Raw genomic sequence first — 56,230 nt, forward strand, 5'->3', positions numbered from 1 at the left:
ATCGCTCGGACATGCTGCTCAACGGCAGCATTCTGGTCGCGCTGGTGCTGGCCGGGTTCGGCTGGCATCAGGTGGACGCCTGGTTTGGCCTGGGGATCGCCGCGTACATCCTCTGGAGCGCGATCCAGATCGCCCGGGAAAGCTTCACCGTGCTGATGGATCAGGAACTGCCGCCCGACGTCAGCCAGCACATGCTCGAACTGGCGTGCAGCGTCCCGGGGGTGTTGGGCGCGCACGACCTGCGCACACGGGTCTCGGGCAATCAGTGGTTCGTGCAATTGCACCTGGAGTTGCCGGGGGAATTGACCCTGTCAGTCGCCCACGGCATCAGCGATCAGGCCGCCGATGCGATTCACGCCGCTTACCCGCGAGCCGAAGTGCTGGTGCACGCCGACCCGCAGGAAGTGGTGAAGGCGGCCCGGGCGGCTCAGTAAGTCACCTGATAACCGCGACTGCCCAGGCAGTCGCCCTGGGCCTGACGGTAGGTTTGCACCACCGCAGGCGCGGGCTGGTAGGTGGCGGTGCGCGGATCGAAACCGCTCTGCTGCACGGCGTACTGGTAGCACTCGTAGCCGTCCTGGTTGACCTGTTCCGGCGACTGGCCGTTGGCCGGATAGGCCACCACGTCGTAGCCGTTGCCGGCCTGAGGCGGCGGTTGTAGCGGTGGTTCGACCACCACATAATCCTGGGTCGTTTCCTGATAGGCGTAGTACGAACCGGCCGCGAGGAACAGCAGCGCGCCGCCGATCCAGACTTCACGGGCGTAATCCGGCAGGTAACGGGTACGGATCCCGCGCGGCGGCTGCACCACCACATAACGCGGGCCGAGCGGACGGTACCAGTAACCGCCTGAGTAGAAGTAATCCTGACCGCGATAGGGCACGCGGTAGTCGCGGTCCGGGAAGCGGTCGATCACGTGGCCGGGCCGGTACTGCGGGCCAGGACCCCAGCCATTGCCGTGTCCGTTCGGGCGACCTGCCCAGGCATGATCATCGGGACGCGGACCGTTGTTTTGCCAGTGCTGGTTGTAATCGTTGCGCCGAGGCACATCCTGATAGTAGCCACGCTGGGGCTGCTGGGTCTGGCGCACGCTGTCGGGCCGCCCCTGGATCGGCAGATCGTTGGCCGGCAATTGTGGCGGCGGCGGTGGCGGCCGAACGGGGTTGTTGAAATCTCGCGGCGGGTTGTTCTGCCCACCACTGCGCGGCTGGCCGTTGTTCTCGAACTGACGACTGTTGTCGCCCCGGATGATGTCGTTGTTCTGCGCACGCGGCTGATTGTTGCCGCCATGCCCCTGATTATTGCCCTGGCGGCCGTCGCCGCGCTGCCCGTTTTCCGGACCCCGGTTCTGCGGCTCATCGGCTTGCGATTGCGCAGTGACACCGACCCCAACACCAACAATCAGCAAACCAACTCCGGCCAAACGCCAGATGCGCGACTTCATGCTTATCCTCACTGCGGGTTAGGGCTTGTACGTAAGACTGGGAAAGCACAGGCCGGTTCTGCAACAGGTTATCAGTCGCGAAACATATTTATTGAGGGCGCCGGCAAGAAATCCCGGGCAAAAGAAAAGGGAGACCCGTCGGCCTCCCTTTGAGAACTTCGTCCGTGCTCGACGCTTTTGACGTCGGCTCACCTCACGCCGTCTTCTGGACAGTGTGCAGCTCGGGGGCCGGACACATCCCCTGTGGGGGTGGCGGCCGCGACTGGCCTGATTGGGCGAGTCGCCGTGGACTGTTTGTCCGAGCAGTGATTCTGGTGATAAGGATAGGCCTGCGACGCCGACAAAGGATTGCGAAGATTGCTCAAATAAACATGACTTGCGCAATTTTTAACCCTGGATAGATAATCTGCCGCAATTGATATGACAAAGGCCTGATTGATGAGCAAACTCGACCGATACGACCTGAGCATTTTGGCGGAATTGCAGCGCGACGCGCGCATTTCCAACCAGGAGCTGGCCGAACGCATCGGCCTGTCACCGTCGCCGTGCTCGCGGCGGGTCAAGCAACTGGAGGACGACGGCTACATCTCCCGCCAGGTGGCGCTGCTGGACCGCAAAATGCTTGGCCTGAGCCTGACGGCCTATGTGCTGATCGGCATGGACCGGCATACGCCGGAGCGTTTCGAAAACTTCGAAGCGGCGATCCGCACCTTGCCGCAGGTGCTGGAATGCAGCCTGGTGACCGGGATGGACGCCGACTACCAGCTCAAGGTGGTGGTGCCGGACATGGACCACTATCAGAAATTGCTGCTGGGTCACCTCACCCGCATTGAAGGGGTGACGAGCGTGCGCTCGAGCTTCGTGTTGAACCAGGTGCTCAACAGCACCGAGCTGCCGTTGACTCACCTGCGTAGCTGACAACGCCATCGCGAGCCGGGACGCTCCACTGAGACGGCGGCGCCCCTGTGGGAGCGCGCCTGTTCGTGTCGAGGGGCGCACAGACGACGAATAGCTGCGACACGCTGCCGCAGGTCAATGCTGCGCCAATCCAGCATGGCGTATACTCGCCCCGCCTTTTTAGCCGCAACCGCGCTGGAGATGTTAGATGGATCCTGCACTGTTTGAAGAGTGGATGATGACCGGACTGGTCAGCATCCTGATCATTTTCATGGGTTTCATCGTCTGGGATCTGGCGAAAAAATCCAAGGCCGGGCGCTTTGGCTCGTTCATCCTGTTCTTCGTGCTGGGCCTGGGCGTGGCTGCGTTCGTGATCAAAAGCGTGGTCATCGGCCTGATCGAAACCGGTACGTTATAAACGCGCCGGCACCTCCTTCCACTGTCCCTGATCGAGCCCCTCGATCGACCAGTCGCCGATCCTGACCCGCACCAGCCGCAGCGTGGGCAAGCCCACCGCCGCCGTCATGCGTCGCACCTGGCGGTTACGCCCCTCGCGAATCACCAGTTCCAGCCAACTGGTCGGCACACTTTTGCGAAAGCGCACCGGCGGGTTGCGCGGCCACAGTTGCGGTTCCTCCAGTTGCCGCGCTTGCGCGGGCAAGGTCATGCCGTCGTTCAATTCGACCCCCTCACGCAACTGCTGCAACTGCTCGGCGCTCGGTTCGCCTTCCACCTGCACCCAATACGTCTTGGACAGTTTGTGCTTCGGGTCGGCAATCCGCGCCTGTAACTGACCGTCATTGGTCAACAACAGCAAACCCTCGCTGTCGCGGTCCAGCCGCCCTGCCGGATAGATCCCGGGGATCGCAATGAAATCCTTGAGCGTCGCCCGCCCTTCGCCGTCGCTGAATTGCGTCAGCACATCGAAAGGTTTGTTGAACAGGATCAACTTCGGTTCGGCCGGGGGTGCCTTGGCGACCCGACGCGGGGCGGATGACGGGGTGTTCGCGCCAGGGCGGCGGGACACGGGGCGTTGAGGACGGGACATAAGCACAGGTACATCTGACGGTCAGGGCTGCCCATGCTAGTGCCCCGACCGACAAATGGCCATGGCCGTCAGCGGAACGGCGGCTCGTCGAAACTGCGCAATTTGCGCGAATGCAGCGAGTTGAGCTCAGTGCGCAGCAGGTCCACCGCCTCGATACCGATCTTCAAGTGCTGGCTGACCGCGCGCTGATAGAACGCGTTGGCCGAACCCGGCAGTTTGATTTCGCTGTGCAGCGGCTTGTCCGAGACACACAGCAACGTGCCATACGGCACTCGCAGGCGATAGCCCTGGGCGGCGATGGTGCCGCTTTCCATGTCCACCGCCACGGCACGGGACAGGTTGATCAACGGTCGCTCCTGGGCCCAGCGCAATTCCCAGTTGCGGTCGTCGTAAGTCAGCACGGTGCCGGTGCGCAGGCGTTTTTTCAGTTCGTCACCCTTCTCGCCGGTGACGTTGGCGGCTGCCTGCTGCAAGGCCATCTGCACTTCGGCCAGGGCCGGGATCGGAATATTCGGCGGCACCACCCGGTCAAGAATCCCGTCGCGCCGCATGTAGGCGTGGGCCAGTACGTAGTCGCCGATGGTCTGCGACTGGCGAAGGCCGCCGCAGTGCCCGATCATCAGCCAGCAATGCGGGCGCAGCACCGCAAGATGGTCGGTGATGTTCTTGGCGTTGGACGGGCCGACACCGATGTTCACCAGGGTCACGCCATGGCCGTCGGCGGCGATCAGGTGATAGGCCGGCATCTGGTAACGGTGCCAGACCACGCCTGCGGCAATCGCCGAGGCTTCGCCATGGTCCATGCTCTTTTCGATGATCACGTTGCCCGGCAGCACCATGCGCACGAAACGTGGATCACTGCGCAACTGCTCCAGGCCATGCACGATGAACTGGTCGACATAACGGTGGTAGTTGGTCAGCAGAATCCACGGCTGCACATGGCGCCAGTCGCTGCCGGTGTAGTGCACCAGGCGGCGCAGGGAGAAATCCACCCGCGCGGCATCGAACAGCGCCAGCGGCAGTGGATCGGTGTTTTCCCAGTCGTACAGGCCGTCGGCAATGCCGTCGGTGGCGGCGGACAGATCGGTGCTGGGGAAAACCCGCGCCAGCACCGCGGCGGTCACGCCGGAACCGGCCAGCTCATCGCCCTGCTCGACCACGTACGGATAAGGAATGTTCTGCTGGCTGATGCCGACTTCCACCGTCACGGTGAAGTCGTGCATCAAGGGCACCAGTTGCTCCAGCAGGTACTTGCGGAAAGCCGCCGGGTGGGTGACGGTGACGCTGTAGGTGCCCGGCAACTGGACCTTGGCATAGGCCCGCGTGGTTTGCGGGACTTCGCCCTGACAGTGGTAGGTCAGACGCAGCTCAGGATAACGAAACATCGCACGCTGTTCGGCGTCCGGCTCAATACGGTCCTTGAGGTAACGCATGAGCGCCTGGTTCAGCGCGGTGGTTGCACGATTGTGCAAGTACGCAAGCCGATCCACGGCTTGCTCGGCGGTTTGGACGACAATAAAAGCTTCGGTCACGATCAGCATCCTGTGTTCTGACTTGCAGAGCTTCATCTTGCCTGCATCGTCGCCCCACGGGAACAGTGGCGTGTCGCCCAAAGACCAAGTCCTACCCGCTCCACCACGCTTTGATCCGCGTTGTTTACAGAGGTGGCGTCGAGCGGGCGACGATGGCTTCGACCTCCAGCCCTCGCGGCAACGCCCCATACACCCGGCCCGTCGCCCCCAGGCGGCTGGCGATAAAGGCATCGCTGACCGCCGAATTGCCCGCCTCCAGCAACAGCTTGGCCTGCAACCCCAAGGCAATGTCTTCGGTCAACTGCCGCGCCCGGTATTGAATGTCGCCGGTATCCCTGAAGGCGGCGTGCAACTGGTCGATATGCGCCGCCAGGCGTTTATCGCCATGCCCGTCACCCAACTCGCTGAACAGCACGTCAAGCACGCCGGGCTCCTTCGACAGCGCCCGCAGCACATCCAGGCATTGCACGTTGCCTGAGCCTTCCCAGGTCGAATTGACCGGCGCCTCGCGGTAGAGGCGCGGCAGGATGCTGTCTTCGACATAGCCGGCGCCGCCCATGCATTCGGCGGCTTCGTTGATCATGGCGGGCGCGCGCTTGCAGATCCAGTATTTGCCCACCGCCGTCACCAGGCGGGCGAATTTCGCTTCATGCGAGTCACCCGGATGATCCAGCGCCTTGCCCATGCGCAGGCTCAACGCCAGGGCCGCCTCGCTTTCCAGCGCCAGATCGGCGAGCACGTTCTGCATCAACGGCTGCTCGCTCAGGCGCTTACCGCCGACACGGCGATGGGCGCAGTGATGGCTGGCCTGGGTCAACGCCTGGCGCATCAGCGCGCTGGACCCGACCATGCAATCGAAACGGGTCATGGCGACCATCTCGATGATGGTCGGCACGCCCCGCCCTTCTTCGCCGACCATCCACGCCAGCGCACCGCGAAACTCGACCTCGCTGGACGCGTTGGAGCAGTTGCCGAGCTTGTTTTTCAAACGCTGGATGTAGAACTGGTTACGTGTGTCATCCGGGCGGTGGCGTGGCAGCAGGAAACAGGTCAAGCCCTTGTCGGTCTGCGCCAGGGTCAGGAAGGCATCGCACATCGGCGCCGAACAGAACCACTTGTGGCCCACCAGTTCGTAGGCCTGGCCCGGACCGCTGGCGCCCACCGGATAGGCTTTGGTGGTATTGGCACGGACATCGGTGCCGCCCTGCTTCTCGGTCATGGCCATGCCAAGGGTGACACCCGCCTTGTGGGCCATGCCGACATTGCGCGGATCGTATTCGGTGGCGAGGATTTTCGGCAGCCACTGTTCGGCCAGGTCGGGCTGCAGGCGCATCGCCGGCACACTGGCGAAAGTCATGGTCAGCGGACAGCCGCTGCCGGCTTCGGCCTGGCTGTGCAGATAGGTCATGGCGGCGCGGGCGACATGGGCGCCGGACTGCGGATGCGTCCACGGCAAGGAGGTCAGGCCGTGCTCGACCGCCGTGCGCATCAGTTCGTGGTAAGCCGGGTGGAATTCCACCAGGTCGATGCGATGACCGTAGCGGTCATGGCTGGCGAACACCGGCTTGTTCTGATTGGCCAAAAAGCCCGCTGCCATCAGCGGCCCGCCGGCCAGTGCACCGTAGGCGTCGATGCGCGCCTCGGCCCACCCCGCCCCGAAACGCCGTGACCACTCCTGCAAAGGCAGGTCGATGCGGTACAGGTTGGTGCCGTCCAGCGAGGGGGGCTGGTTGGTGACTTCGTGGGTTTCGGCGAACTGATGCAGGTTCATGACGGGGCTCCTTGGGTCAGCCAGGGGTCCAGTTAAGCACTGCCCCGAAGCCGAACAAAGTGGCATATCCGCCTAACTGTCGGCGCTTTCGCCCTGTTGCGGACAGAGCACTCGCCGATACAGGGCCGCCTGCAAGTCTTCGAACTTCACCGGTTTGCTCAGGTAGTGGATCAAGTCTGCGGTCACGCAACGCTCCCGGTCGACGTTCAGCACAATCATGAACACCGGCACGTGCTCACAGCCCGGCAAGGCGCGGATCTGACAACACAGCGATACGCCATTCATCTGCGGCAGCTCGCTATCGAGCAAGACCGCGTCGAACGTTTCACGGCGCAGGAAATCCAGCGCAGCGACGCCGTCGTCGGCGGTGCGCACGCGAAACCCGAGCTTGAGCAACATGCCGCGCATCAGCAATTGATGGATGTCGTTGTTATCCACCAGCAGCACGGTGCAGTCCTGAGGCAGGCGCAGGTGTGGGAGATCGCGCATCATCGGCGTTGCGACAGGCTCGGCCAGCGGCACCTCGAATTCGACATCGAGCTGGAAGCGGCTGCCGCGCCCGGGCTCGGAGCGATGGGTCAGTTGCCCGCCGAGCAAGTCGACCAGTTGCCGGCAGATCGCCAGGCCCACGCCCAGCCCGCCGTGCTCGCGGGTCATCGAGCCGTCGAGCTGGAAGAAACGCTGGTACAGCGTCGCCTCGCCCAGATCAGTGAAGCCGATGCCGGTATCGATGACCGCGAAGGACAACGCCAGCCGCCCCGATGCCACGGGTTTGCCCGTCACCCTCAGCGCCACGCCGCCCACCCGGGTGAACTTGATCGCGTTGTCCAGAAGGCATTCCAGGCATTGCGCCAACTTGCTGCTGTCGCCGTGTACCCGGTCCGGCAGGCCTGGCGCGACATCGACCTTGAAGTCCAGCGACTTGCCCGAGGCATTGCCTTCGAATTGCATGCGCAGGGCATCGATCACGCTACGCAGGCTGAACGTCGACGCATTGGCCTTGAGCTTGCCGGCCTGCAACTCGGTGAGGGTCAGGATGCCGTTGACCATGCGCATCATGTCCCGCGCGGAACCGGCGGCGGTTTGCTGATACTGTTCGAGCTCGGGGTTCATCTCGACGGTTTGCATCAACTCCAGCGAACCGATCACGCCGTTCATGGGCGTACGCAACTCGTGGGTCAGCGTGGCGAGGAACTCGTCCTTGAGCTTGTTGCCGTGTTCCAGTTGCTGGTTGAGCACTTCGAGCTTTTGACCGGCGTCGAGCAAGGTTTGCGCCTGTTGCTCGCGCATGGCGTTGATGCGGTCGGCCAACGCCAGCGACAGCAGCGCCACCTCGATGGCCGAGCCGATCTGGCTGGAATACATGGTCAGGAACACGTTCGGCAGGTAACCCAGCACCATCAGCGTGTTGACGATGCCGCCGAGCAGAAACGCCGACCAGGCAATGATGAAGTAGCGCGCCACCCGCAGGCCACGCCACCAGGAAAACAGCCCGGCGGCGAAAATCACCACGGTGAACGTCAGCGCCAAAGCGGTGGCCAGGCGCAGGGCCAGGGCGTAACTGGTCATCAATGACAACCCGACCACCAGGGCACCGAACGCGATCAGCGCCAGCAACAGGCGATCGAGCCAGCGACTGAGCGTGGCCGTTTGCAGGAAGCTGCGGGCGAACTGGCTGCCGAACAACCCGGCGCAGCCTATGAAGAACGGTGTGGCAGCGTTGGCCCACCAGGGGTTGTTCGGCCAGAAATACTGGACCGCCGCGCCATTCACCGACAACTGATACAGGCCGAACGAGGCGATGTAGACAATGTAATAGAGGTAGCTGGTGTCGCGCACACTCAGGTAGATGAACAGGTTGTAGACCAGCATCCCCAGCAACACACCGTAAATCAGACCCAGCACGTAGAGCCGGACCGGCTGTTCCTCCAGAAATGCCGTGCTCGACCACAACGTGACCGGCGCCTGGATCGAGCCTTCGCTCTGCAGACGCAAGTACACGGTTTGCGCCTGGCCCGGGGTGAAGCTCAGGTCGAACAGGTAGTTGTTCTGGCGAATTTCGCGACTGTCGAACGGCAAGGCGTCGCCAGTCTGACGGATCAGGTGATAGGTACCCGCCGCATCGGGCAGGTACAGGTCAAGCCGGTCGAGAGGCGGATAGGCCAGTTCCAGTAACCAGGTGCGCTGGGCGGCAGGATTGATCGGGCGGTAATGCAGGTCGATTTTCAGCCAGAACGCCGAGCGCGAATAACCGGCATTGAGGGTGGCCTTGTCGTGGGGCTTGAATTGCCCGCTCGCGGCTTGCGCCAGCACCTCGTCGATGGTCGCCTGGCCACCGGCGTCTTCGAACACTTGCAGGGTTCGGCCCAGGGGCAGGCTTTGAGTGAACTCATCGAATTCAACTGCGCTGGCCATAAGGGGCAAGCAAAACAGCAACATCAGCAAATAGCGCATTGAAGCCCCAGCGTGGCCTGTCCGGTTAATCTCAAAAAGCCCCTCATTCCCTTTGAGTAGACGTAAAACCGGCATTACCTGTTATTGGTTTGGATCCACTCTAGCATAGCCGTTGATGGCCATTGAACACCATTGAAACATTTCCCGAAAAGGCTCTAGTACGGGCGTTCCAGCGACGCACAAAGGAGCAGAATTGTTTAAATGGTCAGGTTACAACAGTGCATCGGCCGTCAGGCGCATTCCTGTAGGCCGCCGCGAGGTCACTCCCATGACTCGCTGGGCGACTGGTGGTAAGCTCGCGCACCATGAATATCTACAGCTCTCGCCCTGTTGTCCTCTGTCTCTCCGGCCACGATCCCAGTGGTGGCGCCGGCTTGCAGGCAGATATCGAAGCCCTGCTCGCCCAGGGTTGCCATGCGGCTCCGGCCGTCACCGCCCTGACCGTGCAAGACACGGTCAACGTCACCGACTTCCGCGTTCTCGACCGCGAGTGGGTACTGGCCCAGGCCAATGCCGTGCTCAACGACTCCGACGTCGCGGCGGTCAAGCTGGGCATGCTCGGCTCACTGGAGATGGTCGACACCGTTGTCGAACTGCTCCAGGCGCAGGCGCATTTGCCGGTGGTCTGCGACCCCGTGCTGCGCGCCGGCGGCGGCGGACGACTGGGCAAGGATGAAGTCGGTTACGCCATGCGCGAACGCCTGCTGCCCCTGTCGATCATCGCCACGCCCAACCTCCCGGAAGCGCGAATCCTCGCCGAACTGCCCGAAGGCACGGCGGACGAATGCGCTGAAAAACTCCTGCCGTTCGTCAAACACCTGCTGATCACCGGCGGTCATGGCGAGGAAAGCGAAATCCACAATCGCCTGTACAGCCGCGACGGTCACCGCGAAACCTTCATCTGCCAGCGCCTGCCCGGCAGTTATCACGGTTCCGGCTGTACCCTGGCCAGCGCCCTCGCCGGTCGTCTGGCCCAGGGCGAAAATCTCGCCAGCGCCGTACAGACTGCACTTAACTACACGTGGCGTACCCTGCGCGATGCCGAACAGCTGGGCAAAGGCCAGTTCGTTCCGCGTCGTCTTCCGCTGGATTTCTGTTCGTAACGCCATGGGGCTTGTCCGATGAAACTACGCGGCCTTTACGCCATTACCGACAGCCAGTTACTGGCCGGTAAATTCCTGTCGTACGTGGAGGCGGCGCTCGAAGGCGGCGTCACCCTGCTGCAGTACCGCGACAAGAGCGATGACGAAGCCCGCCGCCTGCGTGAAGCGCAGGCCTTGCGCGACCTGTGCGAACGCTACAAGACCCATTTGATCATCAACGACGATGCCGAACTGGCCGCGCGCCTGAACGTCGGCGTGCACCTGGGCCAGACCGATGGCCCGCTGTCGCCGACCCGCGCCCTGCTCGGTTCCCGGGCCATCATCGGCTCGACGTGCCACGCACAACTCGAGCTCGCCGAACAGGCGGCCAGGGAAGGCGCCAGTTACGTCGCCTTCGGGCGCTTCTTCAATTCCAGCACCAAACCCGGGGCACCGAGCTGCAGCCTCGAATTGTTGGACCAAGCCCGCCGCCAACTGCACCTGCCGATCTGTGCGATCGGCGGTATCACCCTGGACAACGCCGCGCCGCTGGTGGCCCACGGGGTCGATCTGCTGGCGGTGGTCCACGGCCTGTTTGGCGCCCAGAGCACGACTGAAGTCACCCGTCGCGCCCGCGCCTTCAACGAATTACTGAAAGTCTGATATTGAGAGCCCGACCATGTCTCGTTCCGAAACACTGTTTGCCAATGCCCAGAAACACATTCCCGGTGGCGTGAACTCGCCTGTCCGCGCCTTCAAGAGCGTGGGCGGCACACCGCTGTTCTTCAAGCACGCGCAGGGTGCCTACGTCACCGACGAAGACGACAAGCGCTATGTCGACTACGTCGGTTCCTGGGGCCCGATGATTCTCGGCCACAGCCACCCGGACGTGCTGGACGCGGTGCGCAGGCAGCTGGAACACGGCCTGTCCTACGGCGCCCCGACCGAGATGGAAACCCAGATGGCCGATCTGGTGTGTTCGATCGTGCCGTCGATGGAAATGGTGCGCATGGTCAGCTCCGGCACCGAAGCCACCATGAGCGCGATTCGTCTGGCTCGTGGTTTCACCGGTCGCGACAGCATCATCAAGTTTGAAGGCTGCTACCACGGTCACTCCGACAGCCTGCTGGTCAAGGCCGGCTCCGGTGCACTGACCCAAGGCGTGCCCAGTTCGGCAGGCGTGCCGGCGGCGTTCGCCCGGCACACCCTGACTCTGCCGTTCAACGACATCGACGCCGTCGAGGCGATGCTTGCCGAAGTCGGCCAGGAAGTGGCGTGCATCATTGTCGAGCCGGTGGCCGGCAACATGAACTGCGTGCCGCCGGCGCCCGGCTTCCTCGAAGGCCTGCGCAGCCTGTGCGACAAGCACGGCGTGGTGTTGATCTTCGACGAAGTGATGACCGGTTTCCGTGTCGCCCTCGGCGGCGCGCAGGCGCATTATGGCGTCACCCCGGACCTGAGCACCTTCGGCAAGATCATCGGTGGCGGCATGCCGGTCGGCTGCTTCGGCGGCAAACGCGAAATCATGTCGCACATCGCGCCACTGGGCCCCGTCTACCAGGCGGGCACCCTGTCGGGTAATCCGCTGGCGATGGCCGCCGGCCTGACCACCCTGCGCCTGATCAGCCGCCCCGGCTTCCATGACGAACTGAGCGACTACACCAGCCGCCTGCTCGATGGCCTGCAACAAAGGGCCGATGCCGCCGGCATTCCGTTCGTGACCACCCAGGCGGGCGGCATGTTCGGCCTGTACTTCAGCGGTGCCGACGACATTGTGACATTCGATGACGTGATGGCCAGCGACGCGAACCTGTTCAAGCGCTTCTTCCACCTGATGCTCGAAGGGGGCGTATACCTGGCGCCAAGCGCGTTCGAAGCCGGCTTTACCTCGATCGCCCATGGCGAAGCCGAGCTGAAGCTCACGCTGGATGCCGCCGAGCGTGCATTCGCCGCCTTGAAATAAACGCAGTGCCGCTGACGTTGGCGATTGCCAGCGTCAGCTTCCACCTACATACACGCGTATTTTCCTACCGATCTGCCGATAATCCCCCGCAAACCGGGAGATATATTCCCCGCGCAGCAGAAAAACGAGTAAAGACTTTGTAAGGTTGGCCCTGCTTATTTCATAATGCGCGCTTATTGGATCCCCTCGACGGGTCCGCGTGCCCTTCAGAGGTAAGTCGATTCCCATGAACCGCACCGGCCGCATCCTTGCACTGGGCTGCCTGTTGCTCCTTCAACCCCTGCTCGCGCTCGCACAAGCAGGCGGTAACTCGTTGTTGATCCCAGCGATGGGTCGCTGCACCCTCAATACCCAGCCGCAAGACCTGGAACAGGCGCTTGCTGCCTGCCAGAAAGCCTCGGATGACGGTGATGCCCAGGCGCAATACGAGCTGGGCGAGTTCTATTACGCCGGTACAAACACCTCGCGCGATCTCAACAAAGCCCTGAGCTATTTCGAAAAGGCCTCGCTGCAAGGCCACGCCCAGGCGCAGTTCAAACTCGGCACCATGTTCTTCCACGGCGAAGGCGTACCGGCCAATAACGTTCAGGCGTATATCGTGCTGAAAATGGCAGCGGTCAATGGCGCCGAAGATGCGCTGGACACCGCCGATGAGGTCGCCGAGAAAATGCCTCGGGAAGAACTTGAAGTCGCCACCCAGGTGCTGGGGCAGATCTTCCGCAAATACCTGATGGAATTGCAGAGCGCCGATGGGCGTACGCCTTTCGCCCCGTTGCCTTGATTCTGTAAAGACCTTTCTCGCCCTATCGTGAGCAGGCTCACTCCCACAATTCGTTGCTCGGTGCGGGAGCGAGCCTGCTCGCGATGAGCCCGACTCGGTGTCAGCCTTACTTCTCAGGCATCGGCATCGGAAACGGCATCACATTGCCGACTCCGCCGCGGGCTTCGCTGATTTTCGGTGTGCCAAGGCGTTCGACTTCGTCGATGCGCACAATCGAATGCATCGGCACGAAACTGCGCACCACACCTTCGAACTGCGCCTTGAGCTTCTCTTCGCTCGGGTCGACGACCACTTGCGTGCGCTCGCCAAAGACGAACTCTTCCACTTCCAGAAAGCCCCACAGATCACTTTGATAGATCTGCTTGGCGTACATTTCGAACACCTGGCCCTGGTTGAGGAAAATCACCTTGTAGATTGGAGCTTCACGTTTGGTCATGGCAGGCGAGCAACACATCGGGGGATAAAAATGAGGGCGCGAACTATAGCATAGCCACCGGACGCACAGCGGTAGGAACCTGGGGACATGTTCCCTATAATGCGCGGTTCTTTGAATCACGTGATGACTGTATCCATGGCCAAGAAGCTTTACATCGAAACCCACGGTTGCCAGATGAACGAGTACGACAGCTCGCGCATGGTCGATCTGCTGGGTGAACACCAGGCCCTGGAAGTCACCGCTCGTGCCGAAGACGCCGACGTGATCCTGCTCAATACCTGCTCCATTCGCGAACGCGCCCAGGACCGGGTGTACTCGCAACTGGGTCGCTGGCGTGAACTGAAACTGGCCAACCCCGACATGGTGATTGCCGTCGGCGGTTGCGTGGCCAGCCAGGAAGGTGCGGCGATCCGCGACCGCGCACCCTACGTCGACGTGGTGTTCGGTCCCCAGACGTTGCACCGCCTGCCGGAGATGATCGATGCCGCGCGCATCAGCAAGCTGCCGCAGGTCGACGTGTCGTTCCCGGAAATCGAAAAATTCGACCATTTGCCCGAACCGCGCATCGACGGCCCAAGCGCCTATGTGTCGGTCATGGAAGGTTGCAGCAAATACTGCACGTTCTGCGTGGTGCCCTACACCCGCGGCGAAGAAGTCAGCCGGCCCTTCGATGACGTGATTGCCGAGATCATCCACCTGGCCGAGAACGGCGTACGTGAAGTGACCCTGCTTGGGCAGAACGTCAACGGCTATCGCGGCACCACCCACGACGGGCGCCTGGCGGACCTGGCCGAACTGATTCGCGTGGTCGCGGCCGTCGACGGCATCGACCGGATTCGCTACACCACGTCCCACCCGCTGGAGTTTTCCGACAGCCTGATCCAGGCCCACGCCGACGTGCCGGAGCTGGTCAAGCACCTGCACTTGCCGGTGCAATCGGGCTCCGACCGCATCCTTGCGGCGATGAAGCGCAACCACACGGCGCTGGAATACAAGTCCAAGTTGCGCAAACTGCGCGCCGCCGTGCCGGGGATCTGCATCAGCTCGGACTTCATCGTCGGTTTCCCCGGCGAGACCGAGAAAGACTTCGAACAGACGATGAAGCTGATCGAAGACGTCGGTTTCGACTTTTCCTACTCGTTCGTCTACAGCCAGCGTCCGGGCACGCCTGCCGCCGATCTGGCCGACGAGACACCGGAAGCCCTGAAAAAAGAGCGCCTCAATGCCCTGCAACATCGCCTGAACCAGCAGGGTTTCGAGATCAGCCGACAAATGGTCGGTTCGATCCAGCGCATTCTGGTCACCGATTACTCGAAAAAAGACCCCGGCGAGTTGCAGGGCCGAACCGAGAATAACCGGATCGTCAACTTCCGCTGTGACAATCCAACCCTGATCGGACAGTTCGCCGATGTGCACATTGATTCCGCGCAACCGCACTCGTTGCGGGGCTCGCTGATCCAACAACACTGAAAAACCGATGTGGGAGCGAGCCGGTTCGCGATGACGGTCTGACATGCGACACATCAGTCGCCTGCCAAGCCCCTTCGCGAGCAGGCTCGCTCCCACAGCGGCAGGGTGTTTGATCCAGGACCATTTAAGAGCTTTCGCACCTGCGCCGCTGGCGTTATCCTTGATTTCATCTTAATTGCCCCAGGGCGGCTAAATACGACCTTGAACGCACCCATAGAACCACATCGTTTTATTCTCGAGCCCTTTGAGGCCCGCCGCTTCGCCAATCTGTGCGGGCAATTCGACGAGCACCTGCGCTTGATCGAACAGCGCCTGACCATCGAGATCCGCAACCGCGGCAATCAGTTCGAGCTGATCGGCGATCCCAAGCACACCACCTCCGCGGAAAACCTCCTGCGCCGCCTGTACCGTGAAACCAAGGGTACCGAGCTGTCGCCGGACATGGTTCACCTGTTCCTGCAGGAATCGGCCGTCGAAGAGCTGGACAACGTCTCCCCCGCCGAACCCTCCGTGGCCCTGCGCACCAAAAAAGGCATGATTCGCCCACGCGGCTTGAATCAGTTGCGCTACGTGAAGGAAATTCTCGGTAACGATATCAACTTCGGCATCGGCCCGGCCGGTACCGGCAAGACCTACCTGGCCGTTGCCTGCGCGGTCGACGCGCTGGAACGCGAGCAGATCCGCCGCATCCTGCTGGTTCGACCGGCCGTTGAAGCCGGCGAGAAACTGGGCTTCCTGCCCGGCGACCTGTCACAGAAGATCGACCCCTACCTGCGCCCGCTCTACGACGCTCTCTATGAAATGCTCGGCTTCGAATACGTCGCCAAGCTGATCGAGCGCCAGGTGATCGAAGTCGCGCCCCTGGCCTACATGCGCGGTCGAACGCTGAACAACAGCTTCATCATCCTCGATGAAAGCCAGAACACCACCGTCGAGCAGATGAAGATGTTCCTGACCCGGATCGGCTTCGGCTCCACGGCGGTGATCACCGGCGACATCACCCAGGTCGATTTGCCCAGAGGCACCAAGTCCGGGCTGCATCACGTGATCGAAGTTCTGAAAGACGTACCGGGTATCAGCTTCACGCACTTCCAGCCCAAGGACGTCGTGCGCCATCCGCTGGTGCAGCGCATTGTCGAGGCCTACGAGCGTTTCGAAACCCGTGCGGCCGAAGATGCAGCCGCCAAGGATAGCCGCCGCGATGCTTGAGCTTGACCTGCAAGTCGCGACCCAGGCGCCCATCCCGAGTGAAGACGATTTCCGCCAATGGTGTGAGCTGGCCCTGCGCCAGCGCAGCGCCGACTCGGAGATGACCATTCGCCTGGTCGATGAGGCCGAGGCCCGTGAGCTCAACCGCACCTGGCGGCAAAAGGACTACGCCACCAACGTCCTGTCGTTTCCGGCCGATGTACCCGACGAGTTTCTTGATATCCCGCTGCTGGGCGATCTGGTGATCTGCGTGGCGGTGGTCGAGCGCGAAGCTGCCGAGCAGGGCAAGGAACCCAAGGCGCATTGGGCCCATCTGGTCATCCATGGCTGCTTGCATCTGCTGGGTTACGACCATATAGATGACGACGAAGCCGAAGAAATGGAAGCGTTGGAACGCACCTTGCTAGCCCAGTTGGGCTACCGCGATCCGTACGCGGACGACGAAATTGAACCATCCACTATCGTGACAACAAAGGATTCAGAGTAATCGCTATGAGCGAAGATCGATCGAGCAACGGGCAGAAGTCATGGCTGGGTAAGCTCACCCAGGCTTTTGCCCACGAGCCGAAGAACCGCCAGGAGCTGCTGGAGCTGCTGCGCGATGCGCATCAAAACAAATTGCTGGACAGCGAAGCGCTGGCCATCGTCGAAGGCGCCATCCAGGTGGCTGACCTGCAAGTACGGGACATCATGGTCCCGCGCTCGCAGATGATCAGCATCAAGGCGACCCAGACACCCCGTGAGTTCCTGCCCGCCGTGGTCGACTCGGCCCACTCCCGCTATCCGGTGATCGGCGAGAGCCACGATGACGTGATGGGCGTACTGCTGGCCAAGGACCTGCTGCCGCTGATCCTCAAGGAAAACGGCGACAGCTTCAACATCAAGGACCTGCTGCGCCCGGCCACCTTCGTGCCCGAGTCCAAGCGCCTGAATGTGCTGCTGCGCGAGTTCCGCGCCAACCACAACCACATGGCCATCGTCATCGACGAGTACGGCGGCGTGGCAGGCCTGGTGACCATCGAGGACGTGCTGGAACAGATCGTCGGCGACATCGAAGACGAACATGACGTCGAGGAAGACAGCTACATCAAGCCCCTGCCCAGCGGTGATTTCCTGGTCAAGGCACTGACGCCCATCGAGAACTTCAACGAGTTCTTCGACAGCGAGTTTTCCAACGATGAGTTCGATACGGTCGGCGGCCTGGTGATGAGCGCGTTCGGGCACTTGCCAAAACGCAATGAAATCACTGAAATCGGCCCGTATCGCTTCCGCATCCTGAACGCCGACAGCCGTCGGATTCACCTGCTGCGCCTGACCCCCATCGCCCGCTGACCCCAAGGATTGATCTATGACCCGCCCCGGCTGGCCCGGTAACCTGCTGGCCGTGGCGGCCGGTGCAATCACCACCCTGGCGCTGGCGCCTTTCGATATCTGGCCGCTGGCGTTGCTGGCGGTCGGCCTGTTCTACGCCGGCTTGCGTGAGCTGAACCCCCGTCAGGCCCTGGGTCGTGGCTGGTGTTTCGGTTTTGGCCTGTTTGGCGCCGGCACCAGCTGGATCTACTACAGCATCCACAACTTCGGCGGCGCCTCGGTGTTGCTGGCCGGGTTCCTGATGCTGCTCTTCACTGCGGCGATTGCCTGGTTCTTCGCGCTGCCCGCGTGGGTCTGGGCGCGCTGGCTGCGGCGCAACGAAGCGCCCCTGGCCGACGCCCTGGCCTTCGCTGCCCTGTGGGTTGGCCAGGAGGCCTTTCGCGGCTGGTTTCTCACCGGTTTCCCGTGGCTTTACTCCGGCTACAGCCAGCTCGACGGCCCGTTGGCCGGCCTCGCCCCGCTGGGCGGAATGTGGCTGGTGTCCTTCACCCTGGCCTTGACCGCCGCGCTGGTCTGCAACGCTGCGCGACTGGCCAGGGGCGGTCGCAAGGCCTTCATCGTCGCAGGTGCGCTGTTGTTGATCGGCCCGTGGGTGGCCGGCATCGCCCTCAAGCACCATGCCTGGACCAGCCCTTCGGGCGCGCCACTGAGCGTCGCGGCGATCCAGGGCAATATCGAACAAAGCATGAAGTGGGACCCGGCGCAGCTCAACTCGCAACTGGCCCTGTACCGCGACATGAGTTTGCGCTCCAAGCCGGTCGACCTGCTGATCTGGCCGGAAACAGCGGTTCCGGTGCTCAAGGAGTCGGCGGAAGGCTATTTGAGCATGATGGGCAACTTCGCCGCCGAGCGTAAAAGCGCACTGATCACCGGCGTGCCGATCCGCCAGGAAGTCCATCACCAGAAGCGCTTTTTCAACGGCATCACCGTGGTGGGCGAAGGCGATGGCACCTACCTCAAGCAGAAGCTGGTGCCGTTCGGCGAATACGTACCGCTGCAGGACGTGCTGCGCGGCCTGATCGCGTTCTTCGACCTGCCGATGTCCGACTTCGCCCGGGGCCCTGCCGACCAGGCTCTGCTACAGGCCAAGGGCTATCAGATTGCACCGTTCATCTGCTACGAAGTGGTCTACCCGGAATTTGCCGCCGGGCTCGCCGCCCGCAGCGATTTGTTGCTGACCATCAGCAATGACACCTGGTTCGGCACCTCCATCGGGCCACTGCAACACTTGCAGATGGCACAGATGCGCGCCCTCGAGGCGGGTCGCTGGATGATCCGCGCCACCAACAACGGCGTGACCGGGCTGATCAACCCGTTTGGCCAGATCACCGCGCAGATCCCGCAATTCGAACGCGGCATCCTGTACGGCGAGGTGGTGCCGATGCACAACCTGACGCCTTACCTGCAATGGCGTTCATGGCCGCTGATCATCGTCTGCGTGCTGTTGTTTGGCTGGGCATTGATCGCCAACCGGATGGCGAAGACCGTTTAACAGCTTCGTGAGCAGGCTCGTTCCCACAGGTGGCCCGCCCCTTATGGGCAGTGCAAGAGCGAGCCTGCTGGCGAAAGCGGCCTCACCGACACCGAATCAATCGGCGCCCGCATCACCTCGATAAAACAGCGAGTACCCCACCTGCCCCACCGCCTCGTTCATCAATTGGCCGCTCTGCCAGATCGATTTGAACTCGGGCATCCAGCCACCCAGCGGCCGGGCATTGTCGACCCCCAGAAACCCCACGGGCGCCGGCACCACCTCAAACCCGGCGCGCTCGAAGCTCCAGACCGAACGCGGCATGTGCCACGCCTGGGTCACGACCACTACACGTTTGATCCCCTGGGGCAGCAATACCTCGGCGCTGAGTTGCGCATTCTCCCAGGTGGTCCGGCTGCGTTCTTCCTGCCAACGCACGGTGACGCCGAAATCGTCCAGCAGCGAGTCCGCCATCAACCGGGCTTCGGAGGGCGGTGTGCCGTAGTGCAGGCCACCGCTGGTCAGGATCGGCAAGCCCGATGCCTTGGCCAGCCTGGCGGCATAACGCTCTCGCTCCAGGCCGATGCCGGTCGGTTGATCGGCGCCCCACGCGGGATCCCCGCGTTCGCGCCCCGAGCCCAGCACCACGATGGCGTCGGCACGCTGCCCCAGCGTGGCCCATTCGTCACGATTCAGCGGCGGGATGCGCTCCAGGGCATTGGCGCTCCACTGCACCACCACCGGCAGACTCATCAGCCACAATCCACCGAACCCCAGCGCAAAGCAGACACCGGCCAGTCGCGGCCTCGACCGGCGAAACCACCAGGCAAGCAGGAGCAACAGCAGTAAAATGCCGGGTGGCAGCAGCAATTGTTTTACGAAATAACGAAAAGGCATCGAGCATCTCCTGAAGATGCCCGAAGCCTAAGTGGGTTGACGCATTGCGACAACAGATACGCAAGGACCCCGTCTGCAGAAACCCTACGCTGTGGCTTCAAGTGCCCTTACTTGAATTGCAGAGACCGGACCTTTACCGCGTCTCTGTCGGGTGCCTTGTCCTTGAGCCAGATGACCTTGGCCGAACGTGGTGTGTCGAGTTGCTTCACTGCTTCTGACAGGCATCCGTGTGTTTCACGTTCACTGCGATCCAGATAAGCCTTGACCAATGCAAACTCCGCGGGGCTCAGGCCGCGCAGTTCCAGCTCCAGGGGACGCTCATCGCGCAGCCGACCAGCCGTTCTTGCGGCGTCCAGGGCGATGCCCAGACGATCGATCAGTTTTTCGTAAAGCTCGGGTTTTGTCGCTTTTTGCTGTAACTCAACCATCCCTCACCTCATTGAAGATAAGACTCGCTCCCCATTTAGAGCTTAGCTTCGATGAACAAACCGGCTGAGTGCCGCGACCAACGGACCTCGCAGCGTTTTTCGCAGGACGCGCGGCAGCAATCAGCGTTTCCCTCGGTAGAGTGCGGTCATGTATGCTACGGCGCTTCCTGTAACTCCACTTCCAGCTCGTCTGGACAGCAAAACGCCGATTTGGCGTGATCAGCGTCCAGCGTTGCATTGAAGAGGATTAGGCCACCCCTATTCAGTTCAAAAGTAGCCATGCACGAACAATATCAGCCCCGTGAAATCGAAGCCGCCGCCCAGTCGTTCTGGGACGAGCAAAAGTCCTTTGAAGTCAGTGAACAGCCAGGCAAGGAGACTTACTACTGCCTGTCGATGTTCCCTTACCCCAGCGGCAAGCTACACATGGGGCACGTGCGCAACTACACCATCGGCGACGTGATCTCCCGCTACCAGCGCATGCAAGGCAAGAACGTCCTGCAACCCATGGGTTGGGACGCCTTCGGCATGCCAGCGGAAAACGCCGCGATGAAGAACAACGTAGCGCCCGCCAAGTGGACCTACGAAAACATCGCCTACATGAAATCCCAGCTGCGCAGCCTCGGCCTGGCGGTGGACTGGTCCCGTGAAGTGACCACCTGCAAGCCCGACTACTACCGCTGGGAGCAATGGCTGTTCACCCGCCTGTTCGAAAAAGGCGTGATCTACCGCAAGAACGGTACCGTGAACTGGGACCCGATCGACCAGACCGTACTGGCCAACGAGCAGGTGATCGACGGTCGCGGCTGGCGTTCGGGCGCGCTGATCGAAAAGCGCGAAATCCCGATGTACTACTTCAAGATCACCGCCTACGCGGATGAACTGCTGGAGAGCCTCGACGAACTGACCGGCTGGCCTGAACAGGTCAAGACCATGCAGCGCAACTGGATCGGCAAATCCCGCGGTATGGAAGTGCAATTTCCCTACGACGTCGCTTCCATCGGCGAAACCGGGGCGCTGAAAGTCTTCACCACCCGCCCGGACACCCTGATGGGCGCCACCTACGTCGCCGTCGCCGCCGAGCATCCGCTGGCCGCCCTGGCTGCGCAGAACAATCCCGAGCTGCAGGCGTTCATCGCCGAATGCAAGGGCGGCAGCGTCGCCGAAGCCGACGTCGCCACCCAGGAGAAAAAAGGCCTGCCGACCTCGCTGTTCGTCGAGCACCCGCTGACCGGTGAAAAATTGCCGGTGTGGGTCGCCAACTACGTGCTGATGCATTACGGCGATGGCGCCGTCATGGCGGTTCCGGCCCACGACGAACGCGATTTCGAGTTTGCCTCCAAATACAACCTGCCGATCAAGTCGGTGGTGCGCACCAGCGCCGGTGATACCAATCCGGCACCGTGGCAGGACGCCTACGGCGAACACGGCACGCTGATCAACTCCGGCGAGTTCGACGGCCTCGACTTCGCCGGCGCCTTCGACGCCATGGAAGTGGCGCTGATCAAGAAGAATCTCGGCGCCTCGCGCACCCAGTTCCGCCTGCGCGACTGGGGTATCAGCCGTCAACGCTACTGGGGCTGCCCGATCCCGATCATCCACTGCGCCAGCTGCGGTGATGTGCCGGTGCCGGAAGATCAGCTGCCGGTCGTACTGCCTGAAGACGTCGTACCCGATGGCGCTGGTTCGCCCTTGGCGCGCATGCCCGAGTTCTATGAGTGCAGCTGCCCGAAATGCGGCCAGCCGGCCAAGCGTGAAACCGACACCATGGACACCTTCGTCGAGTCGTCGTGGTACTACGCCCGCTATGCCTCGCCGCACTTCGAAGGCGGCCTGGTGGAAAAATCCGCCGCCGACCACTGGCTGCCGGTAGACCAGTACATCGGCGGTATCGAGCACGCCATTCTCCACCTGCTCTACGCGCGCTTCTTCCACAAGCTGATGCGTGACGAAGGGCTGGTGAGCTCCAACGAACCGTTCAAGAACCTGCTGACCCAGGGCATGGTGGTCGCCGAGACGTACTATCGTCGCGAAGCCAATGGTGCCTACACCTGGTACAACCCGGCCGACGTCGAACTCGAGCGTGACAGCAAGGCCAAGGTGATCAGCGCCCGATTGATCGCCGACGGCCTGCCGGTGGAAATCGGCGGCACCGAGAAGATGGCCAAGTCGAAGAACAACGGCGTCGACCCGCAGTCGATGATCGACCAATTCGGCGCGGACACCTGCCGCATGTTCATGATGTTCGCCTCGCCGCCTGACATGAGTGCGGAATGGTCCGACTCCGGCGTTGAAGGCTCGCACCGTTTCCTCAAGCGCGTCTGGCGCCTGGCTCAAGCCCACGTCACTCAGGGCCTGCCGGGCAAGCTGGATATCGCCAGCCTGAACGACGAGCAGAAAGCCGTTCGCCGCTCGATCCACCTGGCCATCAAGCAGGCCAGCCACGACGTCGGCCAGAACCACAAATTCAACACTGCCATCGCTCAGGTGATGACGCTGATGAACGTGCTGGAAAAAGCCCCGCAAGCCACCGAACAGGACCGCGCCCTGATTCACGAAGGCCTGGAAACCGTGACGTTGCTGCTCGCGCCGATCACGCCGCACATCAGCCACGACCTGTGGAATCGGCTGGGCCACGCCGACCCGGTGATCGACGCCCGCTGGCCGGTGCCCGATGACAGCGCCCTGGTACAGGACAGCCTGCAACTGGTCATTCAGGTCAATGGCAAGCTGCGTGGCCAGATCGACATGCCGGCCAGCGCCAGCCGCGAGGAAATCGAAGCCGCCGCACGGGCCAACGAGAACGTGCTGCGCTTTGTCGACGGCCTGACTATTCGTAAAGTGATCGTAGTGCCCGGGAAACTGGTCAATATCGTCGCCAGCTAATTGGATCAGGCGCCAGGTGAGCCTGGCGCCGAGTAAAACCTTTCGGGTCACACGATCGACCCACATGGTTTCAAGGGGAGCAACAAGATGATCAAACGCAATTTGCTGGTGATGGGCCTCGCGGTCCTGTTGAGCGCCTGCGGTTTCCAGCTGCGCGGCACCGGCACCACTGAACTGGCGATCAAGGAACTCGACTTGAGCGCCCGCAATGCCTATGGCGAAACCGTAAGGCAATTGCGCCAGGTGCTGGAAAGCAGCGGCGTCAAGGTCTCTACCGGCGCACCTTACAAACTGATCCTGACCAACGAGCAGGACTCCCAGCGCATCCTCAGCTACGCGGGCGCCGGCCGTACCGGTGAGTACCAGGTCACCAAGGTACTCAGCTATGACATCCGCGACCACGGCAACCTGCCACTGCTGAGCGACAAGCTGGAAGTGCAGAAGGTCTTCATCCACGACGGCAACAACCTGGTTGGCTCCGATCAGGAAGCCAATGATGCGCGTCAGGAAATGCAGCGCGAACTGGTACAACGGATGATTCTGCGCCTGCAGCAGCTCACCCCGGCTCAACTGGACCAACTGCAGCAGACGGCCGCAGCGAAAGCCAGAGCTGACGCGGCGGCATTGGAAGCTGCACAGAAGGCTGAAGCGGAAACCCCGCGTCAGTCGCCCCTCGAAATTCCGCAGCAATAAGACTGACGGGGCGCTCTGGCGCCCCGTTCGCCCATTCTTATGAAACTCGCCCCCGCCCAACTCGCCAAACACTTGCAAGGCGCGCTCGCACCGGTCTACGTGATCAGCGGCGATGACCCGCTGCTGTGCCAGGAAGCCGCCGACGCCATTAGGGCCGCCGCGCGCCAACAGGGTTTCGACGAACGCCAGGTGTTCGCCGCCGACGCCAACTTCGACTGGGGCACCTTGCTCCAGGCGGGCGCAAGCATGTCGCTGTTCGCGGAAAAACGCCTGCTGGAGTTGCGCCTGCCCTCCGGCAAGCCGGGGGACAAGGGTGCTGCAGCACTGATCGAGTACTGCTCGCGCCCGGCCGAGGACACGTTGCTGCTGATCAGCCTGCCGAAACTCGACGGCAGTGCGCAGAAGACCAAGTGGGGCAAGGCCCTGGTCGAAGGCCAGCAGACCCAGTTCGTGCAAATCTGGCCGGTGGATCAAAGCCAGTTGCCGAGCTGGATCCGCCAGCGCCTGTCCCAGGCCGGTCTCTCCGCCAGCCAGGATGCCGTGGAACTGATCGCTGCCCGCGTGGAAGGCAACCTGCTGGCCGCCGCCCAGGAAATCGAAAAGCTCAAGCTGATGGCCGAAGCCGGGCAGATTACCGTCGAGACCGTCCAGGCGGCGGTGGCCGACAGTGCCCGTTTCGACGTCTTCGGCTTGACCGATGCGATCCTCAACGGCGAGGCCGCCCACGCCCTGCGCATGCTTGAAGGCCTGCGCGGCGAAGGTGTCGAACCACCGGTGATCCTCTGGGCCCTGGCCCGTGAATTACGCCTGCTGGCCAACCTGTCACTGCAATACAGCCAGGGCGTGCCGCTGGACAAGGCGTTCAGCTCGGCCCGACCGCCGGTCTGGGACAAGCGCAAGCCGTTGATGAGCAAGGCCCTGCAACGGTACTCGGCACAACGCTGGGCGCAGTTGTTGCTGGAAGCGCAGCGCATCGATGCGCAGATCAAAGGCCAGGCCGCAGGCTCGCCGTGGATGAGCCTGAGCCGCTTGTCATTGTTGATGGCCGGGCAACGGTTGTCGTTGCCGGCTGAGTAAGGCATTCGATCGCTTCGCGAGCAGGCTCGCTCCCACAGGTCACGTGCAAACCCTGTGGGCGTCCGACGATGTTGTCAGAAAGGCCCTACGCAATGCGGGGTCTGGACAGAACCCTGATATGAGCAGATTATTCCCCGCGCAAAAACCACTCAATCGAGAGATCCGCCCATGAGCAAGAAGCCATCCCGCCATGGCCACAACAAGGCCAAGTCCATCGTCGCCCAACCCCTGTTCCGCAGCCGCCAGGAACGAGCCGGCAAGGGCAAGGGCAGCTACCGCCGCGAAGCCTTCCAGTCTGAAAACTGGGAGGCTTCTTACTTTCTGGCGGCCTGAAAGGCAAGCCAACGCTCAACATGTTAAGGTCTGCACCTGATTCGTATTCCCTGGACCCGTGCATGCCCTTTTGTATTACTCGTCGTTGGCATCTGCGCCAATTGATTGCTGCCTCCAGCCTCATTCTGCTTGTCGCCTGCGCGGAAAAACCCACCGCCGCCGACGCCCAACCGCTTCAGACCCTGCCCGTCTCGTCAGCCCCTGCGGTGATTCCTCCCGTGGTGCCGACCGGCGAAAACCTCGATATCCAGCCCACGCAGACCTTCGCCGAATGGCAGGCCGGCTTTCGCAAGGATGCCCTGGCTGCCGGCATTCGCGCCGACCTGTTCGACCGCGCCTTCGCCAATGTCAGCCTGGACACCAGCGTGATCCGCGCCGACCGCAGCCAGCCGGAGTTTTCCCGTCCGGTGTGGGAATACCTCGATGGCGCCCTGTCGCCGTTGCGCGTGCGCAAGGGCCAGGCACTGGTCAGCCAGTATTCGGACATCCTGCAGAGCATCGAACAACGTTATGGCGTCGACCGTCGCGCCCTGGTCGCGGTGTGGGGCATGGAGAGCAACTTCGGGCAGTTCCAGGGCAGCAAGTCGGTGATCAACTCCCTGGCGACCCTGGCCTACGAAGGCCGTCGTCCTGGCTTCGCCCACGCGCAATTGATCGCCGCCCTGCAGATCCTGCAACAGGGCGATATCGCGCCGGATAAGATGCTGGGTTCCTGGGCCGGCGCCATGGGCCAGACCCAGTTCATCCCGACCACCTACAACACCCACGCCGTGGACTTCGATGGCGACGGTCGCCGCGACATCTGGGGCAGTGCCACCGATGCCCTGGCGTCGACAGCGCACTACCTGCAAAGCTCCGGCTGGCAGAAAGGCCAGCCGTGGGGCTTCGAAGTACAGTTGCCGGGCAGTTTCAACTACGTGCTGGCCGATGGCTCGATTCGCAAAAGCGTCGCCGAATGGCAGCAACTGGGGGTCAGGCTACCGAACGGTGCGCAGGCTCCGGCGGGCTCCGAACAGCTGTCGGCAGCGCTGCTGCTGCCCGCCGGTTATCGCGGCCCGGCGTTCCTGGTGCTCGACAACTTCCGCGCGATCCTCAAGTACAACAACTCTTCGTCCTACGCCCTGGCCGTGAGCCTGCTGTCCGAGCGTTTCAACGGCGCCGGCCTGATCGCGGGCACCTGGCCCAAGGATGACTTGCCGCTGAGCCGCACCGAACGAATCGAGCTGCAAAACCTGCTGAGCGCCCAGAATTACAACGCAGGGACTGCGGACGGGATCATTGGCGCCAACACGCGCAAGGCCATCCGCAGTGCGCAGCAGTCGTTTGGCTGGCCGGCGGATGGGTATCCGACGCACAAGTTGCTCGAAGGCCTGCGTAATCGCTGAAAGCATCGCGAGCAGGCTCGCTCCCACAAGGAGGGTGGAAACCCTGTGGAAGCGAGCCTGCTCGCGATAGCCGACGGTCGAACAACCTGCCTCAGCGCCGAACGACCACATCCTGCTCCAGAACCAACTCCTGATTCCCCGCGTCCAGCCGCACCAGCGCCCCCATCGGCAAGGTCAGGTTCGGATCGCAATGCCCGCTGCGCCAACCCGACAGCACCGGTATGCGCAACGGCTCGAAGGTCTGCTTGAGCAGACGCTCCAGCGCCGCCCTCTCCACCCCCGCCACGTCCCCGCAGATCAAGCCGCGCAACTTGCCGAGCGTGCCGGCAAGACGCAGGTGAGTCAGCAGCCGATCAATGCGATACAACGGTTCGTTGATGTCCTCGATGAACAGGATCAGGCCCTCGGCGTCGATTTCGTAAGGCGTGCCCATGGTCGCGGCGATCATCGACAGGTTGCCGCCGAGCAAACGCCCGTGAGCGACCCCGGACTCAACGGTGGACAATGGGTGGGCCACCGGATGCGCCAGGGTACTCCCTGCCTTCACCTGCCCCCGAAGCATGTTGAAAAAGGAAGACTCGGTCGGCTTTTGCTTGCCGCCCAACAGGTCGGCATTGAGCAACGGCCCATGAAAAGTCACGAAACCCGCATACCGGTTGATCGCCAGGTGCAGGGCCGTGATGTCGCTGTAGCCGATAAACGGTTTGGCATGACGTTGCAGCAACTCGAAATCGATACGGTCCAGCAGACGCGGAGTGCCATAACCGCCGCGCAGGCAGATGATCGCATCCACCTCGTCGTCGGCGAACGCTGCGTGCAGGTCGTTGAGCCGCACGTCGTCACTGCCGGCCAGATAGCCATCCTGCTCGTAGACACCGGGAAAGATCCGTAGCGCATAACCGCGAGCACGCATCCAGGCCAGCGCTTTATCGGTGTCCAGGGTCGCTGGGCCGGCGGGCGCGATTACACCGATCAGCCCTTGCGCGGGCAAGGCCGGAACCGGCGTGTGAGGAAACAGTGTGTGGGTGGGTCGAACGGTCATCCATGAATCTCCCTGCGCAAAAACATCAGCACACAGTAGTCAGGATCGGGGATAAACAGAAGGGCTGTCCCAACGGCAATGCCGGCAGAGACCGTCATTGCCCCCCGGAAAAGGCAAAAAAAAACCCGCGAGACCGGAGCGGCCCCGCGGGTATTTTGCGCGATCAGGACGACATCAGCTCGGCCTTGACCAGCTTCGCCTGCTCGTCGGCGTGGTACGAGGAACGTACCAGAGGACCGGAAGCGACGTTCTTGAAGCCCATCTTGTAGCCTTCCTCGGCGAACCAGGCGAAGGTGTCCGGGTGGACGAAACGCTGCACCGGCAAGTGACTGCGTGACGGTTGCAGGTACTGGCCCAGGGTCAGCATGTCGATGTCATGCTCGCGCATGCGCTTCATGACCTCGATGACTTCTTCGTCCGTCTCGCCCAGGCCGAGCATCAGGCCGGATTTGGTCGGAATGTGCGGCATCATTTGCTTGAAACGTTGCAGCAGGGTCAACGACCACTGGTAATCCGACCCCGGACGCGCAGCCTTGTACAGGCGCGGCACGGTTTCCAGGTTGTGGTTGAACACATCTGGCGGCTCGGCGGCAGTGATTTGCAGCGCGATGTCCATGCGACCACGGTAATCCGGAACCAGGGTCTCGAGCTGGACGTTCGGCGACAGCTTGCGGATCTCGCGGATGCAGTCGGCAAAGTGCTGGGCACCGCCGTCACGCAGGTCGTCGCGGTCCACCGAAGTGATCACCACGTATTTCAACTTAAGGTCGGCGATGGCGATGGCCAGGCTTTCCGGCTCGTTGACGTCCAATGGCTTCGGACGACCGTGTCCCACGTCGCAGAACGGGCAGCGACGGGTGCAGATGTCGCCCATGATCATGAAAGTCGCGGTGCCGCCGGAGAAGCACTCGCCCAGGTTCGGGCAGGACGCTTCTTCACAGACGCTGTGCAGCTTGTGCTTGCGCAGCAGCGCCTTGATCCGGTCGACTTCCGGGGAAACCGGGATGCGCACGCGGATCCAGTCGGGTTTCTTCGGCAGTTCGGTGGTCGGGATGATCTTCACCGGGATGCGTGCAACCTTCTCGGCGCCGCGCAGCTTGACGCCGGCTTCAACCTTGGCACGCGGGGCCGGACGCTCGGAGACATCCTGCGTCGGGATGATGGTTTGCACTGCATCAGTAGTCATATCAGTCGATTCCGCCCGTTAGGGTCGTCTGCTCAGCATAGTCGAGGTGTTTGACGAGCTGCGCGCGCAGCCGGGCACTTACCTCGGCAAATTCAATCGATCCTGCGTGATCGCTCAGCTGGGTCATCGCCAGCCCGGCATAGCCGCAGGGATTAATCCGTCGAAACGGTTCCAGGTTCATGTCCACGTTCAGGGCCAGGCCATGAAAGGAACAACCGTGGCGAATCCGCAGTCCCAGGGACGCGATTTTCGCCCCGTCGACATAGACCCCCGGCGCATCCGGCTTGGCCGCGGCACTGACGCCGTAACTGGCCAGCAAGTCGATCAGGCAGCGTTCCATGCGGGTGACCAGCTCACGTACGCCAAAACCGAGCTTGCGCACATCCAGCAATAGATAGGCCACCAACTGGCCGGGGCCGTGATAGGTCACCTGGCCACCCCGATCGACCTGCACCACCGGGATGTCTCCCGGCAGCAACAGGTGCTCGGCTTTGCCGGCCTGTCCCTGGGTGAATACCGGAGGGTGCTCCACCAGCCAGATCTCGTCGGCGGCATCGCTGCCGCGTTCGTTGGTAAAGCGTTGCATGGCATGCCAGACGGGCTCGTAAGCCATCTGGCCGAGCTCGCGAAAGCCCAGCGTGTCAGACATCACAGCACCATGTGCACGAAGCCGGTGGCCCGAAGTTCGCTGTTGATGTTGTACAGCTGGTCCTGGTCGGTGGCGACGATGTGCAACTGAATCGTGGTGTATTTGCCATTGCTGCTTTGACGCTCGTCCACACGCTCATCATTGATCTTGGCGTGCTTGCGGACGATGTCGATGATCTTGTCCTTGTTGCCCACACCCGTGTCGCTGATCACCTTAACCGGATAATCATTGGCAGGGAATTCGATCTTGGGCGCCTTTACTTCGGTATCGGTCATGGCGTAACGGCCTCGTAAGCGTAAGCCGTGGCGACGGGCATAGCCCCACGCCGGATGAGCGCGGGGCCATGCAGGTGCACACTGATCAGTTGAACAAGCCGTAGAAGAATAGACGGATGCTATCCCACATGCGGCGGAAGATACCACCCTCTTCGACGCCGTCCAGAGCGATCAGGTCGGCGCTGTGCACCACCTTGTCGTCCAGTTTGACTTCGACTTTACCGATCACGTCGCCTTTGGCGATGGGCGCAACCAGTTGCGGGTTCATGGTCATGCTGGCAGCGAGCTTTTTCAGCTGGCCCTTGGGCAGGGTCATGGTCAGGTCTTCAGCCAGGCCGGCCTTGACTTGATTGGTGGTGCCCTTCCATACAGGCGCCTGAGCCAGCTCGGTGCCTTTCTGGTAGAAGGTCTGGGTTTCGAAGAAACGGAAACCGTAGGTCAGCAGCTTCTGGGTTTCGGCAGCACGTGCCACTTCGCTGTTGGTGCCGAACACCACGGCGATCAGGCGCATGCCATCACGCACGGCCGAAGACACCATGCAGTAGCCCGCTTCTTCGGTGTGGCCGGTTTTCAGGCCGTCGACAGTTTTGTCGCGCCACAGCAACAGGTTGCGGTTGGGTTGCTTGATGCCGTTCCAGAAGAACTCTTTCTGCGAGTAGATCGCATAGTGAGCCGGGTCTTCGTGGATGATCGCGCGAGCCAGCACGGCCATGTCATGGGCCGACGAGTAGTGCTCGGGGTTCGGCAGGCCAGTCGGGTTCATGAAGTGGCTGTTGGTCATGCCCAGGTCGGCCACGGTTTTGTTCATCATGTCGGCAAAGGCGTCTTCGCTGCCGGCGATGTGCTCGGACAGCGCAACGCTCGCATCGTTGCCCGACTGGATGATGATGCCGTGCAGCAGGTCGCTGACCGTGACCTGCGAACCGACCTTGATGAACATCCGCGAACCACCGGTACGCCAGGCGTTCTCGCTGACGGTCACCGGGTCGTTCTCGCCGATCTGGCCACGACGGATTTCCAGGGTCGCGATGTACGCGGTCATCAGCTTGGTCAGGCTGGCAGGCGGCAGACGCTGGTCACCGTTGTTCTCGACCAGCACGTTGCCACTGCTGGCATCCATGAGCACATAGGCTTTGGCGGCCAGTTGTGGCGGCGACGGCATCATCTCGACCGCGAAGGCGGCCGGCGAAAGTAGCAGCGGGACTAGAAGGCACAGGCGTTTGGCAAAGGTGGTGATGTTCATCCGTCTCTCGAAATCGCTAATGGAAACTGCCCTAGGGCAAAACTAATCAGACAACCCTGGGGTCATCGCGTGTTCAGTCGTTCACTCTGTCACCCTGGCCGGGCTTTTGTTCTTCAACGAGCCAACAACCTGGTTCATCCCCCAAACAGCAAATGAACCGTCAATCAAGCACTACGTATTACTCGGCGGTGACCACGCTCGGCGAACCGAGGTTGGCCAGTCGCACGCTGTTCTGCACTTGCTGGATCTCACCCGGCGAACCGATCGGCCCCAGGCGCACCCGATGCAGTGTCTGTTGGTTGCGCACGATCGAGCTGATGAACACCGGCGCGCTCACCATCCCGCTGAGCTTCGACCTCAGGAGTTCTGCAGCGTCCGGGTTGGCGAACGCGCCCACCTGCAGATACTGGCCAGACGCTGGTGCAGAAGCGTTTTTTTTTGCATCGATCTGCACCGGCACGACGGCCGCGGCATGTTGCTGCGGCGGTGGCGTCCATTGCTCGACGGTCCCGGCGGACGCCGTGATCACCGGCGCGTTATTCTGCGCGACCTGTGGCTCGTTGAGCATCAACGGCGCCGGACGGCCCCGCTGTGCCCACCAGGTTTGCGGGTCGATGCCTTCAACCTTGACCCGCGCCGTGCCGGTTTCGGCGTAGCCGAGTTTCTTCGCGGCGGCGTAGGACAGGTCGATGATGCGGTCCGAGTAGAACGGGCCACGGTCGTTGACCCGCAGAATCACGGTCTTGTTGTTGTCCAGGTTGGTCACCCGAACGTAGCTGGGCAGCGGCAGGGTCTTGTGCGCGGCACTCATGCCGTACAGGTCGTACACCTCGCCATTGGCGGTGTTCTGGCCGTGGAACTTGGTGCCGTACCACGACGCCGTACCCGAGGCGACGTAGGTCTTGGACTCCTGCAACGGGAAGTAGGTCTTGCCCAGCACCGTATACGGGTTGGCCTTGTAGGGACCGGTGTGCAGGGTGGGCGTGGCGTCCGGGATACGCGAGACATCGACGTCCCACCACGGTGCGCCATCCTTGTGGGCACGGTTGATGTCCAGCCCCGGCGCAGAGCGCACGGCGGTGGAAGATGACTTCTGGGTTGGCGAACGGCTGGTCGAACAACTGGCGACCAGCACCGCCAAGGTGGCGAATGCCATCAGCTTCAGGGGTTTATTCATAGGCAATGCCCGCATTACTTGACGCCCCGTGCTTGGACCAGCTGTTCAGACAGTTGATGTACGGCCATGGCATACATCACGCTGCGGTTATAACGCGTGATCGCGTAAAAATTCTTCAGGCCCATCCAGTATTCCGGGCCATTGTCACCTTCCAGGCGGAATGCCGTGACCGGCATATCATCGCGCAGCGCATCATGACTTGACCACCCCAGCGCCCGCAACTCCCCGACGGTTTTCGTCGGCTCGATGCCCGTGGTCAGCCCCTCGTCGACCTGCTCGCCCCGCACATCGGCGCGGCTGACCACCGGTTCGCCGGCCACCCAGCCGTGACGCTTGAAATAACTGGCGACACTACCGATGGCGTCGTCCGGGTTGGTCCAGATATTGATATGGCCGTCACCGTCGAAATCCACCGCGTAGGCGCGGAAGCTGCTCGGCATGAACTGCGGCAGACCCATCGCCCCGGCGTAGGAGCCCTTGAGGGTCAACGGATCGACTTGCTCTTCCCGGGCCAGCAGCAGGAATTCACGCAATTCCTTGCGGAAGAATTCGGCACGGGGAGGATAGTCGAAACCCAGGGTCGACAGGGCATCAATCACGCGGAAATTGCCGGTATTGCGGCCGAAAAAGGTCTCAACACCGATGATCGCGACAATCACCTGGGCTGGAACGCCGTATTCCTGCTCGGCCCGGGCCAGTACCGCCTCGTGCTGTCGCCAGAAATCCACTCCACGGGCGATGCGCGCGTCGGTGATGAACATCGGGCGATACTCGTTCCACTGTTTGACGCGTTCAGCGGGCTTGGAAATGGCGTCGAGAATCGACTGCTTGCGCTCGGCCTCGCGGAACACGCCCATCAACTGCTCGCCGGCAAAACCGTAGTCGCGGGTCATCTCGCCGACGAACTCAGCCACTTGGGGAGTACCTTCGTAATCGCCGGCGAACGCGTCCTGCGCGGTGCCAAGGATGCTCACCAGACCGACCCATGACGCATATCGAGTCGCCCAGCCATGCATTACGTGCATTGAACTCTTCACCTTATTCAAACCTGTGCGATCCACTTGCGATGGGTATGGATCGACATCAAAACCCCAAACGCTGACAGCAGCGTAACCAGCGAAGTTCCTCCGTAGCTAATGAACGGCAACGGCACCCCCACAACCGGCAACAGGCCACTGACCATACCGATGTTGACGAAAACGTAAACAAAAAAGGTCATGGTCAGGGCACCGGCCAGCAATTTGCCGAACAGCGTCTGCGCCTGGGCGGTAATCACCAGGCCACGACCGATCAGCAACAGATAAATCAGCAGCAATGCACAGATACCGACCAGGCCGAACTCCTCGCCCAGCACCGCGATAATGAAGTCGGTGTGGCTTTCCGGGAGGAAGTCCAGGTGCGACTGGGTGCCCAGCAGCCAGCCCTTGCCGAATACGCCGCCGGAACCGATGGCCGCTTTTGACTGGATGATGTTCCAGCCAGTGCCCAGCGGATCGCTTTCCGGATCCAGGAACGTCAGCACGCGCTGCTTCTGGTAGTCGTGCATGACGAAAAACCACATGGCGATCGCGACCGGCACCGTCGCCGCCAATACGCTGAGAATCCAGCGCCAGCGCAGCCCGCCCATGAACAGCACGAAGGCACCGCCGGCCAGAATCAGCAGCGACGTGCCCAGGTCCGGCTGGCGCACGATCAGGATGAACGGCACCCCGATCAGCATCAGGCTGACCCCCACGTGCTTGAGCTGCGGCGGCAGGGTGCGCTTGGACAGGTACCAGGCGATGGTGGCCGGCATCAGGATCTTCATGAACTCCGACGGCTGGAAGCGGATCACCCCGGGGATGTTGATCCAGCGGGTGGCGCCCATGGCGTTGTGGCCCATGATGTCCACGACCAGCAGCAGCAATACGCCGGCCACATAGCCCAACGGCACCCATCGGGCCATGAAGCGCGGCTCGAACTGGGCGATGATGATCATCGACGTCAGGCCGATGCCAAAGGAAGTGGCCTGTTTGGCCAGCAGATCCCAGCTCTTGCCACTGGCCGAATACAGCACGAACAGGCTGCCGGCCGCGAGGGTCAGCAGCAGGATCAGCAACGGGCCGTCGATGTGCATGCGTTGCAACAGCGTCGCGCGGCGACGCATCACATCCTCACTGGAGAGGATGCGATCGAAATTACTCTTCACGGGCCGTAGCCTCCGCACTGATAGGGCTGGCGTATTCGGCTTTCAAGCGACCGTCCTGGTCCAGCAGCCAGGCGTCCATGACCTGGCGCACCACGGGCGCGGCGACCCCGGAACCGGACTCGCCGTTCTCGACCATCACCGACACCACGATTTTCGGGTTGTCGGCCGGGGCGAAGCCGACGAACAGGGCGTGGTCGCGGTGGCGCTCCTGAACCTTGGAACGGTCATACTTTTCGCCTTGCTTGATCGCGACCACCTGGGCCGTACCACTTTTACCGGCGATCCGGTATTGCGCGCCGATCGAGGCCTTGCGCGCCGTTCCGCGTGCACCGTGCATCACCTGCTGCATGCCGTGGTTGACCTTGTTCCAGTCGGACGGGTCGCGCAGGACGATGTCCGGCATCGGATTGTCGTCCTTGGGCCGCTCGCCCTCGACGGTCTTGGCCAGGTGCGGACGGTTCCACACTCCTTTGTTGGCGACCAGCGCCGTGGCCTGGGCCAGTTGCAGCGGCGTCGACTGCATGTAGCCCTGGCCGATCCCGAGAATCAGCGTTTCACCCGGGAACCAGGCCTGGCGACGGGTCGCACGCTTCCACTCACGGGACGGCATCAACCCCGGCGACTCTTCGAACATGTCCAGGGAGACTTTCTGGCCGATACCGAACTTGGTCATGTAGGCCGACAAGCGGTCGATCCCCAGTTTATGCGCCAGGTCATAGAAGTAGGTGTCGTTGGACCGCATGATGGCGGTGTCCAGGTCCACGTAGCCGTCGCCGGTGCGGTTCCAGTTACGGTATTTGTGGTCGTAGTTGGGCAACTGGTAGTAACCGGGGTCGAACACCCGGGACGATGCGGTCACCACGCCCGCGTCCAGGCCGGCAATCGCCACCGCCGGCTTGATGGTCGAACCCGGCGGGTACAGCCCCCGCAGCACACGGTTGAACAGTGGCCGGTCGATGGAGTCGCGCAACTCGGCGTAGGCCTTGAAGCTGATGCCGGTCACGAACAGGTTCGGGTCGAAACTCGGCTGGCTGACCATCGCCAGCACTTCGCCTGTCGCCGGGTCCAGCGCCACCACCGCACCACGCCGACCACCCAGCGCAAGCTCGGCGGCTTCCTGCAACTTGATGTCCAGGCTCAGGACAATGTCCTTGCCGGGAATCGGATCGGTACGCTTGAGCACCCGCAACACGCGGCCCCGGGCGTTGGTCTCGACTTCCTCGTAACCCACCTGGCCGTGCAGCTCGGGCTCGTAGAAACGCTCGATGCCGGTCTTGCCGATATGGTGGGTGCCGCTGTAGTTGACCGGATCGAGAGATTTGAGCTCTTTTTCGTTGATCCGCCCCATGTAGCCCACCGAGTGCGCAAAGTGCGCACCCTGCGGGTAATGCCGAACCAGTTGGGCGACCACTTCCACGCCCGGGAGGCGGAACTGGTTCACGGCAATGCGCGCGATCTGCTCTTCGGTCAGCTCGAACAGGATCGGCACCGGCTCGAAGGGCCGACGCCCCTGGCGCATGCGCTTCTCGAAGATCACCCGGTCCTCGGGCGTCAGTTCCAGCACTTCGACGATCACATCGAGCACTTGCTGCCAGTCGCCGGAACGCTCGCGGGTCATGCTCAGGCTGAAGCTGGGGCGGTTGTCCGCCACCACCACGCCATTACGGTCGAAGATCAACCCGCGGGTGGGCGGAATCGGCTGAACATGGACGCGGTTGTTTTCCGACAGGGTCGAGTGATAGTCGTACTGGATCACCTGCAGGAAATACAGGCGCGCAATCAGCACACCGATCAGCGCCACCACCGCAATTGCCCCGAACACGACGCGGCCGCGCACCAGGCGGGCGTCTTTTTCGTGGTCCTTGATGCGGATCGGCTGGGACATGGGGCAGAACTACTTGTGGTAAGGGTGGCCGGACAGGACTGTCCAGGCACGGTACAGCTGTTCGCCGATCAGAATACGCACCAGCGGGTGCGGCAACGTCAGGGGCGACAACGACCAACGCTGATCCGCCCGCGCACAGACTTCCGGCGCCAGCCCCTCGGGGCCGCCGACCATGAAATTCACCGTGCGCGAGTCCAGCCGCCAGCGATCGAGCTCGACCGCCAGTTGCTCGGTACTCCAGGGCTTGCCGTGGACTTCGAGGGTGACGATCCGCTCGTTCTGCCCGACCTTGGCCAGCATGGCTTCGCCTTCCTGGCGAATGAAGCGCGCCACATCGGCGTTCTTGCCACGGGTGTTGAGCGGTATTTCCACCAGTTCCAGCGCCAGCTCGGACGGAAGACGCTTGGCATATTCATGCCAGCCTTCTTCCACCCACTTGGGCATGCGTGAACCGACGGCGATCAGTCGCAGTCGCACAGCGGTCCCTTACTGCTGGTCTTTGTTAAGCTTGGTGAAATGCTCATGGGGATTTTCCGGGCTGTGATGCGCACCGCTGGCCGAACGGCTCTGCTCGGCACCGGCCCACAGGCGCTCCAGGTCATAGAACTGGCGAGCCGAGGCGGTCATCATGTGCACGATGACGTCGTCCATATCCAGCAATACCCAGTCGCTGTCGCCCTTGCCTTCTTCGCCCAGCGGCTTGACACCCTTGGCCTTGACCGCTTCGCGGACCTTGTCCAGCATCGCGCCGATCTGGCGGTTGGAGGTACCGGTGGCGATGATCATGTAGTCGGTGATGCTCTGCTTGTCGCGAACGTCGATCACCTGGATGTCCTGGGCCTTGACGTCTTCCAGGGCCGCCACGGCGACCTTGACCAGCTCTTCGCCGGCCAGCACTTCGCCGGTTTGCGGTTCCACCGGCAGCGGGGCGCTCTTGAATGTGCCTTTGCGCTTTACTTTAGCTACGTCTTTGTCAGTCATATAAAACTCGTTTTGCTCGTATGTTCGGGCGCTTCGCTACACGCATTCACGTGCCTTGAAGCGCACCCTTTTTCAGTTCGACGCACGGTACAGTCCGTGCGCATCGATGTAGGCCAGGACCGCGTCGGGCACCAGGAAACGTACCGACTTACCGCTGGCCAGCAGTTGACGGATCTGGGTGGCGGATACCGCGAGCGGCGTCTGCCAGACGAATGCAATCTGTCCGCTCGGCCCCTTGAGGGCCAGCGGGTCGCTCACCGAGCGCGCTGCCAGCAGGTTGCGCAAGGCATCCGGCGGCTCGCTGTCGGCATCCGGGCGTTGCAACACCAGGATGTGGCAATGCTGGAGCAACTCGTCCCAGCGGTGCCAAGTGGGCAGGCCGCAAAATGCGTCCCAGCCCAAAAGCAGAAAAACCTGGTCTTGCGCGGCCAGCTCGGCCCGCATCAATTCCAGGGTATCGATGGTGTAGGACGGTTTGTCCCGCTGCAATTCGCGGGCGTCCACCACCAACGGCGCCACACCGGCCACCGCGCACTCGACCATCGCCAGACGGTCCTGCGCCGACACCTGCGGCGTATCCCGATGGGGCGGCCTGGCACTGGGTGTCAGTCGCAACTCATCGAGCGCCAGCGATTCGGCGACTTCCAGCGCCCCCCGCAGGTGACCGATGTGCACCGGGTCGAACGTTCCGCCCAGTACACCGATGCGTCGCGGCACAGCGGCCGCCGGCTCAAGGTCGCTCAAGTCAGACCGACGCCTGGCCGCGCAGCTGGCCATCACCGACCACGATGTACTTCTCGCAGGTCAGGCCTTCAAGGCCCACCGGGCCGCGGGCGTGCAGCTTATCAGTAGAAATGCCGATCTCGGCACCTAATCCGTATTCGAATCCATCGGCAAAGCAAGTCGGCGTGTTGATCATCACCGACGACGAATCGACTTCAGCCACGAAACGCCTGGCGTCGCCCTGGTGCTCGCTGACAATCGAGTCGGTGTGATGCGAGCCATAGCGATTGATGTGGTCGATGGCCTGATCCAGCCCGTCGACGACGCGGATCGAGAGGATCGGCGCCAGGTATTCGGTGTGCCAGTCGTCCTCGGTGGCCACGGCCGCCTCGATGATCGCCCGGGTGCGCTCGCAGCCGCGCAACTCGACGCCTTTTTCGCGGAACTGCGCGGCCATGGCGGGCAGGAAATCCTTGGCGATGGCTTGATCCACCAGCAGCGTTTCCATCGCGCCGCAGATGCCATAGCGGTATGTCTTGGCATTGAAAGCGATGCGCCTGGCCTTCGGCAGGTCGGCGTGGGCACTGACGTAGACATGGCAGATGCCGTCCAGGTGCTTGATCACCGGCACCCGCGCGTCGCGGCTGACACGCTCGATCAGGCCACGGCCGCCACGGGGCACGATGACATCGACGTATTCAGGCAGGCTGATCAGCGCGCCGACGGCGGCGCGGTCAGTGGTCTCGACCACTTGCACGACGGCCGCCGGCAGGTCGGCCTCGGCCAGGCCCCGCTGAATGCAGGCGGCGATGGCTCGATTGGAATGAATGGCTTCGGAGCCGCCGCGCAGGATGGTCGCATTGCCGGACTTCAGACACAGGCTGGCGGCATCGATGGTCACGTTGGGCCGGGATTCGTAGATGATCCCGATCACGCCCAGCGGCACACGCATCTTGCCGACCTGGATCCCCGACGGGCGGAAGCTCATGTCACGAATAGCACCGACCGGGTCCGGCAAGGCAGCGACCTGGCGCAAACCGACGATCATGCCGTCGATGCGCTCCGGCGTCAGTGCCAGGCGCTCCAGCAGTGCCGGCTCCAGACCATTGGCACGACCCGCCGCCAGGTCCAGTTCGTTGGCAGCCGTGAGCTCGGCACGCGCGGCATCCAGCGCATTGGCAGCGGCCTGCAAGGCTCGGTTTTTCTGCGCAGTGCTGGCTCGGCCGATGATGCGCGATGCCTCGCGGGCAGCGCGACCCAGGCGGGTCATGTAGTCGAGAACGGACTCAGTCATGGTCGATGGCGGTCTTTGCTGAAGGTCTTGGTAAAGAGAAAGCGGCAGATTATAGCTGTCGCGTCCACCGACTAACAGCGGTGACGGGCGGATGGTCGAAATGGAGGACCATTTGCCGACGTTCAGCTGTGATTAAGCTGCAAATTGTTATCATCCCGGCTCAATCAGCCCTGACCCTCACCGATCATCATGTCCAATCTGACCGTTCAGGCACCGGCCGCAAGCCTGCCCATCGGGCTTCCCGACGCATTCTTCGACCGCGACGCACAAACCCTGGCCCGGGATCTGCTCGGCAAGGTCATCCGTCATCGGGTCGGCGAACTGTGGCTCAGCGCCCGGATCATCGAGACCGAAGCGTATTATTTCGAGGAAAAAGGCAGCCATGCCTCCCTCGGCTATACAGAAAAGCGTAAGGCTTTGTTTCTGGATGGTGGGCACATCTATATGTACTACGCCCGCGGCGGCGATTCCCTGAACTTCAGCGCACAGGGTCCTGGCAACGCGGTGTTGATCAAATCCGCCTACCCGTGGGTCGATGAAATAAGCGGCCCCGCCAGCCTGGCGCAAATGCTGTTGAACAACCCCGATGCTCAGGGCCGCCCGCGCCCGTCGCAAAAACTCTGCGCCGGGCAGACACTGCTGTGCAAGGCGCTGGGTCTGAAGGTGCCGGTGTGGGACGCCAAGCGTTTTGACCATGAAGTGCTGCTGGTGGAGGGTGTCGGCCCGGTGCCTGGCCATATCATTCAAACCACCCGCCTGGGCATTCCACACGGCCGCGACGAGCATTTGATGTATCGCTTCGTCGATGCGGCCTACGCGCCCTACTGCACACGGAACCCGCTGCGACGGGGGCAGGTCGAAGGTCGCGACTACTTTTTGCTGACCTGAGAACGTTTGAAGTATCCACAGACCCTGTGGGAGCGGGCTTGCTCGCGAAGACGGCCTGGCAGGTCAATCCATGCCGCCTGAAAAACCCTGATCGCGAGCAGGCTCGCTCCCACAAGGGCCCGAGCTTGTCTGCCCGGGACGATTACAAAATATCAATGGAGTTGTTTTTATGGGCCCATGGCTCGATAGCGTGACCGGATGGCTGGCGGCAAACCCGCAGTGGCTGGCCGCAGCGGTGTTCATCGTGGCCTTCGTCGAATGCCTGGCGATCGCCGGGTTGATCGTCCCCGGTACGGTGATGCTGTTCGCCGTTGCGGTGCTGGCCGGCAGCGGCGCGTTGTCGTTGAGCGAAACCTTGCTGCTGGGATTCGTCGCCGGGGTGCTGGGCGATATTGTTTCCTACTTCATCGGACGCCATTTCCATCAGAATATCCGGCGCCTGCCCGGCCTGCGCCATCACCCCGAATGGATCGCCGGTGCCGAGGCCTATTTCCAGCGCTATGGCATCGCCAGCCTGCTGGTCGGACGCTTTATCGGGCCATTGCGCCCCATGCTGCCAATGGTCGCCGGCATGTTCGACATGCCCTTCCCACGCTTCGCCGCGGTCAGCCTGCTGGCCGCTGCGGGCTGGAGCGTCGCCTACCTGCTGCCGGGCTGGGCCACGGGCGCCGCCATCCGCCTGCCGTTGCCGGAAGGTTTCTGGCCCCAAGCCGGGATAGTCGCGGGCAGCATCGCGGTAATGATCGGCTTGAGCGTGACCAGCAGCCTGCGTCGGCATCGCAAGGCGACTATCCTGATTGCCGGCATGAGCCTGCTGATTCTGGCAGGGCTGTTTATCGGTTACCCGCACCTGAGCGCCCTCGATCAGGGCGTCATGACCCTGGTGCAGGAACACCGCAGCTCGACGCTCGATGAAGTGGCCGTGACGTTTACCCTGATCGGCGAGTTTCGCAACATGCTGCTGTTCAGCGCCCTGCTGACCGGCTTGTTGCTCCTGACACGGCAATGGCGTCAGGCGATTTTTGCTGGCAGCACCCTGCTCGTCACCGCACTGGGCAACACGTTTACCAAGCAGTTTTTCGCCCGCGTGCGTCCAGAGGTTCTGAGTGACCCGCTGTTGAGCTACAGCATGCCCAGTGGTCATGCCTCCGGGTCCTTCGCGCTGTTTTTGACCCTCGCGGTCCTCGCCGGTCGCGGACAACCTCCGCGCATGCGCCTGACCTGGCTACTGCTGGGCTGCCTGCCGGCACTGACGATCGCGCTGTCGCGGGTTTATCTGGGCGCACACTGGCCGACGGATGTGTTGGCCGGGGCCATGCTGGCGGCCTGTGTGTGTGCGGCGAGCCTGGGGCTGATCCAGCGCCAGGCCCCCCTCAGTGCCATGCCGCCGAAAATCTGGTGGCTGATCCTGCCAGCGATGATGGCACTGTTCGGTTTCTTCGCATTGAGGCATTTACCCCATGCGATGGTGAGATACGCCTACTGATCAGGCGAACAACTCGCCCTGCAATTCATCCAGCAGCGCCTGAATCGCATCCAGTCGTTGCTGTGGGTCATCCAGTTGCAGGAGGTCGATCTTGTCCACCTCGGCGAACGGCAACAGATACGCCAACTGATTGGCCAGCGACTGCTGACCGGTGGCTTCGGTACCCATGTTCAATGCCTCGACCATCGGGTGTTCGGCCAGGGCCTTGAGCAAGGCCACCAGATCGGCATCTTCGTCCTGCAAGGGTTGTTCGGGCTCGTCTTCCAGCCACTCGACCTCGGCGACGGTCAGTTGATCACGCTGAACGTCGGTGCTCAGCACATTGAAACGCCGTCGGCCCTGCACCCGAATGCCCAGCAGTCCATTGTCCTGCTGCTTGAAATCGGTAATCACGGCTTCACAGCCAACCAGCGCATACCCCGCCGGGGCGATGCCGACTTCTTCGCCATCAAGGATGCACACCACGCCAAAACCACCGCCCTGTTTCATGCAGCGACCGATCATGTCCAGGTAGCGTGCCTCGAAAATCTGCAAGTCGAGGATGCAACCGGGAAACAGCACCGTGTTCAGCGGGAAAAGCGGCATGCTCATAGACATTTCCTTACACCACCATCGACACCGCCAGGGGCAGGAGCACCGCCGTGGCCACGCCCATCAGACTCATTGCCAGCGCCGCGAAGGCACCGCACTCTTCGTTTTCCTGCATGGCCACCGCCGTCCCCACCGCATGGGCCGTCATGCCCAGCGCCATGCCACGCGCCTCGGGGCTGTGAACGCCAAGCCGGGTCAACAGGCTCGGACCGAAGATTGCCCCGATCACCCCGGTGATCAACACGAACACCGCCGCCAGCGCCGCGACGCCACCGATCTGTTCGGCCACGAGCATCGCAATGGGCGAGGTCACCGACTTTGGCGCCATGGTCATCAGGATCATGTGCTCGGCGCCGAACCACCAGCCCAGCAGCACGCCCATGCCCGTGGCGACTACCCCGCCTATCACCAGCGTAGTAAATATCGGCCAGAACAACTGACGGATCCGCCGCAGATTGAGGTAAAGCGGCACGGCCAGCGCCACCGTGGCGGGGCCGAGCAGAATGCTGAGGATCTCGGTGCTCTTGCGGTACTCGCCGTAGGTCAGGCCACAGCCCAGCAGCACGCCGATGACCAACAGCATGGAGACCAGCACGGGCTGCAGGAAGATCCAGCGGGTTTTCTCGAACGCCGCCAGCACCAGTTGATAGGCGCCAAGGGTGACGCCGATGCCGAACAACGGATGGTGGATCACCGACGCCCACGCGCCTTGCCAGTCGAGGATCATTGCGCATCCTCGGGGTGCGCGTGCCGCTTGACCATGCGCTGCATCAGCACCCCGGCAAAGGCCATGGACAGCAGCAGCGACAACACCAGTGCGCCGACAATCGCCCAGAAATCCGCCGCAATGTCCCGGGCGTAAACCATCACGCCCACGGCCGGCGGCACCAGCAGCAGTGGCAGGTAACGCAGCAGGCTGCTGGCCGCCAGGCTCAGCGGCTCCCCCACCTGCCCACGGCAAATCAGGTACACCAGCAGAAGCAGCAGGCCAATGATCGGCCCCGGCAACACCGGCAGACACAAATGGTTGATGGCGGTGCCCAGCAATTGGAACAACACCAGCCAGGTCAGGCCACGTAGCAACATCGGTCCTCTCCCCCGTCAATTCACGCCCGGCATTATAAGCATGTCGGCGCTATGGACCGGCATTCGCCAAAAGCATGGTCGGTTGACCGGAGTTATCGGCCATGGTGATCTAAAGTGGTAATCCGGGAGGTCAAATCTCCACACCTGAAAACTATAAAACCGATGAATACAAGGAGAGTCTCAATGCCCTACGTTCCCGTTGCAGAGCTCAATGACTATGTCGGCAAGGAACTTGGACGTTCCGAATGGCTCACGATCGATCAGGCGCGCATCAACCTGTTCGCCGAAGCCACTGGAGACTATCAGTTCATCCACGTCGATCCGGTCAAGGCCGCACAAACCCCCTTTGGCAGCACCATCGCCCACGGTTTCCTGTCGTTGTCGCTGATTCCCAAGCTGATGGAAGACATTCTCATCCTGCCGCAGGGCTTGAAGATGGTGGTCAACTACGGCCTCGACAGCGTGCGGTTCATCCAACCGGTCAAGGTCGACTCGAAGGTGCGACTCAAGGTTGACCTGACCGAAGTCACCGAGAAGAAACCCGGCCAATGGCTGCTCAAGGCCACCGCCACGCTGGAGATCGAAGGTTCGGAAAAACCGGCCTATATCGCCGAGCCGCTGTCCCTCTGCTTCGTGTAAAACCTGCGGGATGCGAAGCAGCGCATGCTGTTTCGCGACCTCTCTCTATATATAAGCCATTGAGCTGCGGCATACTCGGTCGCCTAATTGCCCGGATCCCGCTATGCGCTCACTTGCACTCCTCGCCCTGACCCTGATGCTCACCGCTTGCGGCGACGGCGAATCGCTGTTGCCTCCCGACGCGCGCCTGCCGGACGGCGGACGTTACCGGGGCGACCTGGTCGACGGGTTGCTGCAAGGCCAGGGGCGCGTCGATTATCCCAACGGCAGCTGGTACGCCGGCAGTTTCGACAAGGGCCAATGGCATGGCCAGGGCGAATGGCATGGCAGCAACGGCGAAGTCTATCGCGGCAATTTCAACCAGGGCCTGTTCGACGGCCAGGGCACGCTGACCACCAGCGGCAGCAGCTACACCGGCGGATTCAAGGCGGGTCGGCGCGAAGGCGAAGGCAGCCTCAAGGAAAACGGTATGACTTACCGTGGCGAATTCAAGGCCGACCAGTATTCAGGCCTCGGACGCCTTGAACTCGAAGACGGCAGTTCCTACCAGGGTCAGTTCGCCCACGGCAAACCCAACGGTGAAGGCCAGCGCGGCGATGCCAGCGGCAATCAGTTCACCGGCCACTTCAAGGACGGCCAGCTCGAGGGCGTCGGAACCTTCAACAGCGCCGACGGCGATATCTACGTGGGCGGATTCAAGAACAACCAGTTGCACGGCAAAGGCCGCTACGAGAACGCCGACGGCGATGTCTGGCTGGGCCAGTTCAAGGAAGGCTCGCTGAACGGAAAGGGCGAGCTGATCGGTGCCGACGGCAGCCATTACATCGGCCAGTTCGTCGACTGGCGCTTCAGTGGCCAGGGCCGGCTGAACCTGTCCGATGGCAGCTTCTACATCGGCCAGTTCGACGCCGACAGCTATAAGGGTCGTGGCACCCTGGTGCTGACCGATGGCACCGTGCAGAGCGGTATCTGGGCCAATGGCCAACGGGTGCGCGACGCCGACGGCAAGCTGCTGCCCGACAGCCTCGAGCTCGGGCTGCTGGCCCAGGGTCGCCTGCTCGATGACGCGCTGGCCAATGTGCCGGCCTCCACGCCGGCGGTCGAGCTGTACACCCTGACCGTTGGCGGCGACGGCAAGCAAAGCGTGTTTCTGCGCGAATCCGATTACGTCAGCAACATGCTCGCCAGTCGTTTCGGTGCGTTCGGCCAGATCCGCCTGGTCAACCATCGCGAGCACCTGATCGACCGCCCCATGGCCACCCGGGAAAACCTGCGCCGTGCGGCCCTGACGCTGGCCGAACGCAGTGGGCCGGAAGACCTGGTCTTCATCTACCTGACCAGCCACGGCACCAGCGAGCACGAGCTGGTACTCGACCAGCCACGCATGGAACTGGCCGACCTGCCGGCGGACGAACTCGCCGCCGTGCTGGCCCCCCTGAAAAACCGCGACAAGATCATTGTGATTTCGTCTTGCTATTCGGGGGGCTTCATCCCTGCCCTCAAGGACGAACGCACCCTGGTCATGACCGCTTCGCGCGCCGACCGCGTGTCCTTCGGTTGCTCGGAAGAAGCCAACTTCACCTACTTCGGCGATGCCCTGTTCGCTCAGGCCCTGAACCAGACCGACGATCTGGAACAGGCCTTCAAGCTGGCCAGGGCCACGGTGGCCGAGCGTGAGCTGGCGGACGGCTTCGAAGCGTCCGAACCCCAGATCTGGGCGCCGAAAACCGTCCTTTCCCACTGGCAACTTCTGCGCAAACAGCAGGCACGAAAAGCACTACAAAGTGTCTCTATCAACAGCGAGGATGCAAAGAGCAACTAAGCTGAACAGTATCAAGGGAGAAACACTATGTACTTGACGCCTCAGCATGTATTGCTTGCCGGAGCGACCGGGCTGACCGGAGAACACTTGCTTGACCGCTTGCTCAATGAGCCGACCATCACCCGTGTTCTGGCCCCCTCACGCCGGCCGCTGGCCGAACACCCCCACCTGGAAAACCCGGTGGGCGACCCGGCGGTGTTTCTGCCGCAACTGAACGGTCGTGTCGACATTGCGTACTGCTGCCTCGGCACCACGATCAAGCAGGCGGGCTCGGAAGAAGCGTTCCGTGCGGTCGATCTGGACATGGTGGTGGCTTTCGCCAAGCGTGCACGGGAAATGGGGGCTCGGCACCTGATCGTGATCAGCGCCGTGGGGGCCGACCGTCGGTCCTCGGTGTTCTACAACCGGGTCAAAGGCGAGATGGAGTACGCCTTGCGGGCGCAGGACTGGCCACAACTGACCATCTGCCGACCTTCGCTGTTGCTGGGCGACCGGATTGAGCCACGCCTGGCCGAACAACTGGCCGGCCCGTTATCGCGCCTGATTCCAGGCAAGTACCGAGGCATCGAAGCCTGCCAGCTGGCACGCGCGATGTGGCGGCTGGCGCTGGAAGAACAGGATGGAGTGCGGGTGGTCGAATCGGATGAGTTGCGCAAGCTGGGCAAGTAACGCTACGGCGACTGGGCGGGCGCACCGCCGATTCGGGACCGAACGCTACAACCCGCCCGTCGCCTGAAAACTCACACCGATCACCGTCAGCACCGACAACGGCAACAGCAGCGTATCGAGCAGAGCGCTGGCCGGCAGATCCACACCCGGATAGCTCGGCGCCTCTGCGCCAAAGCGGTCCATCGCGCAGCAACCACCGTTCAAGGCATACATGTCCAGCCGGGTCCCCGCATACACCACCGGAGCCCCCGGCTTGGCAGCATCCAGCGTGCGCGCCGTGGCGCAGCCGGCCAATTGCACGACCAGCACCAGCGCCAGCAGCTTATTCATCGCTGGTCAGATGGTGTTCGCCCCAACGCGGCAGCATGTCCTGAGGGATGTTCAGCAGGTTGAGAATCCGGGCCACGACGAAGTCGACGAGGTCGTCGATGGTTTGCGGCTGATGATAGAACCCGGGCGATGCCGGAAGGATCGTCACGCCCATGTTCGACAATTTCAGCATGTGTTCCAGGTGAATGCTCGAATACGGCGCTTCACGCGGCACCAGAATCAGTTGGCGGCGCTCCTTCAACGTAACGTCGGCCGCACGCTCGATCAGGTTGTTGCAGGCGCCGGTGGCGATCGCCGAGAGCGTCCCGGTGGAACACGGCACCACCACCATCGCCGCCGGAGCACCGGAGCCCGAGGCCACGGGCGACATCCAGTCTTCCTTGCCGTACACGCGGATCTGCCCATCGGCGGCACCGGTGTACTCGGTGAGGAAAGCCTGCATCATCTGGGTTTTCGGCGGCAACGTCACATCGGTCTCGGTGGCCATCACCAATTGCGCGGCCTTGGAGATCAGGAAATGCACCTCGCGATCTTCGCGGATCAGGCAGTCCAGCAGGCGCAAGCCATACTGGGCGCCCGAAGCGCCGGTCATGGCCAGCGTGATGCGTTCCGGGCCGTTGTTCATCGCAGCGCCTCGGCCAGTTTGCCGTGCAGGCCGCCAAAGCCGCCGTTGCTCATGATCACCACGTGCGTGCCCGGCTGAGCCTGACTTTTCACCCGTTCGATAATGCCTTCCAGCGAATCGCTGACGATCGACGGCACGCTGCACAGCGCCGCCGTAGCGGCCAGGTCCCAGCCGAGGTTGGCTGGCGCGTACCAGATGACCTGGTCGGCATCCGCCACGCTTTCGGGCAAGCCGTCACGGTGAGCGCCGAGCTTCATGGAGTTGGAGCGCGGCTCGATGATCGCAATCAATGGCGCGTCGCCAATGCGCTTGCGCAGGCCGTCGAGCGTGGTGGCGATGGCCGTCGGATGGTGGGCAAAGTCGTCGTAGATGGTGATACCCCGGACTTCTGCCACTTTCTCCATCCGCCGCTTCACACTCTTGAACGCGCTCAACGCCGCGATGCCCATGGCGGGCACGACACCGACATGGCGAGCTGCGGCCAGGGTAGCCAGGGCGTTGGCCACGTTGTGCTGACCGGTCATGTCCCACTCGACCACGCCTTGGACCACGCCGTCGAACATCACTTCGAACGCCGAACCGTCTTCACTCAGCAATTTGACCTGCCATTGACCACCGGTACCGGTGGTTTGCACCGGCGTCCAGCAGCCCATCTCGATCACGCGCTGCAAGGCCGGCTCGGTGGTCGGATGAATCACCAGGCCTTCGCTCGGAATGGTCCTGACCAAGTGGTGAAACTGTCGCTCGATGGCCGGCAGATCAGGGAAGATGTCCGCATGATCGAATTCCAGGTTGTTCAGGATCGCCGTACGCGGGCGGTAGTGGACGAACTTGGAACGCTTGTCGAAGAACGCGCTGTCGTACTCGTCGGCTTCGATCACGAAGAATGGGGTGCCGCCCAGTCGGGCCGACACCGAAAAGTTCTGCGGCACGCCGCCGATCAGGAAACCCGGGCTCATGCCGGCGTGCTCCAACACCCAGGCGAGCATACTGCTGGTGGTGGTCTTGCCGTGGGTCCCCGCGACAGCCAGCACCCAACGACCTTGCAACACGTGGTCGGCCAGCCATTGCGGGCCGGAAACGTAGGGCAGCCCCTTGTTCAGCACGTACTCGACCGCCGGGTTACCGCGGGACATGGCGTTGCCGATCACCACCAGGTCGGGGGCCGGATCGAGCTGCGCCGGGTCGTAGCCCTGGGTCAACTCGATGCCCTGGGCCTCCAGCTGGGTGCTCATCGGTGGATAGACGTTGGCATCGGAGCCGGTCACGTGATGGCCCAGCTCTTTGGCCAGAACCGCCATCGACCCCATGAAAGTGCCGCAGATACCAAGAATATGAATGTGCATAGTCGACCTCGTAAAACATGGCCGCAGGTTAGCGTAGGGAGGGGAAAACCGCACCTGGTGTTTCGCCCGCACTGACGCCCGCGCCCACAGGGCAACGCATTCCACTGTGGGCGCGGGCTTGTTCGCGAAGGCCGCGATGCGGTCTAGCGGGCGATCCCGTGCTTGCGCAACTTCCTGTAGAGGGTATTGCGACTGACCCCCAGCTGTTCGGCCGTGTGGGTCATGTGCCAGCGCTGCTGCTCCAGCGCAGTGAGCAACGCCAGCCGCTCGGCATCCTCAAGCGGATACTCGGTCGGCTCCTGCGCGGGCGAAATCACGGCCGGCCGGGCCTGAAGGATCATCGCCGGCAAGTCCTCCAGACCGACGCGCCCGCCGTCACACAGCGCCGCCAGGGTACGCAGGACATTGCGCATCTGGCGCACGTTGCCGGGCCAGGCGAACCCCAACAGCGCCTGGCGTGCGGGTTCATCGATCAGCACCGTCTCACCGTCCGCTTCCTGTGCCAGCAGATAGTCGAGCAACTGCGACCGGTCACTGCGCTCACGCAACGCCGGCAAGGCGATTTCCAGTCCGTTGAGCCGGTAATAGAGGTCTTCGCGAAAGCTCCCGTCCCGTACCCGTTCCAGCAGGTCACGGTGGGTCGCGCTGATGATTCGCACGTTGACCGCCTCGGGCGCACCGCCGATCGGCACCACCTGCCGATCCTCCAGCACCCTCAGCAGCCGGGTCTGCAACGCCAGCGGCATGTCGCCGATCTCGTCGAGGAACAAGGTGCCGCCATCGGCCTGCTGCAACTTGCCGCGCATGCCTTCCTTGCGTGCGCCGGTGAAGCTGCCGCCGCGATAGCCGAACAGCTCGCTTTCAATCAGGCTCTCGGGAATCGCCGCGCAGTTAAGGGCTACGAACGCCTGCTCGGATCGCTGACTGGCCTGGTGCACGGCCTTGGCGAAGGCCTCCTTGCCGGACCCGGTTTCGCCATGGATCAGCAGCGGAACGTCCCGTTCGAAGACACGCAACGCCTTTCGGAAATCCGCTTGCAGCCGCTCATCGCCGAGACAAATCCCCGGCAGGCGAGCCGCCTCGGCCAGCACCGGGCGCGGAGGCACTGGCGTCGAAAAGCTGCGCGGCTGACCTCGCAACACGGCAAACAGGCCGCGCCCGTCGCGGCTGCGCAACGGCCAACTGGCGCTGGGACTCACGCTCGCGCGGCCGAGCAACTCGTCCAGCGCGCAATCGAAAAACGCCTCCACCGGTTGGCCCAACAGGGCACCGCGAGCATGCCCCAGCAGGTTGAGCGCACTCTGGTTGACCGCACAGATCCGCCCTTCGCCGTCAAACGCCAGCAGCCCTTCGCTGAACAGCCCGACGGATTCGGCCTGCAAATGAAAACGCAGCAACCATTGATTGTCGAAGTAGCGCAGGAAATAGCAGCTTTCGATCATCTTCGCCGAAAGGTTGACCAGGGCCATGGTGTGGAACTGGCTTTGCCGCGACACGTCGTGCCGCGCCGACGACACGTCCAGCACCGCCAGCAAGTCGCCATGGGGGTCGAACACCGGGCTTGCCGAACAGGTCAGGCCGGTGTGACGACCGCGAAAATGCTCGTCCTGGTGAATGGTCAGCGCCTGGCGCTCCACCAGGCAGGTGCCGATGCCGTTGGTGCCTTCGCAGGCTTCGCTCCAGTCGGCGCCGAGCCAGAGGCCGGCGCGCTCGAAAATCCTGCGTTCGGTGGGCGCGGTGACACAGTTGAGGATCACCCCCCGCGCATCGGTCAACAGCACCGCATGGCCGGCCCCGGAGAGTTGCTGATGCAGGCTGCTCATTTCATTGCCGGCGATGTGCAGCACTTGCTGCAGGCGCTCGCGACTTTCCAGCAGGCGGCCATGTTCCAGCACGGTGGGTGCCATGGTCAGGCTCGGATCGAGGTGATAGTCCTCGAGACAGCGCAGCCAGGACCGGGCTATGGAGGGATCGCTGCCGGGACCGTGCAGGTGGGATTTGCCCTGGGTCACGGTCATTACCTGCTGGGCATGGCGACTCAAATGGTTGTCGTGCATCTGTTGTTCTTCTCCCCGCAGGTTGGGCCTGGAGTGTGTGCCTGAGCATCCTCCTGCCTGCGGCGTATTGCAATGCTGGCGACCCCATGCCGCCACAAGCCGTGTCACAAGCGGTACAAAGTGTCACGTGCAGCGTATCGAAAACGTCACAAGCGTCCTCCGCCTGTCCGACAAAAACAGCGCAAGGCCTTGATTTATCTGAGCTGCAAGGCGCTGGCCCGACCTTTGCTCTACGCTTAAGTCAAGCGCACCCGCGCCACTTCCTTATAAGTACAACAAACCAAGGAGAACCCATCATGCGTTACGCTCACCCCGGTACTGAAGGCGCCAAGGTCTCGTTCAAGAGCAAGTACGGTAACTACATCGGCGGCGAGTTCGTCGCGCCTGTCAAAGGTCAGTACTTCACCAACACCTCGCCAGTGAATGGCCAACCGATAGCCGAATTCCCCCGCTCCACGGCCGAGGACATCGACAAGGCCCTGGATGCCGCCCATGCCGCGGCGGATGCCTGGGGTGCCACCTCCGTCCAGGCGCGCTCGCTGATCCTGCTGAAAATTGCCGATCGCATCGAACAGCACCTGGAAACCCTGGCGATCACCGAAACCTGGGACAACGGCAAGGCTGTTCGCGAAACCCTCAATGCCGACATTCCGCTGGCCGCCGATCACTTCCGCTATTTCGCCGGTTGCCTGCGCGCCCAGGAAGGCAGCGCCGCCGAGATCGACGGCAACACCGTGGCCTATCACATCCATGAACCGCTGGGCGTGGTCGGGCAGATCATCCCGTGGAACTTCCCGATTTTGATGGCCTCGTGGAAACTCGCCCCAGCCCTGGCTGCCGGTAACTGCGTGGTACTCAAGCCTGCCGAGCAAACTCCGCTGGGCATCACCGTGCTGGTCGAACTGATTGGCGACCTGCTGCCACCGGGCGTCCTCAACGTCGTGCAAGGCTTTGGCAAGGAAGCCGGTGAAGCCCTGGCTACCAGCAAGCGCATCGCCAAGATTGCCTTCACCGGCTCGACCCCGGTCGGTTCGCACATCATGAAATGTGCGGCGGAGAACATCATTCCGTCCACCGTGGAACTGGGTGGCAAATCGCCGAACATCTTCTTCGAAGACATCATGCAGGCCGAGCCGACCTTCATCGAGAAAGCCGCCGAAGGCCTGGTCCTGGCGTTCTTCAACCAGGGCGAAGTCTGCACCTGCCCTTCCCGTGCCCTGGTGCAGGAGTCGATCTACGACGAGTTCATGAAAGTGGTCATGAACAAAGTCCTGCAAATCAAACGCGGCGATCCGCTGGACACCGACACCATGGTCGGCGCCCAGGCCTCCGAGCAGCAATTCGACAAAATCCTCTCGTACCTGGAAATCGCCAAGGGCGAAGGCGCCGAGCTGCTGACCGGCGGCAAGGTGGAAAAACTCGAGGGCAACCTGGCGAGCGGCTACTACATCCAGCCGACCCTGCTCAAGGGCACCAACAAGATGCGCGTGTTCCAGGAGGAAATCTTTGGCCCGGTGGTGAGCATCACCACCTTCAAGGACGAAGCCGAAGCCCTGGCCATCGCCAATGACACCGAGTTCGGCCTCGGCGCCGGCCTCTGGACACGCGACATCAACCGCGCCTATCGCATGGGCCGCGCCATCAAGGCCGGTCGTGTATGGACCAACTGCTACCACCTGTACCCGGCGCATGCCGCGTTCGGCGGTTACAAGAAGTCCGGCGTCGGCCGTGAAACTCACAAGATGATGCTCGATCACTATCAGCAGACCAAAAACCTGCTGGTGAGCTACGACATCAATCCGCTGGGCTTTTTCTAAAGGCCAATGGCGAGGCAGGCAAGCCTGCCTCGCTCCGCCACAACCATCGCGAGCAGGCTCGCTCCCACAGGTCTTTCACCTACCCTGTGGGAGCGAGCCTGCTCGCGATGGCTTTCCAACGGACACACTTCATGCCCGGGTGCCCTGGCGCAGCCTTTGCATGCTCACAACACCCCTTCCTCGGGTACACACACTTCAGGAGGACACCGCCCCATGGCCTCGTTTGCCCATTCTATCGGCGCCCAGACCTATCGCTTCGACAGCCTCAAGGACGTCATGGCCAAGGCCAGTCCCGCGCGCTCCGGGGACTTCCTGGCCGGCGTTGCGGCGCTCAACGATGGCGAACGCGTCGCCGCGCAGATGGCTCTGGCGGACATTCCTCTCACCCACTTCCTGCAGGAAGTGCTGATTCCCTACGAGACCGATGAAGTCACCCGACTGATCATCGACACCCACGACCAACACGCCTTCGCCGCCGTCAGCCACCTGACCGTCGGTGGCTTGCGCGACTGGCTGCTCAGCGAGGCCGCCGACGAACAGAGCCTGCGCGCCCTCGCCCCCGGGTTGACGCCGGAGATGGCCGCGGCAGTGTCCAAGCTGATGCGCGTACAGGATCTGGTGCTGGTGGCGCAGAAAATCCGCGTGGTCACGCAGTTTCGCGGCACCATGGGCCTGCGCGGACGCCTGTCCACGCGCCTGCAACCCAATCACCCCACCGACGAACCGGCCGGTATTGCCGCGAGCATTCTCGACGGCCTGCTCTACGGCAACGGTGACGCGATGATCGGCATCAACCCGGCCACCGACAGCATTGCCTCTATTTGCGCGATGCTGGAAATGCTCGATGCGATCATCCAGCGCTATGAAATTCCGACGCAGGCCTGCGTGCTGACCCACGTCACCACGTCCATCGAAGCCATCAATCGGGGCATCCCGCTGGACCTGGTGTTCCAGTCGATCGCCGGCACTGAAGCGGCCAACGCCAGCTTCGGCATCAGTCTGAACCTGTTGCAGGAAGGCTACGACGCCGGGCTCAGCCTCAAGCGCGGCGGGCAGAACCTGATGTATTTCGAGACCGGCCAGGGCAGCGCCCTGTCGGCCAACGCCCATCACGGCGTCGATCAACAAACCTGCGAGACCCGTGCCTACGCCGTGGCGCGACATTTCAAACCGTTCCTGGTCAACACCGTGGTCGGATTCATCGGACCGGAATACCTCTACAACGGCAAACAGATCATCCGCGCCGGCCTCGAGGATCACTTCTGCGGCAAACTCCTGGGCGTGCCGATGGGCTGCGACATCTGCTACACCAACCATGCCGAAGCCGACCAGGACGACATGGACACCCTGCTGACCCTGCTGGGCGTGGCCGGGATCAACTTCATCATGGGCATTCCCGGCTCCGACGACATCATGCTCAATTACCAGACCACCTCGTTCCACGACGCACTCTATGCCCGGCAAACCCTGGGCCTGCGCCCGGCGCCGGAGTTCGAACAATGGCTGGCGAACATGGGTATCTTCACCCAGGCCGGCGGCAAAATTCAGTTCGGCAGCCAACTGCCACCGGCGTTTCGTCAGGCCTTGGCGCAATTGGGATGAGCACCGAAATGGATAAACCTGCTGGCGATCCACAAAACCCGTTGCTGGAGCTGCGCCGCCTGACCCCCGCGCGCATTGCGCTGGGCCGCACCGGCACCAGCCTGCCGACCGGCGCGCAACTGGATTTCCAGTACGCCCACGCCCAGGCCCGGGACGCGGTGCATCTGGCGTTCGATCATGCCGAACTCAGTGCGCAACTGGCCGAAGGTGGCTACAACACATTGCTGCTGCACAGCGCTGCGCCGAATCGCGACAGCTACCTGCAACGCCCCGATTTGGGGCGCAAACTGAGCGACACGTCGGCGCAGACCCTGCGCGACTACGCCGCAACCCATCCCGACGGCCTCGATCTGGCGATCGTCGTGGCCGATGGTTTGTCGGCACTGGCGGTTCACCGGCATGCGGTGCCGTTCCTGGCGCGCCTGCAAGAACAGATCGCGGTCGAAGGCTGGGCGGTGTCGCCGGTGGTGCTGGTGGAGCAAGGCCGGGTCGCCGTCGCCGATGAGGTCGGCCAGTTGCTGAACGCAAAAATGGTGGTGATCCTGATCGGCGAACGCCCTGGCCTCAGCTCGCCGGACAGCCTTGGCTTGTATTTCACCTACAATCCCAGGGTTGGCCTGACGGACGCCCATCGCAACTGCATTTCCAACGTTCGACTGGAGGGCCTGAGTTACGGCATGGCCGCACACCGCCTGTTGTACCTGATGCGTGAAGCCTGTCGGCGGCAGCTGTCGGGCGTCAACCTCAAGGACGAAGCACAGGTGCAAACACTGGCCTCCGACGCAGGGACCAACACGAAGGGTAATTTCCTACTGAACACGCCGAATACCTGAACCGTTTCCGCATTGCGTTTCTACGCCTGACTCAGGCAGGATCGAACCACGGCCGCCAAGGGTTTCCTATTGCCGTCACGATGTCAGACAGCCACTTGAAGACGAGACCTATCGATGCGGATTATTCAAGCGACCCTCGAACACCTGGACCTGTTGACCCCGCTGTTCGTCAAATATCGCGAGTTTTATGGCTCCCTGCCCTATCCGGATTCGTCCCGGGCCTTCCTCGAGAAACGCCTGCGCCGCAAGGAATCGGTGATCTACCTGGCCTTGTCCGATGACGACAAACTGATGGGCTTCTGTCAGTTGTACCCGAGCTTTTCCTCGCTTTCGCTCAAGCGCGTGTGGATCCTCAACGACATCTACGTCGCCGAAGATGCCCGCCGTCAGCTGGTGGCCGACAACCTGATCCGCACCGCGAAGAAAATGGCCAAGGAAACCAATGCCGTGCGCATGCGCGTTTCCACCAGCAGCGACAACCTGGTGGCGCAGAAAACCTACGAGTCCATCGGTTTCAAGGAAGACACCGAGTTCAAGAACTACGTGCTGCCGATCAGCGAAGAACTCTGATTCTTCCGCTGCAGCAGCGTGCTCGCTCGCGATGGACGACGGGGCAACACGGGCATCCTGTAACCCCCTCGTCATCGCTGCCCTCCATCGCGAGCGAGCTCGCGACTGCAAAGTCACCGTCCGTCTTCAGCGAAATCCCCCGCTACAAACTCGGCGCGCTTTTGACTTGTCTGCCCGTATAATGCGGACCTTTCCGGCTTGTAAGAAAAACTACATTCGTGTGTAGCCTTTCGCGAAGTCATCCGCACAGGCCCGCCGAGTCGGGCCGTTACCACAGGTGCCCCCATGGATTTCAACCCGCTCGATCTTGTCCTGCATCTCGATGTCTACCTCGACTTGCTGGTAAACAATTACGGGCCTTGGATCTACGCCATCCTGTTCCTGGTCATCTTCTGCGAGACCGGCCTGGTGGTCATGCCGTTTCTACCGGGCGATTCCCTGTTGTTCATTGCGGGCGCCGTGGCGGCTGGCGGTGGCATGGACCCGGTGCTGCTGGGTGGCCTGCTGATGCTGGCGGCCATTCTGGGTGACAGCACCAACTACGTGATTGGCAGAACGGCAGGCGAGCGCCTGTTCAGCAACCCGAACTCGAAAATCT

At 62.4% G+C, this 56,230-nt stretch carries 55 protein-coding genes (2 of these 55 running past the window's edge); 27 read left to right on the forward strand and 28 right to left on the reverse strand.

What is annotated here, in order from left to right:
- A protein-coding gene (locus ACM6IM_RS00540) for a cation diffusion facilitator family transporter (RefSeq protein ID WP_414863882.1) crosses the window boundary here: on the forward strand, positions 1-434 show its 3' portion. 466 nt of this gene lie to the left of the window's left edge; 434 of the gene's 900 nt are visible here — the last part of the coding sequence; its start codon lies beyond the left edge, outside the window; its stop codon occupies positions 432-434.
- Here ACM6IM_RS00540 and ACM6IM_RS00545 read toward each other — a convergent pair.
- Positions 428-1,444: a DUF6515 family protein gene (locus ACM6IM_RS00545; RefSeq protein WP_414863883.1), complete on the reverse strand. Its 1,017-nt coding sequence runs from the start codon at positions 1,442-1,444 to the stop codon at positions 428-430. The genes ACM6IM_RS00540 and ACM6IM_RS00545 overlap by 7 nt on opposite strands.
- Before the next feature lie 438 nt (positions 1,445-1,882).
- Here ACM6IM_RS00545 and ACM6IM_RS00550 point away from each other — a divergent pair, with 438 nt between their 5' ends.
- Both ACM6IM_RS00550 and ACM6IM_RS00555 read left to right on the forward strand, forming a co-directional pair.
- The gene (locus ACM6IM_RS00550) at positions 1,883-2,362 is read left to right on the forward strand and encodes an Lrp/AsnC family transcriptional regulator (RefSeq protein ID WP_007937367.1); all 480 of its coding nucleotides are present in this window, start codon (positions 1,883-1,885) and stop codon (positions 2,360-2,362) included.
- Positions 2,363-2,549: 187 nt separating this feature from the next.
- Positions 2,550-2,759, forward strand: coding sequence for a DUF2788 domain-containing protein (locus tag ACM6IM_RS00555; protein WP_192309157.1), 210 nt, complete (start codon positions 2,550-2,552; stop codon positions 2,757-2,759).
- Here ACM6IM_RS00555 and ACM6IM_RS00560 read toward each other — a convergent pair.
- The 4 genes from ACM6IM_RS00560 to ACM6IM_RS00575 all read right to left on the reverse strand — a co-directional run bounded on the left by ACM6IM_RS00560 (position 2,754) and on the right by ACM6IM_RS00575 (position 9,146).
- Complete coding sequence (locus ACM6IM_RS00560) at positions 2,754-3,389, reverse strand: pseudouridine synthase (RefSeq protein ID WP_225607219.1); 636 nt, start codon at positions 3,387-3,389, stop codon at positions 2,754-2,756. The two genes, ACM6IM_RS00555 and ACM6IM_RS00560, sit on opposite strands and share 6 nt — an antisense overlap.
- A 68-nt stretch (positions 3,390-3,457) precedes the next feature.
- A complete protein-coding gene (amn, locus tag ACM6IM_RS00565; protein WP_192309381.1) occupies positions 3,458-4,957 on the reverse strand; it encodes an AMP nucleosidase in 1,500 nt (499 codons plus the stop codon).
- An 88-nt stretch (positions 4,958-5,045) separates the two neighbouring features.
- On the reverse strand, positions 5,046-6,692 hold the full coding sequence (locus tag ACM6IM_RS00570; RefSeq protein WP_414863884.1) for an acyl-CoA dehydrogenase family protein: 1,647 nt from the start codon (positions 6,690-6,692) through the stop codon (positions 5,046-5,048).
- 72 nt (positions 6,693-6,764) lie between these two features.
- Positions 6,765-9,146 carry a 7TM diverse intracellular signaling domain-containing protein gene (locus ACM6IM_RS00575; protein WP_414863885.1) on the reverse strand — a complete coding sequence of 794 codons (2,382 nt, stop codon included), beginning with the start codon at positions 9,144-9,146 and terminating at the stop codon, positions 6,765-6,767.
- Positions 9,147-9,451: 305 nt separating this feature from the next.
- Between ACM6IM_RS00575 and ACM6IM_RS00580 the strand changes: the two genes are divergently transcribed.
- The 4 genes from ACM6IM_RS00580 to ACM6IM_RS00595 all read left to right on the forward strand — a co-directional run bounded on the left by ACM6IM_RS00580 (position 9,452) and on the right by ACM6IM_RS00595 (position 12,972).
- A complete protein-coding gene (locus ACM6IM_RS00580; protein ID WP_414863886.1) occupies positions 9,452-10,249 on the forward strand; it encodes a hydroxymethylpyrimidine/phosphomethylpyrimidine kinase in 798 nt (265 codons plus the stop codon).
- Between the two features lie 18 nt (positions 10,250-10,267).
- Positions 10,268-10,891, forward strand: a complete 624-nt coding sequence (thiE, locus tag ACM6IM_RS00585) for a thiamine phosphate synthase (protein WP_201195003.1) — start codon at positions 10,268-10,270, stop codon at positions 10,889-10,891.
- A 16-nt stretch (positions 10,892-10,907) separates the two neighbouring features.
- Positions 10,908-12,191, forward strand: coding sequence for a glutamate-1-semialdehyde 2,1-aminomutase (gene hemL, locus ACM6IM_RS00590; protein WP_192309167.1), 1,284 nt, complete (start codon positions 10,908-10,910; stop codon positions 12,189-12,191).
- 226 nt (positions 12,192-12,417) lie between these two features.
- Positions 12,418-12,972 (forward strand): tetratricopeptide repeat protein, encoded by a 555-nt coding sequence (locus tag ACM6IM_RS00595; RefSeq protein WP_192309169.1) that lies wholly within the window; start codon positions 12,418-12,420, stop codon positions 12,970-12,972.
- Between the two features lie 106 nt (positions 12,973-13,078).
- On the opposite strand, the gene ACM6IM_RS00600 is transcribed toward ACM6IM_RS00595, so the two are convergent.
- Positions 13,079-13,408 carry a DUF1820 family protein gene (locus tag ACM6IM_RS00600; RefSeq protein WP_027617776.1) on the reverse strand — a complete coding sequence of 110 codons (330 nt, stop codon included), beginning with the start codon at positions 13,406-13,408 and terminating at the stop codon, positions 13,079-13,081.
- Between the two features lie 135 nt (positions 13,409-13,543).
- Here ACM6IM_RS00600 and miaB point away from each other — a divergent pair, with 135 nt between their 5' ends.
- The 5 genes from miaB to lnt all read left to right on the forward strand — a co-directional run bounded on the left by miaB (position 13,544) and on the right by lnt (position 18,950).
- Positions 13,544-14,878: a tRNA (N6-isopentenyl adenosine(37)-C2)-methylthiotransferase MiaB gene (miaB, locus tag ACM6IM_RS00605; RefSeq protein ID WP_201195005.1), complete on the forward strand. Its 1,335-nt coding sequence runs from the start codon at positions 13,544-13,546 to the stop codon at positions 14,876-14,878.
- A gap of 201 nt (positions 14,879-15,079) precedes the next feature.
- Positions 15,080-16,087 carry a PhoH family protein gene (locus tag ACM6IM_RS00610; RefSeq protein ID WP_414863887.1) on the forward strand — a complete coding sequence of 336 codons (1,008 nt, stop codon included), beginning with the start codon at positions 15,080-15,082 and terminating at the stop codon, positions 16,085-16,087.
- On the forward strand, positions 16,080-16,574 hold the full coding sequence (ybeY, locus tag ACM6IM_RS00615; RefSeq protein WP_201195007.1) for an rRNA maturation RNase YbeY: 495 nt from the start codon (positions 16,080-16,082) through the stop codon (positions 16,572-16,574). Before ACM6IM_RS00610 ends, ybeY begins: the two co-directional genes overlap by 8 nt.
- A 5-nt stretch (positions 16,575-16,579) precedes the next feature.
- The gene (locus ACM6IM_RS00620) at positions 16,580-17,419 is read left to right on the forward strand and encodes an HlyC/CorC family transporter (protein ID WP_017340984.1); all 840 of its coding nucleotides are present in this window, start codon (positions 16,580-16,582) and stop codon (positions 17,417-17,419) included.
- Positions 17,420-17,435: 16 nt separating this feature from the next.
- Positions 17,436-18,950, forward strand: coding sequence for an apolipoprotein N-acyltransferase (gene lnt, locus ACM6IM_RS00625; protein ID WP_201195009.1), 1,515 nt, complete (start codon positions 17,436-17,438; stop codon positions 18,948-18,950).
- Between the two features lie 96 nt (positions 18,951-19,046).
- Here the strand turns inward: lnt and ACM6IM_RS00630 are convergent, their stop codons facing one another.
- Together ACM6IM_RS00630 and ACM6IM_RS00635 are read right to left on the reverse strand one after the other, a co-directional pair.
- Positions 19,047-19,826, reverse strand: coding sequence for a YdcF family protein (locus tag ACM6IM_RS00630; protein WP_192309179.1), 780 nt, complete (start codon positions 19,824-19,826; stop codon positions 19,047-19,049).
- Between the two features lie 107 nt (positions 19,827-19,933).
- Positions 19,934-20,254: a hypothetical protein gene (locus ACM6IM_RS00635; protein WP_192309181.1), complete on the reverse strand. Its 321-nt coding sequence runs from the start codon at positions 20,252-20,254 to the stop codon at positions 19,934-19,936.
- A gap of 279 nt (positions 20,255-20,533) precedes the next feature.
- On the opposite strand from ACM6IM_RS00635, the gene leuS reads away from it, so the two are divergent.
- From leuS to ACM6IM_RS00660, 5 genes are all read left to right on the forward strand, one after another.
- Positions 20,534-23,140 (forward strand): leucine--tRNA ligase, encoded by a 2,607-nt coding sequence (leuS, locus tag ACM6IM_RS00640; RefSeq protein ID WP_414863888.1) that lies wholly within the window; start codon positions 20,534-20,536, stop codon positions 23,138-23,140.
- Between the two features lie 87 nt (positions 23,141-23,227).
- Positions 23,228-23,833 (forward strand): LPS assembly lipoprotein LptE, encoded by a 606-nt coding sequence (gene lptE / locus ACM6IM_RS00645; RefSeq protein ID WP_201195020.1) that lies wholly within the window; start codon positions 23,228-23,230, stop codon positions 23,831-23,833.
- A gap of 39 nt (positions 23,834-23,872) precedes the next feature.
- Entirely contained in the window at positions 23,873-24,910 is a 1,038-nt protein-coding gene (holA, locus tag ACM6IM_RS00650; RefSeq protein ID WP_192309187.1) for a DNA polymerase III subunit delta, read from the forward strand.
- A 168-nt stretch (positions 24,911-25,078) separates the two neighbouring features.
- Positions 25,079-25,243, forward strand: a complete 165-nt coding sequence (arfA, locus tag ACM6IM_RS00655; RefSeq protein ID WP_192309189.1) for an alternative ribosome rescue factor ArfA — start codon at positions 25,079-25,081, stop codon at positions 25,241-25,243.
- A gap of 62 nt (positions 25,244-25,305) precedes the next feature.
- The gene (locus tag ACM6IM_RS00660; protein WP_414863889.1) at positions 25,306-26,628 is read left to right on the forward strand and encodes a lytic murein transglycosylase; all 1,323 of its coding nucleotides are present in this window, start codon (positions 25,306-25,308) and stop codon (positions 26,626-26,628) included.
- A 91-nt stretch (positions 26,629-26,719) separates the two neighbouring features.
- Here the strand turns inward: ACM6IM_RS00660 and ACM6IM_RS00665 are convergent, their stop codons facing one another.
- The 13 genes from ACM6IM_RS00665 to ACM6IM_RS00725 form a co-directional block, all read right to left on the reverse strand.
- The gene (locus ACM6IM_RS00665) at positions 26,720-27,670 is read right to left on the reverse strand and encodes a S66 peptidase family protein (protein ID WP_414863890.1); all 951 of its coding nucleotides are present in this window, start codon (positions 27,668-27,670) and stop codon (positions 26,720-26,722) included.
- Between the two features lie 163 nt (positions 27,671-27,833).
- Complete coding sequence (gene lipA, locus ACM6IM_RS00670) at positions 27,834-28,856, reverse strand: lipoyl synthase (RefSeq protein WP_207195602.1); 1,023 nt, start codon at positions 28,854-28,856, stop codon at positions 27,834-27,836.
- Position 28,857: 1 nt separating this feature from the next.
- Positions 28,858-29,505, reverse strand: coding sequence for a lipoyl(octanoyl) transferase LipB (gene lipB, locus ACM6IM_RS00675; RefSeq protein WP_192309196.1), 648 nt, complete (start codon positions 29,503-29,505; stop codon positions 28,858-28,860).
- Positions 29,505-29,780, reverse strand: coding sequence for a DUF493 domain-containing protein (locus ACM6IM_RS00680; protein ID WP_077045559.1), 276 nt, complete (start codon positions 29,778-29,780; stop codon positions 29,505-29,507). Before ACM6IM_RS00680 ends, lipB begins: the two co-directional genes overlap by 1 nt.
- Positions 29,781-29,865: 85 nt before the next feature.
- On the reverse strand, positions 29,866-31,023 hold the full coding sequence (locus tag ACM6IM_RS00685; protein WP_192309198.1) for a D-alanyl-D-alanine carboxypeptidase family protein: 1,158 nt from the start codon (positions 31,021-31,023) through the stop codon (positions 29,866-29,868).
- A 178-nt stretch (positions 31,024-31,201) separates the two neighbouring features.
- Positions 31,202-32,215 (reverse strand): septal ring lytic transglycosylase RlpA family protein, encoded by a 1,014-nt coding sequence (locus ACM6IM_RS00690; protein WP_192309200.1) that lies wholly within the window; start codon positions 32,213-32,215, stop codon positions 31,202-31,204.
- Positions 32,215-33,225 (reverse strand): lytic murein transglycosylase B, encoded by a 1,011-nt coding sequence (gene mltB / locus ACM6IM_RS00695; RefSeq protein ID WP_192309202.1) that lies wholly within the window; start codon positions 33,223-33,225, stop codon positions 32,215-32,217. The genes ACM6IM_RS00690 and mltB overlap by 1 nt, the downstream gene beginning before the upstream one ends.
- A gap of 17 nt (positions 33,226-33,242) precedes the next feature.
- Complete coding sequence (rodA, locus tag ACM6IM_RS00700) at positions 33,243-34,346, reverse strand: rod shape-determining protein RodA (protein WP_192309383.1); 1,104 nt, start codon at positions 34,344-34,346, stop codon at positions 33,243-33,245.
- A 31-nt stretch (positions 34,347-34,377) separates the two neighbouring features.
- A complete protein-coding gene (gene mrdA, locus ACM6IM_RS00705) occupies positions 34,378-36,273 on the reverse strand; it encodes a penicillin-binding protein 2 (protein WP_192309204.1) in 1,896 nt (631 codons plus the stop codon).
- Positions 36,274-36,282: 9 nt separating this feature from the next.
- Entirely contained in the window at positions 36,283-36,750 is a 468-nt protein-coding gene (gene rlmH, locus ACM6IM_RS00710) for a 23S rRNA (pseudouridine(1915)-N(3))-methyltransferase RlmH (protein ID WP_009051038.1), read from the reverse strand.
- A 9-nt stretch (positions 36,751-36,759) separates the two neighbouring features.
- Positions 36,760-37,254, reverse strand: coding sequence for a ribosome silencing factor (gene rsfS, locus ACM6IM_RS00715; protein WP_192309206.1), 495 nt, complete (start codon positions 37,252-37,254; stop codon positions 36,760-36,762).
- Positions 37,255-37,326: 72 nt separating this feature from the next.
- Positions 37,327-37,971: a nicotinate-nucleotide adenylyltransferase gene (gene nadD, locus ACM6IM_RS00720; protein WP_192309384.1), complete on the reverse strand. Its 645-nt coding sequence runs from the start codon at positions 37,969-37,971 to the stop codon at positions 37,327-37,329.
- A 28-nt stretch (positions 37,972-37,999) separates the two neighbouring features.
- Positions 38,000-39,271: a glutamate-5-semialdehyde dehydrogenase gene (locus ACM6IM_RS00725; RefSeq protein WP_192309208.1), complete on the reverse strand. Its 1,272-nt coding sequence runs from the start codon at positions 39,269-39,271 to the stop codon at positions 38,000-38,002.
- 189 nt (positions 39,272-39,460) lie between these two features.
- Here ACM6IM_RS00725 and ACM6IM_RS00730 point away from each other — a divergent pair, with 189 nt between their 5' ends.
- Both ACM6IM_RS00730 and ACM6IM_RS00735 read left to right on the forward strand, forming a co-directional pair.
- Entirely contained in the window at positions 39,461-40,159 is a 699-nt protein-coding gene (locus ACM6IM_RS00730; protein WP_414863891.1) for a DNA-3-methyladenine glycosylase, read from the forward strand.
- A gap of 169 nt (positions 40,160-40,328) precedes the next feature.
- Complete coding sequence (locus ACM6IM_RS00735) at positions 40,329-41,645, forward strand: bifunctional DedA family/phosphatase PAP2 family protein (protein WP_192309212.1); 1,317 nt, start codon at positions 40,329-40,331, stop codon at positions 41,643-41,645.
- Here ACM6IM_RS00735 and ACM6IM_RS00740 read toward each other — a convergent pair whose 3' ends face one another.
- From ACM6IM_RS00740 to ACM6IM_RS00750, 3 genes are read right to left on the reverse strand one after another with little or no spacing between them, the layout of a single operon-like run.
- Positions 41,646-42,236 carry an LON peptidase substrate-binding domain-containing protein gene (locus tag ACM6IM_RS00740; protein WP_414863892.1) on the reverse strand — a complete coding sequence of 197 codons (591 nt, stop codon included), beginning with the start codon at positions 42,234-42,236 and terminating at the stop codon, positions 41,646-41,648.
- Positions 42,237-42,246: 10 nt separating this feature from the next.
- A complete protein-coding gene (locus tag ACM6IM_RS00745; RefSeq protein ID WP_192309216.1) occupies positions 42,247-42,963 on the reverse strand; it encodes an LrgB family protein in 717 nt (238 codons plus the stop codon).
- A complete protein-coding gene (locus tag ACM6IM_RS00750) occupies positions 42,960-43,322 on the reverse strand; it encodes a CidA/LrgA family protein (RefSeq protein ID WP_414863893.1) in 363 nt (120 codons plus the stop codon). Before ACM6IM_RS00750 ends, ACM6IM_RS00745 begins: the two co-directional genes overlap by 4 nt.
- Positions 43,323-43,505: 183 nt before the next feature.
- Here ACM6IM_RS00750 and ACM6IM_RS00755 point away from each other — a divergent pair, with 183 nt between their 5' ends.
- The 3 genes from ACM6IM_RS00755 to ACM6IM_RS00765 all read left to right on the forward strand — a co-directional run bounded on the left by ACM6IM_RS00755 (position 43,506) and on the right by ACM6IM_RS00765 (position 46,452).
- A complete protein-coding gene (locus ACM6IM_RS00755; protein WP_192309221.1) occupies positions 43,506-43,961 on the forward strand; it encodes a MaoC family dehydratase in 456 nt (151 codons plus the stop codon).
- 103 nt (positions 43,962-44,064) lie between these two features.
- Positions 44,065-45,783, forward strand: a complete 1,719-nt coding sequence (locus ACM6IM_RS00760) for a C13 family peptidase (RefSeq protein ID WP_414863894.1) — start codon at positions 44,065-44,067, stop codon at positions 45,781-45,783.
- A gap of 27 nt (positions 45,784-45,810) precedes the next feature.
- A complete protein-coding gene (locus tag ACM6IM_RS00765; RefSeq protein ID WP_192309226.1) occupies positions 45,811-46,452 on the forward strand; it encodes an oxidoreductase in 642 nt (213 codons plus the stop codon).
- A 45-nt stretch (positions 46,453-46,497) separates the two neighbouring features.
- On the opposite strand, the gene ACM6IM_RS00770 is transcribed toward ACM6IM_RS00765, so the two are convergent.
- The 4 genes from ACM6IM_RS00770 to ACM6IM_RS00785 form a co-directional block, all read right to left on the reverse strand.
- Positions 46,498-46,782 carry a YceK/YidQ family lipoprotein gene (locus ACM6IM_RS00770; RefSeq protein WP_192309228.1) on the reverse strand — a complete coding sequence of 95 codons (285 nt, stop codon included), beginning with the start codon at positions 46,780-46,782 and terminating at the stop codon, positions 46,498-46,500.
- A complete protein-coding gene (gene ubiX, locus ACM6IM_RS00775) occupies positions 46,775-47,407 on the reverse strand; it encodes a flavin prenyltransferase UbiX (protein WP_192309230.1) in 633 nt (210 codons plus the stop codon). The genes ACM6IM_RS00770 and ubiX overlap by 8 nt, the downstream gene beginning before the upstream one ends.
- Positions 47,404-48,753 (reverse strand): UDP-N-acetylmuramate:L-alanyl-gamma-D-glutamyl-meso-diaminopimelate ligase, encoded by a 1,350-nt coding sequence (mpl, locus tag ACM6IM_RS00780; protein WP_414863895.1) that lies wholly within the window; start codon positions 48,751-48,753, stop codon positions 47,404-47,406. Before mpl ends, ubiX begins: the two co-directional genes overlap by 4 nt.
- Before the next feature lie 143 nt (positions 48,754-48,896).
- Positions 48,897-50,810 (reverse strand): sigma-54-dependent Fis family transcriptional regulator, encoded by a 1,914-nt coding sequence (locus ACM6IM_RS00785; RefSeq protein WP_414863896.1) that lies wholly within the window; start codon positions 50,808-50,810, stop codon positions 48,897-48,899.
- A gap of 296 nt (positions 50,811-51,106) precedes the next feature.
- Here ACM6IM_RS00785 and ACM6IM_RS00790 point away from each other — a divergent pair, with 296 nt between their 5' ends.
- The 5 genes from ACM6IM_RS00790 to ACM6IM_RS00810 all read left to right on the forward strand — a co-directional run.
- A complete protein-coding gene (locus ACM6IM_RS00790; protein ID WP_414863897.1) occupies positions 51,107-52,627 on the forward strand; it encodes an aldehyde dehydrogenase family protein in 1,521 nt (506 codons plus the stop codon).
- 213 nt (positions 52,628-52,840) lie between these two features.
- The gene (locus ACM6IM_RS00795; RefSeq protein ID WP_414863898.1) at positions 52,841-54,229 is read left to right on the forward strand and encodes an ethanolamine ammonia-lyase subunit EutB; all 1,389 of its coding nucleotides are present in this window, start codon (positions 52,841-52,843) and stop codon (positions 54,227-54,229) included.
- A gap of 8 nt (positions 54,230-54,237) precedes the next feature.
- Positions 54,238-55,062 (forward strand): ethanolamine ammonia-lyase subunit EutC, encoded by an 825-nt coding sequence (gene eutC / locus ACM6IM_RS00800; RefSeq protein WP_414863899.1) that lies wholly within the window; start codon positions 54,238-54,240, stop codon positions 55,060-55,062.
- A gap of 114 nt (positions 55,063-55,176) precedes the next feature.
- The gene (locus ACM6IM_RS00805; protein WP_414863900.1) at positions 55,177-55,632 is read left to right on the forward strand and encodes a GNAT family N-acetyltransferase; all 456 of its coding nucleotides are present in this window, start codon (positions 55,177-55,179) and stop codon (positions 55,630-55,632) included.
- Positions 55,633-55,917: 285 nt separating this feature from the next.
- On the forward strand, positions 55,918-56,230 hold the 5' portion of the coding sequence (locus ACM6IM_RS00810; protein ID WP_192309244.1) for a DedA family protein. It continues 344 nt past the right edge of the window; the window shows 313 of its 657 coding nt (coding positions 1-313); its start codon is at positions 55,918-55,920; its stop codon lies beyond the right edge, outside the window.

This window comes from Pseudomonas sp. IT-P12, assembly GCF_949767465.1.
In the GTDB taxonomy this organism is placed as follows: domain Bacteria; phylum Pseudomonadota; class Gammaproteobacteria; order Pseudomonadales; family Pseudomonadaceae; genus Aquipseudomonas.

Coding starts and splice junctions, on each gene's coding strand:
- ACM6IM_RS00560 (WP_225607219.1), bottom strand. CDS start 3,389: ATGTCCCGTCCTCAACGCCCCGTGTCCCGCCGCCCTGGCGCGAACACC.
- eutC (WP_414863899.1), top strand. CDS start 54,238: ATGGATAAACCTGCTGGCGATCCACAAAACCCGTTGCTGGAGCTGCGC.
- ACM6IM_RS00765 (WP_192309226.1), top strand. CDS start 45,811: ATGTACTTGACGCCTCAGCATGTATTGCTTGCCGGAGCGACCGGGCTG.
- ACM6IM_RS00635 (WP_192309181.1), bottom strand. CDS start 20,254: ATGGTTGAGTTACAGCAAAAAGCGACAAAACCCGAGCTTTACGAAAAA.
- ACM6IM_RS00620 (WP_017340984.1), top strand. CDS start 16,580: ATGAGCGAAGATCGATCGAGCAACGGGCAGAAGTCATGGCTGGGTAAG.
- ACM6IM_RS00740 (WP_414863892.1), bottom strand. CDS start 42,236: ATGAGCATGCCGCTTTTCCCGCTGAACACGGTGCTGTTTCCCGGTTGC.
- ACM6IM_RS00690 (WP_192309200.1), bottom strand. CDS start 32,215: ATGCGGGCATTGCCTATGAATAAACCCCTGAAGCTGATGGCATTCGCC.
- holA (WP_192309187.1), top strand. CDS start 23,873: ATGAAACTCGCCCCCGCCCAACTCGCCAAACACTTGCAAGGCGCGCTC.
- mpl (WP_414863895.1), bottom strand. CDS start 48,753: ATGCACATTCATATTCTTGGTATCTGCGGCACTTTCATGGGGTCGATG.
- ACM6IM_RS00665 (WP_414863890.1), bottom strand. CDS start 27,670: ATGACCGTTCGACCCACCCACACACTGTTTCCTCACACGCCGGTTCCG.
- ACM6IM_RS00805 (WP_414863900.1), top strand. CDS start 55,177: ATGCGGATTATTCAAGCGACCCTCGAACACCTGGACCTGTTGACCCCG.
- rsfS (WP_192309206.1), bottom strand. CDS start 37,254: ATGACTGACAAAGACGTAGCTAAAGTAAAGCGCAAAGGCACATTCAAG.
- ACM6IM_RS00595 (WP_192309169.1), top strand. CDS start 12,418: ATGAACCGCACCGGCCGCATCCTTGCACTGGGCTGCCTGTTGCTCCTT.
- ACM6IM_RS00575 (WP_414863885.1), bottom strand. CDS start 9,146: ATGCGCTATTTGCTGATGTTGCTGTTTTGCTTGCCCCTTATGGCCAGC.
- miaB (WP_201195005.1), top strand. CDS start 13,544: ATGGCCAAGAAGCTTTACATCGAAACCCACGGTTGCCAGATGAACGAG.
- arfA (WP_192309189.1), top strand. CDS start 25,079: ATGAGCAAGAAGCCATCCCGCCATGGCCACAACAAGGCCAAGTCCATC.
- lipB (WP_192309196.1), bottom strand. CDS start 29,505: ATGTCTGACACGCTGGGCTTTCGCGAGCTCGGCCAGATGGCTTACGAG.
- amn (WP_192309381.1), bottom strand. CDS start 4,957: ATGAAGCTCTGCAAGTCAGAACACAGGATGCTGATCGTGACCGAAGCT.
- ybeY (WP_201195007.1), top strand. CDS start 16,080: ATGCTTGAGCTTGACCTGCAAGTCGCGACCCAGGCGCCCATCCCGAGT.
- ACM6IM_RS00580 (WP_414863886.1), top strand. CDS start 9,452: ATGAATATCTACAGCTCTCGCCCTGTTGTCCTCTGTCTCTCCGGCCAC.
- ACM6IM_RS00755 (WP_192309221.1), top strand. CDS start 43,506: ATGCCCTACGTTCCCGTTGCAGAGCTCAATGACTATGTCGGCAAGGAA.
- rodA (WP_192309383.1), bottom strand. CDS start 34,346: ATGCGTCGCCGCGCGACGCTGTTGCAACGCATGCACATCGACGGCCCG.
- lnt (WP_201195009.1), top strand. CDS start 17,436: ATGACCCGCCCCGGCTGGCCCGGTAACCTGCTGGCCGTGGCGGCCGGT.
- ACM6IM_RS00600 (WP_027617776.1), bottom strand. CDS start 13,408: ATGACCAAACGTGAAGCTCCAATCTACAAGGTGATTTTCCTCAACCAG.
- ACM6IM_RS00750 (WP_414863893.1), bottom strand. CDS start 43,322: ATGTTGCTACGTGGCCTGACCTGGCTGGTGTTGTTCCAATTGCTGGGC.
- ACM6IM_RS00735 (WP_192309212.1), top strand. CDS start 40,329: ATGGGCCCATGGCTCGATAGCGTGACCGGATGGCTGGCGGCAAACCCG.
- lipA (WP_207195602.1), bottom strand. CDS start 28,856: ATGACTACTGATGCAGTGCAAACCATCATCCCGACGCAGGATGTCTCC.
- ACM6IM_RS00770 (WP_192309228.1), bottom strand. CDS start 46,782: ATGAATAAGCTGCTGGCGCTGGTGCTGGTCGTGCAATTGGCCGGCTGC.
- thiE (WP_201195003.1), top strand. CDS start 10,268: ATGAAACTACGCGGCCTTTACGCCATTACCGACAGCCAGTTACTGGCC.
- ACM6IM_RS00795 (WP_414863898.1), top strand. CDS start 52,841: ATGGCCTCGTTTGCCCATTCTATCGGCGCCCAGACCTATCGCTTCGAC.
- ACM6IM_RS00555 (WP_192309157.1), top strand. CDS start 2,550: ATGGATCCTGCACTGTTTGAAGAGTGGATGATGACCGGACTGGTCAGC.
- mltB (WP_192309202.1), bottom strand. CDS start 33,225: ATGCACGTAATGCATGGCTGGGCGACTCGATATGCGTCATGGGTCGGT.
- ACM6IM_RS00570 (WP_414863884.1), bottom strand. CDS start 6,692: ATGAACCTGCATCAGTTCGCCGAAACCCACGAAGTCACCAACCAGCCC.
- ACM6IM_RS00680 (WP_077045559.1), bottom strand. CDS start 29,780: ATGACCGATACCGAAGTAAAGGCGCCCAAGATCGAATTCCCTGCCAAT.
- ACM6IM_RS00745 (WP_192309216.1), bottom strand. CDS start 42,963: ATGATCCTCGACTGGCAAGGCGCGTGGGCGTCGGTGATCCACCATCCG.
- ACM6IM_RS00785 (WP_414863896.1), bottom strand. CDS start 50,810: ATGCACGACAACCATTTGAGTCGCCATGCCCAGCAGGTAATGACCGTG.
- ACM6IM_RS00685 (WP_192309198.1), bottom strand. CDS start 31,023: ATGAACATCACCACCTTTGCCAAACGCCTGTGCCTTCTAGTCCCGCTG.
- lptE (WP_201195020.1), top strand. CDS start 23,228: ATGATCAAACGCAATTTGCTGGTGATGGGCCTCGCGGTCCTGTTGAGC.
- mrdA (WP_192309204.1), bottom strand. CDS start 36,273: ATGTCCCAGCCGATCCGCATCAAGGACCACGAAAAAGACGCCCGCCTG.
- hemL (WP_192309167.1), top strand. CDS start 10,908: ATGTCTCGTTCCGAAACACTGTTTGCCAATGCCCAGAAACACATTCCC.
- ACM6IM_RS00730 (WP_414863891.1), top strand. CDS start 39,461: ATGTCCAATCTGACCGTTCAGGCACCGGCCGCAAGCCTGCCCATCGGG.
- ubiX (WP_192309230.1), bottom strand. CDS start 47,407: ATGAACAACGGCCCGGAACGCATCACGCTGGCCATGACCGGCGCTTCG.
- ACM6IM_RS00630 (WP_192309179.1), bottom strand. CDS start 19,826: ATGCCTTTTCGTTATTTCGTAAAACAATTGCTGCTGCCACCCGGCATT.
- ACM6IM_RS00760 (WP_414863894.1), top strand. CDS start 44,065: ATGCGCTCACTTGCACTCCTCGCCCTGACCCTGATGCTCACCGCTTGC.
- ACM6IM_RS00545 (WP_414863883.1), bottom strand. CDS start 1,444: ATGAAGTCGCGCATCTGGCGTTTGGCCGGAGTTGGTTTGCTGATTGTT.
- ACM6IM_RS00790 (WP_414863897.1), top strand. CDS start 51,107: ATGCGTTACGCTCACCCCGGTACTGAAGGCGCCAAGGTCTCGTTCAAG.
- ACM6IM_RS00550 (WP_007937367.1), top strand. CDS start 1,883: ATGAGCAAACTCGACCGATACGACCTGAGCATTTTGGCGGAATTGCAG.
- ACM6IM_RS00660 (WP_414863889.1), top strand. CDS start 25,306: ATGCCCTTTTGTATTACTCGTCGTTGGCATCTGCGCCAATTGATTGCT.
- ACM6IM_RS00725 (WP_192309208.1), bottom strand. CDS start 39,271: ATGACTGAGTCCGTTCTCGACTACATGACCCGCCTGGGTCGCGCTGCC.
- leuS (WP_414863888.1), top strand. CDS start 20,534: ATGCACGAACAATATCAGCCCCGTGAAATCGAAGCCGCCGCCCAGTCG.